This window comes from Streptomyces boluensis (assembly GCF_009908195.1).
GTDB lineage: Bacteria > Actinomycetota > Actinomycetes > Streptomycetales > Streptomycetaceae > Streptomyces > Streptomyces boluensis.
In genome coordinates, this window is sequence record NZ_JAAAHS010000020.1 from 1 (window position 1) to 41,576 (window position 41,576).

General features: G+C 69.6%; 39 protein-coding genes and 4 pseudogenes. 12 read left to right on the top strand and 31 right to left on the bottom strand.

Annotated elements, in window-relative coordinates; genetic code table 11:
* From GUY60_RS04865 to GUY60_RS04880, 4 genes and pseudogenes are all read right to left on the bottom strand, one after another.
* Positions 1-612: pseudogene (locus GUY60_RS04865) on the bottom strand (hypothetical protein); the annotation flags it as partial.
* 155 nt (positions 613-767) lie between these two features.
* On the bottom strand, positions 768-1,166 hold the full coding sequence (locus tag GUY60_RS04870; protein WP_161694129.1) for a PPOX class F420-dependent oxidoreductase: 399 nt from the start codon (positions 1,164-1,166) through the stop codon (positions 768-770).
* A 196-nt stretch (positions 1,167-1,362) separates the two neighbouring features.
* Positions 1,363-2,622 carry an alginate lyase family protein gene (locus GUY60_RS04875; protein ID WP_161694130.1) on the bottom strand — a complete coding sequence of 420 codons (1,260 nt, stop codon included), beginning with the start codon at positions 2,620-2,622 and terminating at the stop codon, positions 1,363-1,365.
* A 71-nt stretch (positions 2,623-2,693) separates the two neighbouring features.
* On the bottom strand, positions 2,694-2,960 hold the full coding sequence (locus tag GUY60_RS04880; protein ID WP_161694132.1) for a helix-turn-helix domain-containing protein: 267 nt from the start codon (positions 2,958-2,960) through the stop codon (positions 2,694-2,696).
* A gap of 49 nt (positions 2,961-3,009) precedes the next feature.
* Between GUY60_RS04880 and map the strand changes: the two genes are divergently transcribed.
* Positions 3,010-3,777 (top strand): type I methionyl aminopeptidase, encoded by a 768-nt coding sequence (gene map / locus GUY60_RS04885; RefSeq protein WP_161694134.1) that lies wholly within the window; start codon positions 3,010-3,012, stop codon positions 3,775-3,777.
* 6 nt (positions 3,778-3,783) lie between these two features.
* Here map and GUY60_RS04890 read toward each other — a convergent pair whose 3' ends face one another.
* The gene (locus GUY60_RS04890) at positions 3,784-4,443 is read right to left on the bottom strand and encodes a glycoside hydrolase family 75 protein (RefSeq protein WP_312866187.1); all 660 of its coding nucleotides are present in this window, start codon (positions 4,441-4,443) and stop codon (positions 3,784-3,786) included.
* 38 nt (positions 4,444-4,481) lie between these two features.
* Positions 4,482-6,293, bottom strand: a complete 1,812-nt coding sequence (ggt, locus tag GUY60_RS04895) for a gamma-glutamyltransferase (protein ID WP_161694138.1) — start codon at positions 6,291-6,293, stop codon at positions 4,482-4,484.
* A gap of 103 nt (positions 6,294-6,396) precedes the next feature.
* Between ggt and GUY60_RS04900 the strand changes: the two genes are divergently transcribed.
* Complete coding sequence (locus GUY60_RS04900) at positions 6,397-7,158, top strand: hypothetical protein (RefSeq protein ID WP_161694140.1); 762 nt, start codon at positions 6,397-6,399, stop codon at positions 7,156-7,158.
* Positions 7,159-7,170: 12 nt separating this feature from the next.
* Here the strand turns inward: GUY60_RS04900 and GUY60_RS04905 are convergent, their stop codons facing one another.
* Together GUY60_RS04905 and GUY60_RS04910 are read right to left on the bottom strand one after the other, a co-directional pair.
* Positions 7,171-8,466 (bottom strand): cytochrome P450, encoded by a 1,296-nt coding sequence (locus GUY60_RS04905; RefSeq protein ID WP_161694142.1) that lies wholly within the window; start codon positions 8,464-8,466, stop codon positions 7,171-7,173.
* Positions 8,463-9,236, bottom strand: coding sequence for an alpha/beta fold hydrolase (locus GUY60_RS04910; RefSeq protein WP_161694144.1), 774 nt, complete (start codon positions 9,234-9,236; stop codon positions 8,463-8,465). Before GUY60_RS04910 ends, GUY60_RS04905 begins: the two co-directional genes overlap by 4 nt.
* Positions 9,237-9,487: 251 nt before the next feature.
* On the opposite strand from GUY60_RS04910, the gene GUY60_RS04915 reads away from it, so the two are divergent.
* Positions 9,488-10,720 carry a L,D-transpeptidase gene (locus GUY60_RS04915; RefSeq protein ID WP_246234312.1) on the top strand — a complete coding sequence of 411 codons (1,233 nt, stop codon included), beginning with the start codon at positions 9,488-9,490 and terminating at the stop codon, positions 10,718-10,720.
* A gap of 104 nt (positions 10,721-10,824) precedes the next feature.
* Positions 10,825-12,417 (top strand): CocE/NonD family hydrolase, encoded by a 1,593-nt coding sequence (locus tag GUY60_RS04920; RefSeq protein ID WP_161694191.1) that lies wholly within the window; start codon positions 10,825-10,827, stop codon positions 12,415-12,417.
* Positions 12,418-12,453: 36 nt separating this feature from the next.
* Here the strand turns inward: GUY60_RS04920 and GUY60_RS04925 are convergent, their stop codons facing one another.
* The 5 genes from GUY60_RS04925 to GUY60_RS04945 form a co-directional block, all read right to left on the bottom strand.
* Positions 12,454-13,326: an amino acid ABC transporter permease gene (locus GUY60_RS04925; protein WP_161694148.1), complete on the bottom strand. Its 873-nt coding sequence runs from the start codon at positions 13,324-13,326 to the stop codon at positions 12,454-12,456.
* Positions 13,323-13,967, bottom strand: a complete 645-nt coding sequence (locus GUY60_RS04930) for an amino acid ABC transporter permease (RefSeq protein ID WP_161694150.1) — start codon at positions 13,965-13,967, stop codon at positions 13,323-13,325. The genes GUY60_RS04925 and GUY60_RS04930 overlap by 4 nt, the downstream gene beginning before the upstream one ends.
* 11 nt (positions 13,968-13,978) lie before the next feature.
* Complete coding sequence (locus GUY60_RS04935) at positions 13,979-14,911, bottom strand: glutamate ABC transporter substrate-binding protein (protein ID WP_161694152.1); 933 nt, start codon at positions 14,909-14,911, stop codon at positions 13,979-13,981.
* Positions 14,912-14,927: 16 nt separating this feature from the next.
* Entirely contained in the window at positions 14,928-15,671 is a 744-nt protein-coding gene (locus GUY60_RS04940) for an amino acid ABC transporter ATP-binding protein (RefSeq protein WP_161694154.1), read from the bottom strand.
* Positions 15,672-15,788: 117 nt separating this feature from the next.
* The gene (locus GUY60_RS04945; RefSeq protein WP_161694156.1) at positions 15,789-16,229 is read right to left on the bottom strand and encodes a DUF6278 family protein; all 441 of its coding nucleotides are present in this window, start codon (positions 16,227-16,229) and stop codon (positions 15,789-15,791) included.
* Between the two features lie 223 nt (positions 16,230-16,452).
* Between GUY60_RS04945 and GUY60_RS04950 the strand changes: the two genes are divergently transcribed.
* Positions 16,453-16,632 carry a hypothetical protein gene (locus tag GUY60_RS04950; RefSeq protein ID WP_161694158.1) on the top strand — a complete coding sequence of 60 codons (180 nt, stop codon included), beginning with the start codon at positions 16,453-16,455 and terminating at the stop codon, positions 16,630-16,632.
* Between the two features lie 175 nt (positions 16,633-16,807).
* Entirely contained in the window at positions 16,808-18,553 is a 1,746-nt protein-coding gene (locus GUY60_RS04955; protein ID WP_161694193.1) for an SGNH/GDSL hydrolase family protein, read from the top strand.
* 96 nt (positions 18,554-18,649) lie between these two features.
* On the opposite strand, the gene GUY60_RS04960 is transcribed toward GUY60_RS04955, so the two are convergent.
* The 3 genes from GUY60_RS04960 to pcaDC are packed head-to-tail and all read right to left on the bottom strand — an operon-like array spanning position 18,650 to position 21,427.
* Entirely contained in the window at positions 18,650-19,429 is a 780-nt protein-coding gene (locus GUY60_RS04960) for an exodeoxyribonuclease III (protein WP_161694160.1), read from the bottom strand.
* 35 nt (positions 19,430-19,464) lie between these two features.
* Positions 19,465-20,106, bottom strand: a complete 642-nt coding sequence (locus GUY60_RS04965) for an MBL fold metallo-hydrolase (RefSeq protein ID WP_161694195.1) — start codon at positions 20,104-20,106, stop codon at positions 19,465-19,467.
* Between the two features lie 40 nt (positions 20,107-20,146).
* A complete protein-coding gene (gene pcaDC / locus GUY60_RS04970) occupies positions 20,147-21,427 on the bottom strand; it encodes a bifunctional 3-oxoadipate enol-lactonase/4-carboxymuconolactone decarboxylase PcaDC (RefSeq protein WP_161694162.1) in 1,281 nt (426 codons plus the stop codon).
* Between the two features lie 833 nt (positions 21,428-22,260).
* Between pcaDC and GUY60_RS04975 the strand changes: the two are divergent.
* The 3 genes and pseudogenes from GUY60_RS04975 (at position 22,261) to GUY60_RS04985 (ending at position 23,816) form a co-directional block, all read left to right on the top strand.
* Positions 22,261-22,735, top strand: a pseudogene (locus GUY60_RS04975) (helix-turn-helix domain-containing protein).
* A gap of 133 nt (positions 22,736-22,868) precedes the next feature.
* Positions 22,869-23,270: a hypothetical protein gene (locus GUY60_RS04980; protein ID WP_161694164.1), complete on the top strand. Its 402-nt coding sequence runs from the start codon at positions 22,869-22,871 to the stop codon at positions 23,268-23,270.
* 45 nt (positions 23,271-23,315) lie between these two features.
* On the top strand, positions 23,316-23,816 hold the full coding sequence (locus GUY60_RS04985; RefSeq protein ID WP_312866188.1) for a transposase: 501 nt from the start codon (positions 23,316-23,318) through the stop codon (positions 23,814-23,816).
* A gap of 86 nt (positions 23,817-23,902) precedes the next feature.
* Here GUY60_RS04985 and GUY60_RS04990 read toward each other — a convergent pair.
* From GUY60_RS04990 to GUY60_RS05030, 9 genes and pseudogenes are all read right to left on the bottom strand, one after another.
* Positions 23,903-24,052: pseudogene (locus GUY60_RS04990) on the bottom strand (transposase); the annotation flags it as partial.
* 64 nt (positions 24,053-24,116) lie between these two features.
* Entirely contained in the window at positions 24,117-24,500 is a 384-nt protein-coding gene (locus GUY60_RS04995; protein WP_161694166.1) for a CBS domain-containing protein, read from the bottom strand.
* A 46-nt stretch (positions 24,501-24,546) separates the two neighbouring features.
* Positions 24,547-26,061, bottom strand: coding sequence for a DEAD/DEAH box helicase (locus GUY60_RS05000; RefSeq protein ID WP_161694168.1), 1,515 nt, complete (start codon positions 26,059-26,061; stop codon positions 24,547-24,549).
* A 324-nt stretch (positions 26,062-26,385) separates the two neighbouring features.
* Positions 26,386-26,589 carry a cold-shock protein gene (locus GUY60_RS05005; protein ID WP_161694170.1) on the bottom strand — a complete coding sequence of 68 codons (204 nt, stop codon included), beginning with the start codon at positions 26,587-26,589 and terminating at the stop codon, positions 26,386-26,388.
* 343 nt (positions 26,590-26,932) lie between these two features.
* Positions 26,933-27,271, bottom strand: coding sequence for a MerR family transcriptional regulator (locus tag GUY60_RS05010; RefSeq protein WP_161694172.1), 339 nt, complete (start codon positions 27,269-27,271; stop codon positions 26,933-26,935).
* 1,374 nt (positions 27,272-28,645) lie between these two features.
* Positions 28,646-30,682 (bottom strand): hypothetical protein, encoded by a 2,037-nt coding sequence (locus GUY60_RS05015; protein ID WP_161694174.1) that lies wholly within the window; start codon positions 30,680-30,682, stop codon positions 28,646-28,648.
* 40 nt (positions 30,683-30,722) lie between these two features.
* Positions 30,723-31,964: an ATP-grasp domain-containing protein gene (locus GUY60_RS05020; RefSeq protein ID WP_161694176.1), complete on the bottom strand. Its 1,242-nt coding sequence runs from the start codon at positions 31,962-31,964 to the stop codon at positions 30,723-30,725.
* A 692-nt stretch (positions 31,965-32,656) separates the two neighbouring features.
* Positions 32,657-33,049 (bottom strand): DUF2267 domain-containing protein, encoded by a 393-nt coding sequence (locus GUY60_RS05025; protein WP_161694178.1) that lies wholly within the window; start codon positions 33,047-33,049, stop codon positions 32,657-32,659.
* 121 nt (positions 33,050-33,170) lie between these two features.
* Positions 33,171-33,668, bottom strand: a complete 498-nt coding sequence (locus GUY60_RS05030; protein WP_161694180.1) for a hemerythrin domain-containing protein — start codon at positions 33,666-33,668, stop codon at positions 33,171-33,173.
* Positions 33,669-33,997: 329 nt separating this feature from the next.
* Between GUY60_RS05030 and GUY60_RS05035 the strand changes: the two genes are divergently transcribed.
* Positions 33,998-34,897, top strand: a complete 900-nt coding sequence (locus GUY60_RS05035; RefSeq protein ID WP_246234314.1) for a SigB/SigF/SigG family RNA polymerase sigma factor — start codon at positions 33,998-34,000, stop codon at positions 34,895-34,897.
* A gap of 116 nt (positions 34,898-35,013) precedes the next feature.
* Here the strand turns inward: GUY60_RS05035 and GUY60_RS05040 are convergent, their stop codons facing one another.
* The gene (locus GUY60_RS05040; RefSeq protein ID WP_161694182.1) at positions 35,014-35,487 is read right to left on the bottom strand and encodes an STAS domain-containing protein; all 474 of its coding nucleotides are present in this window, start codon (positions 35,485-35,487) and stop codon (positions 35,014-35,016) included.
* A 188-nt stretch (positions 35,488-35,675) separates the two neighbouring features.
* Here GUY60_RS05040 and GUY60_RS05045 point away from each other — a divergent pair, with 188 nt between their 5' ends.
* A complete protein-coding gene (locus tag GUY60_RS05045) occupies positions 35,676-36,068 on the top strand; it encodes a DUF3662 domain-containing protein (protein ID WP_161694184.1) in 393 nt (130 codons plus the stop codon).
* 190 nt (positions 36,069-36,258) lie between these two features.
* A pseudogene (locus tag GUY60_RS05050) lies at positions 36,259-36,639 on the top strand (hypothetical protein).
* 155 nt (positions 36,640-36,794) lie between these two features.
* On the opposite strand, the gene GUY60_RS38195 reads toward GUY60_RS05050, so the two are convergent.
* The 5 genes from GUY60_RS38195 to GUY60_RS05070 form a co-directional block, all read right to left on the bottom strand.
* Positions 36,795-36,968, bottom strand: a complete 174-nt coding sequence (locus GUY60_RS38195; protein ID WP_187369935.1) for a hypothetical protein — start codon at positions 36,966-36,968, stop codon at positions 36,795-36,797.
* Between the two features lie 26 nt (positions 36,969-36,994).
* Positions 36,995-37,351 (bottom strand): PRC-barrel domain-containing protein, encoded by a 357-nt coding sequence (locus tag GUY60_RS05055; RefSeq protein ID WP_161694186.1) that lies wholly within the window; start codon positions 37,349-37,351, stop codon positions 36,995-36,997.
* A gap of 333 nt (positions 37,352-37,684) precedes the next feature.
* Entirely contained in the window at positions 37,685-38,317 is a 633-nt protein-coding gene (locus GUY60_RS38795; protein WP_312866189.1) for a transposase, read from the bottom strand.
* Positions 38,318-38,478: 161 nt separating this feature from the next.
* On the bottom strand, positions 38,479-40,323 hold the full coding sequence (locus tag GUY60_RS05065; RefSeq protein ID WP_161694188.1) for a serine hydrolase domain-containing protein: 1,845 nt from the start codon (positions 40,321-40,323) through the stop codon (positions 38,479-38,481).
* A 121-nt stretch (positions 40,324-40,444) separates the two neighbouring features.
* Entirely contained in the window at positions 40,445-41,341 is an 897-nt protein-coding gene (locus tag GUY60_RS05070) for a LysR family transcriptional regulator (protein ID WP_161694189.1), read from the bottom strand.
* Positions 41,342-41,576: the final 235 nt, after the last annotated feature.

Here is a 41,576-nt window from a genome sequence, read left to right on the forward strand (position 1 = left end):
CTCCGCCTCGACCCCGGCGAACCGGGCACCCCTGGGCCTGCGCGACGCACGTGCCGGGCGATCGGGGGCACCCTCGGCACCCGCCGACACGGCGACGGAGGGCGCCGAGCGCTCCAACTCCTCGATCCGGAACCGGAGTTCAGCACTGCGGGCCGTGGCGCGTTCGTGGTCGTCGCGGGCCCAGGCAAGGTCGAGCCGGAGCCGTTCGACGTCCTCGGGTGCGGCGCCGGGCAGCCGCGCGGCGAGGTCGGCCTGGCGCTCGGCCGCGTACCGCCGCTCCACGAGCATCAGGTCGAGCCGCTCACCGAGGAGTTGCCGTACGCCGGGCCGGGCGTCGTGGGCCGTGCGTGCCGCCTCGTGCAGGGTGCGGGCCAGGGCGGTCTCGCGCTCGGCGGCGTGGGTGCCGTGGTCTGCGGCGAGGTCGTGGAGGAGGGCCTGCACCACGTCCCAGGGCGGCACCTCCGCGCCGTCGAGGCAGGCCGCCATGCCATCGGGGTCGCGCTGCCAGAACACTCCGCACCAGCCCGCCTCCTGGTCGAGGCGGGAGAGCAGATCCTCGAAGTACGACGCGAACTCGCCCCCGTCGTCGTGGAGTTGTCGCCCCAGTGCCATCCGCCCGCCCCTGTCCGCTCGGTCAGCGGGGACCGCTCGGCCGCTCCGGCACCGTTTGCCCGGCCCGCCCGTTCGGTCCCGTCATCCGGCAGGCATTCGACACCCACGGTGTTACGGGACGGCTACGGGGAGTTTTCGGCCGGGGCACCGCACCCTCACCCCTCGGCCGGGTCCGCGAGCACCACACCGACGCCCGTGTGCGGCCGCTTCCCCAGGCGGACGAGCGTCGCGGGGATGTCCAACAGCCAGTACTGCAACCGGTACTTGCGCCCCAGGAGCTTGCGCAGGCGCGGCATCTCCGTGGCCGTCAGGAAGCGTGCCGTGCCGTCCACGCCGACGGCGTCAGGCCCCACCCGGCCGCGCAGATCGCAGGCGGTGACGCGGACCCGCTGGTCGCGGTGGAGGCGCTTGACCTTCCACGAGTCGGTACGGGTCCACACCCACAGCTCGCCGTCCGCGCGCACGACCCACACCGGCGTCGCGACCCCGGTGCCGTCCTTGCGGTACGTGGTGAGGCTGATGTACCGGGCGCGGCCGAGCTCGTCGAGGTTCATGGGCGGGAGCCTAGGCCGTTTCCTTCGGATCAGGCCGGATCCGGTCGGCGGTGCGGGGCGGTCGAGTTGAGCGGGGTCTGGTGCGTGCAGCTGCAAGGCGGAGGAGGGCGCCACTGCGGAGCATTGGCAACCGACGACAACGCCGCAGATGTGCGTGCCAGACCCCGCGACCCCGGCAAGATCCGAAGGAGACGGCCTACGTGCCGGGTGCGGGCGGCGAACCGCCCGGACTCCCGGCGTGCGTGAGGGTCTCCCAGGCGACGAAGAGGTCGTCGGTCCCAGCCGGGCGCATCTTCGCCGCGAGCCGCTCGGTGTGCGGCACGGGCAGGTGCAGGCGGTTCTTGAGGTGGTTGAGGGCGACTTCGAGGTCCGGCCCGAGGGTCAGCTCCGGCTTGCCGCCGCACAGCCACTTGGGGACGGCACCGCCCGACTGGTACTCGGCGTGCAACTCCGTTGCGGCGAGCAGCCGTTGGCGTACGTCGCCGTAGAGGTCCACGCCCTGGTGGTGTGCGGTCTCGGCGCTGTGCGCGGTCGCGGCGACGGCGTACCCGACGTGCTCGAAGTTGCGGCAGGACTCCTGCCCGAGGCCGTCGACGTACCGCCGCTGCCCGAACCAGTACTCCCGGATCCGCTCCGGACTGTCGGCCTTGCCGCCGGGCGGCGGGACCGGCAGCGAACCGTCGGAGCGCAGATAGAAGTACGCGGGCACGCGCGCCCGGAACCGGCCGATGGCGCGGTCGAACACCTCGCGGTCGTCCAGGAAGACGCCGATGTTGAGGGCGGCGTCGGTCATGGTGAGGTCCCAGTTGCCGTTGTAGTCGGCGACCTCGACGTCGAACTCGCCCAGGTAGGCGTGGCGCAGCATGTCCGAGAAGCGCGCCACCCGCGCCTTCGGCCAGCCGTCGTAGGTGTGCCGCACGATCTCGGCGGCGCGCGCCCATGTCGAGCCCGCCCAGGCGGCCTGCAGCGCGGAGTTGTCCTCGGTGTGGTCGCGCAGCACCTTCGACCAGCCGTCCATGATCCGCACGGCCTTCTCGGCGTGCGCCCGCTTCCCGGTGACCGTCCAGAGCAGTGCCTGGGTGTACGCGGCGACGGCGTCCTCGCGCTCGGCGGTGCAGGCGGGCGGGTTCTGGTACGGCTTGCAGGCGACGACGGCGACGGGGCGCGGCCGGTAGCCGGGCTTCGCGTACCGGCTCCCGGTCATCGCGCGGTACGCGGAGGCCCAGGGTTCGGCGCCGGACGCCACATGGGCGCGGAGCGCGTCGAGCTGGCCACGGTCGAGGAGCACTCCGGGGTGCGCGAAGGCACGGGGAGCGGCGGACTCGGGCGCGACCCCGGCCTGCTCGGCGGCCCGCTCAGCGGTGGCCTGCGGGGCGGTGGCGCAGGCGGTCAGGAGCGCGACTGATGCGCCGAGGGCGAGGAACCCACGGCGGACGGCGCGCGGTCGGGTGGACATACGAGCAGCGTCACCCGGAGCGTCCCGGCCCGCAGGATCTGTTGCTCCGCCCGCGCCCGCTCCCGCGCCGCCTACGCGGCTGTCGGTGCCGCCGGCAGCGGCGCGCAGCTGCTGAGCAGTTCGTCGAGGGAGAGGCCGAGGGTCCCGGCGAGGGCCGCGACGGTGAAGAAGGCCGGGGTGGGCGCGCGGCCCGTCTCGATCTTGCGGAGGGTCTCGGCGGAGAGTCCGGCGCTGGCCGCGACCTCGACCATGCTCCGGCCGCCGCGCGCCACACGCAGCAACTGGCCGAGCCGCTCGCCGCGTTCGCGCTCTTCGGGGGTGAGGGGTGTGCGCACCATGCGCCCACTCTACTACGGGCCCCATTTTTATACCGGTATAGTAATTGGCATGGTGGAACTCAAGACAGACGCGTCCATGGACGCGATGCGCGAAGCGGGCCGCGTGGTGGCCCGCGCACTGACAGCGGTACGGGACGCGGCGGACGTCGGCGTCACCCTGCTCGACCTGGACGAGGTGGCGCACGGCGTGCTGCGCGAGGCGGGCGCCGACTCCCCCTTCCTCGGGTACCGGCCCGCCTTCGCGCCGACCCCGTTCCCCGCGGTCCTGTGCACCTCGGTGAACGACGCGATCGTGCACGGCGTCCCGACCGGCTACCGGCTGCGCGACGGCGACCTGGTCTCCGCGGACTTCGGCGCCCTGCTCGGCGGCTGGGCCGGCGACTCGGCGATCAGCTTCACCGTCGGCGGGGCGCGCGCCGCCGACACCCGGCTCGTGGAGACCGCGTTCGCGGCCCTGGACGCGGGCATCGCGGCGGCCGTCGTCGGCAACCGCATCGGCGACATCGCGCACGCCATCGGCACGGTCTGCCGTGGCGCCGGGTACGGAGTGCCGGACGGCTTCGGCGGACACGGCATCGGCCGCCAGATGCACGAGGACCCGGGGGTGCCGAACGAGGGCCGCCCCGGCCGCGGGATGAAGCTGCGGCACGGCATGGTCCTGGCCATCGAGCCGATGCTGATCGGCGGCGGCAAGGACGACTACTACGCGGACCGGGACGGCTGGACCCTGCGCACCACCGACGGCAGCCGCGCGGCGCACGCCGAGCACACCGTGGCGATCACCGACTCGGGGCCGCGGATCCTGACGGCGCTCTGAGCCGCGTCAGCTCCCCGCGAGGAACTTCCGCGCCAGCGCCGAGCCGACCTTCGCGGCCTGCGCCCGGCTCTGGATCGGCTCGACCTGCGATCCCTGGAAGAAGATGTACGTCACCTCGCCGCCCGCCCCGCCCCGTACCGGATGCGGGTTGATGCCGAGGGCGCGGGCCGTGGCGTACGACGCCTCGCCGATCAGGTCCGTGGGGCCGGTGTCGCCGACGACCGCGTACTGCACCTTGCCCCGGTAGATGACGGCCGCCAGGCCACCGCCCCACACCTTGGCGTCGCGGTGGTTCCACATCTTGCTGGCGCCCGGCACCACCACGTACGGCAGCGCGGCCGAGTCGAGTTGGCCGCCGCGAGAGTCCTGGAAGGCCGTCTCGGGCTGGAAGTAGGGGTCAGTGCGCTTGTTGCAGACCTGGCTGGGGCGGCCGTCGCAATCGATGTCCAGGTCGGCCTTCCAGTGCACGACGCCCTTGCCGCCGCAGACCGGGATGTTGGCCGGGGCCCCGTCGTCGGCACGGTACTTGCCGTGCGAGATCTGCTTGCAACCCTGGACCTTGGCGAGCAGGGCGGCGGCCGCCCCGCCCCCGCCCTCCTGCGCCACCGCGGGCGGAGCCAGCGTGGCGAGGAGGACGGGAGCGAGAACGGCCGGAACCAGTCGCACGGAATTCAGCGCACGCAAGGGGCACCTCTACAGCTCGGTCAGGGGCTCGGGTGCACCACCCTTGCCGAGCCCCCGCCCCGCCGCACCTTTTCCGCCGCCGCCAGCCACCGTCCGTCGGGCAGCCGCTGCACACCGGTGGCCGCGCCGATCTCCGGGTTGGCCTTGAACGCGTGCCCGAGCGCCTCGAGCCGCTGCCTCAACTCACTGTCGTACAGGCCGGGTTCGAGTTCGGTCGCGGCCGCGTTGCGCTGGCTGGCGCGGGGCGCGGCGATCGCGTCGACCAGCGGCAGGCCGCGGTCGACCACTCCGGTGAGGGTCTGAAGGACCGTGGTGATGATGGTGGCGCCGCCCGGCGAGCCGAGCGCGAGCACCGCACGGCCGTCGTCGAGGACGATCGTCGGCGACATCGACGAACGCGGCCGCTTGCCGGGACCCGGCAGGTTCGGGTCGTGCACGTCCGGGTTCGCCGGGGCGAAGGAGAAGTCGGTCAGCTCGTTGTTGAGCAGGAACCCGCGCCCCGGCACCGTGATGCCGCTGCCGCCGGTGGTCTCGATGGTGAGGGTGTACGCGACCACGTTGCCCCACTTGTCGGAGGCCGTCAGATGCGTGGTGTTCTCGCCCTCGTACGGGGTCGGCGCGGCCTTGTCGCCGGTGCTGCACGGCTTCGGGTCACGCGGGTCGCCGGGGGCGAGCGGGCTGGTGAGCGCCTTGTCGTCGCGGATCAGGCACGCGCGCGAGTCGGCGAACTCCTGGCTAAGGAGTTCCTTGGTCGGTACGTCCTCGAAGGCCGGGTCGCCCACCCAGCGGCCCCGGTCGGCGAACGCGATCCGGCTGGCCTCGATATAGCGGTGCAGGTACTCGGCCTCGGTGGCCTTCGACAGGTCGGTGCGCTCCAGGATGTTCAGCGCCTCGCCGACGGTGGTGCCGCCGGAGGACGAGGGCGCCATGGAGTACAGGTCGAGCCCCCGGTACTCGGACCGGCTCGGCGCCTGCCGCTTCACTCCGTACCCGGCGAGGTCCGCGGTGGTGAGGTCGCCGGGGCGGGCCTCGCGCCCGGAGGCGGGGTCGACGGGCGGCTCGTTGACCGTGTTCACGATCTCGCGGGCGAGCTTGCCCCGGTAGAGGGCGCCGCTGCCCTTGCTGCCCAACTCCGCGTACGTACGCGCCAGATCGGGGTTCTTGAACACCGAGCCGACCTTCGGCAGCTCACCGCCGGGCAGGAACAGCTCCGCCGAGGCCGGGAAGTCGGCGAACCGCTCCTGGTTGCCCTCGGTCTGCGCGCGGAACGTGTCGTCCACGACGAAGCCCTTCGCCGCGAGCCGCTCGGCGGGCTTCAGCAACTGGCCGAGCGAGCGGCTGCCCCAGGAGTCGAGCGCCGCGTCCCAGGTGGCGGGCGTACCCGGGGTGCCCACGCTGAGCCCGCTGGTGACGGCGGCGTCGAACGGGATCGGCTTGCCGTCCTCCAGGAACAGCCCCGCGTCCGCGCTGCCGGGCGCCGTCTCACGCCCGTCGACGGTGTGCACCTTGCCGGACTTCGCGTCGTAGTACACGAAGTAGCCGCCACCGCCGATGCCCGCCGAGTACGGCTCGGTGACGCCGAGCGCGGCGGCCGTGGCGACGGCCGCGTCCACCGCGTTACCGCCCTCGCGGAGCACCTCGATGCCCGCGGCGGAGGCGTCCGGGTCGACGCTGGACACCGCCCCGCCGTGCCCCACCGCCACCGGCGACTTCGGCGGGGCCGAGGCACCGCCGGACCCGGCGGGCGACGAAGGGGGCGCTGCCGCACCCACCGCCACCAAAGCGCCCGAAACGGCGAGCAGCGACAGATTCCGCGCAACTGGACGACGCATCCGTACCTCCGGTCAACGACTGTCAGCGCAGCGTAACTTCAGCGCACGGCCGCGTCAGGCCCCTCTCGAACATGGGTACGCGGTCGGGCTAGAGTGCCCGCCCATGAGTGAAGACCTTGTGAACGCCGTCCTGGGTGTGCTCGCCGCGGGGGTCGTCGCCTCCCTCGGCTGGTTCGCCCGTACGTATCTGTGGAAGCGCAAGCTGCGCCGGAAGCAGGCCTTCCTCGGACTGCCCGCCAACGCGGAGTCGCTGCTCGTCGTGCACCGCGAGGGCGGCGGCCCGGAGCTCTCGGTGTCGCGTACCGACATGTTCTCGCTGCTCGAACTCTCCGCGCTGATCAAGGACTGCGGGGCGCACGCCCAGGTGATCGCGCACGACACGGCGCAGCAGGGCTTCGGTGAGCGCACCGAGTTCTGTGTCGGCGGGCCGTCCTCCAACCGCCGGATGGCGGCGCACATGCACTCGCTGCTGCCCGGCATACGCGTCAACTCGGACCCGGAGCCGGGGCCTGACCGGGGCGCGTTCCAGATCGGCAGCGAGCGCTACCGGATGGAGCCGGGCCGCGCCGAGTACGTCGTCCTCGCCCGGCTCACCGCGGGCCAGGGGCAGGCCGCGAGACCGGTGTTCCTCTTCTGCGGCCAGCGGGCCGTCACCAACCAGGCGGCGACCCGCTATCTGGCCCGCAACCACGAGCGCCTGTCCCGCAAGCACGGCGCCAACTCCTTCGTCCTGCTCCTGAAGGTCGTCAACTCGCAGGCGTACGGCCCGGACGTCGTCGAGCTGGTCTCCGACGTGACGCGCGCCGCGCAGGCCCCCGCACCGGCTCCGACGGCGCGCACCTCGCACCGCGCGACCAAGGACTGACCGAGCACACCGCTACGCGATCCGCAGCGGCAGCTCCTTGATGCCGTTGATGAAGTTGGACACAAGGCGGCGCGGTGGCCCGGCGGGCGCGAGCACCGGGAACTCCCGCAGCGCCTCCTCGTAAAGCACCCGTAGTTGCAGCCGGGCGAAGTGCGCGCCCAGGCAGACGTGCGGCCCGTCCCCGAACGACACGTGCGGGTTGGCCGTACGCCCCAGGTCGAGGCGGTGCGGCTCGGTGAACACCCGCTCGTCGTGGTTGGCCGACGCGTGCAGCACGACGACCTTGTCGCCCGCCTCGATCCGCTGCCCGGCGAGTTCGGTGGCGCGGGCGGCGGTGCGGCGGAAGGTGAGCACCGGCGGGTGGTGGCGCAGCAGTTCCTCGACGGCCGACGCCATGGAGACCTCGCCCGCGCGCAGGCGGCGCTGCTCGCCCCGGTGTCCGGCGAGCGCGAGCAGCCCGCCGGGGGCGGCGGAGCGCACGGTGTCGTTGCCCGCGACGGTGAGCAGGAAGAAGAACATCTCCAGCTCGGGCGCGGTGAGCCGGGTGTCGCCGTCGGTGGCGTGCGCGAGCGCGGTCATCACGTCGTCGCTGGGGTGGCGCCGCTTGAACGCCGCGAGCCGCTGCGCGTAGTCGAACATCTCCCCCAGCATCGCGGGCGAGCGCGGGTTGGCCGGCCGCCCCTCGGGCCCGTCGGCGGCGGCGCCCGACTCGTCCGGGTCCTGGTAGCCGATGACCCGCTGGGTCCAGGTGAGCAGCAGCCCGCGGTCGCCCTTCGGTACGCCGAGCAGATCCGCGAGGTTGAGCAGCGCGTAGTCGTCGGTGACGGTGCCGACCAGGTCGACGACCTCGCCCGACTCCCGTGCCGCGCCCAGGAGTTGACGGGCCCGCGCGCGGACGACCGTCTCGAAGCGCTCGATCCGCCCCCGCGTGAACGCCCGGCTGACGAGCCGCCGCAGCCGCAGGTGGTCGTCGGCGCCGCCGCTGCCGGACGACGGGTCCTGGTTGAGCATCATGCGGCGGATGAACGGCAGGTCGGCGGGGTCGGGGTCGCGGATCTGGGTGGCGCCCAGGTGCGAGGAGAACAGCCGCGGTTCCTTGAGTACGCGGACGACGTCGGCGTGCCGGGAAACCGCCCAGAAACCGGGCCCGGCGGGCCAGCCGAGCACCTCATACTCCTCCTGCCAGGCCACCGGGTGGTGCTCGCGCAGCGTGCGGTAGGCCTGGTGCGGGATGCCGGAGCGGTAGATCCGCGGATCGAAGACATCGGGCACCGACGGCGGGGCCGCGGGCCGCGCGCTGGCCGTCACAGGTGCTCCGCGCGCAGGAAGTCCTCGACGGTACGGACGAGTTCGAGCGGCGTCTCGTCCATGGCGTAGTGCCCGGCCCGGTCGAGCACGGCCAGTTCGGAGCGTACGTAGTGGCGGGACCAGGTCTGCCGCATCAGGTCCGCGCCGAGCGCCGGGTCGAGCGCGCCGACGACGGCGAGCGCGGGCACGGTGCTGCCCGCCACCTCCGTGTGGAAGTCCTCGCGGGCCCAGGAGTCGAGCCAGGCGCGGAACGCCTTCGCGTCGCTGGTGTCGAAGGACTGCCGCACCATCCGCTCCAGCCAGGCGCCCGGCCGGTCGCCGCCGGTCGTGGAGTCGAGGATGACCCGCCGGCTCTCCGCCCGCTCGGCCGCGGACGCGAACAGCTCCCACTGCTCCGGCGGCAGCGCGAGCCCCGAGGCGGGCACCGGCGACACCCCGACGAGCCGCCGCACCCGGTCCGGCACCTGGGCGAGCACCCGCTGCGCCACCGAGCCGCCCATGGAGTGCCCGATCAGCGAGAACCGGTCCCAGCCGAGGTGGTCGGCGAGCGCCACCAGGTCGGCGGCGCCCTCCCCGGTGGTGTACGCGCCGGACTCGCTCCGCGCCTCCCCGTAGCCGCGCAGGTCCACGAGGGCGTATGTGAACGACTCCTGGTCCAGGTCGGCGCGCACCCCCGCGTAGGCGCTCCGGTCGGCGAGCCAGCCGTGCACCGCGAAGACCTTGTGGGGTCCGGTTCCGATGAGGGCGTGGGGCAACAGGAAGGAGGCCACGGTGACTCCGTTCACGAGAGAGAAGGCGGCGCCGGTCGGCCGCGCGCCCCCCAACCTGGCCCCAACTCCCCTTTCCGGCAAGGGCGCAGAGTGGTCATGGGGCCGCATGGCGGATGCGGCCCGCGCCCGCCCTGCGCCCCGGTGCAATCCATGTCACATCGGTCCGAGGGGATTTTTCCGCCGTACGCGGCAACCCCGGCCCCGCTGCGCGACTCCTCCCCGGTGGAACTGAGAGCACTGGAGGTCTCCCGTTGAGCCGCACACGCCCGAGCCGCATACGCCGCCACACCCCGCTCGGCCGCCGGGCCCGAGCCGCCGCGTATCTGGGCACGGCCACCCTCACCCTGACCCTGACCGCCTGCGGAAGCGCCGCCGGTGACGCGGGCGCCGACCTGGGCGGCGCCGAGAACGCCACGATCTCGGTGAATCTGAAGGGCGAGCGGGCGAAGCCGGGCGAGCGGGTCGAGGTGAAGCTGGCCGCGGGCCGCCTCGCGGACGTACGGGTCGGGGACGACAAGGACGGCGAACTCACCGGCCGGATCGCGAAGAGCGGCCGCACCTGGACCTCGGACCGCGTGGCCTCGCCCGGCACCGCGTACACGGTGACGGCGAAGGACGACCGCGGCCGTACGGCGAAGCGGACGTTCGCGACGGAGGCGGCGGGTCGGGTCAACAAGCTCACCCTCGCCCCCGGGAACAGGACCACGGTGGGCGTCGCCCAGCCCCTGTCGATCGTCTTCGACAACCCGGTGAAGAACAAGAAGGACGTGGAGCGGCACCTCAAGGTCACCACGTCCAACGGCACAGAGGGTACGGAGGGCTCATGGGGGTGGATCACCGACTACTCCGGCAAGGACCGCGTCGACTGGCGCCCGAAGGAGTACTGGAAGCCCGGCACCGAGGTGAAGCTCGCCGCCGACCTCGACGGCGTGAACTCCGGTACGGGCGGCGGCTGGTTCGTACGCGACTACGACACGTCGTTCACGATCGGCCGGAGCCAGCAGGTCACCGTCGACCTGGACAGCAAGCGCCTGACCCTCGCCCAGGACGGCAAGGCGGTCCGCTCCGTCCCGATGTCGGCCGGCACCCCCGGCGGCGACAAGGCCTCGTGGGGCGGGGTGAACGTGCTGATGGCGAAGGAGGGCACGATCAGGATGAACTCCGAGACGGTCGGCCTCGGCGACGCCTACGACAAGATGGTCGACCACTCGATGCGGCTGACCTGGTCGGGCATGTACGCACACGCGGCGCCGTGGAACGCCTCGTACTTCGGCAACACCAACCACAGTTCGGGCTGTGTCGGCATGAGCGACGGCGACGCCGGGTGGCTCTACGCGGCGGCGCAGGTCGGCGACCCGTTCGTCACGAAGGGCTCGGGCCACAAGGGCACCGCGGACGTGGGCAACGGCTACGGGCTCTGGAACCTGAGCTGGGACGAGTGGCAGGCCAAGAGCGCGCTGCACGGCGGTGGCGAGTCCCAGTGATCGTTACTTTGGCGTAACTTACCGACGGGTTACCTTGGGTAAACGCCAGAGGTTACCGTCGGGTCACTTTCACATCGGACCGTGAGGAGTGACCCGTGGGACCCGTGGGAGAACCGCGTCGCAAGGCCCTGCGCAGCACCGCCGCAGGCACACTCTCGGCGGCCCTGGTCGCGGGCGCCGCCTTCGGCCTGGCCCCCGCCGCCCAGGCCGCACCCGCCACACAGACCACCACCACCGCGGACGTGTGCTTCGTCGACATCGCGGGCGACGGCGGCACCGTACTGAAGGCCAATGTCTTCACCCCCGGCGACGCCAAGCCGGGCGCGCACTACCCGACGATCGTGCTGCCCACCAGCTGGGCCATGCCGCAGATCGAGTACGTCGCGCAGGCCAAGAAGCTCGCCGACTCCGGCTATGTGGTGGTCAGTTACAACTCGCGCGGCTTCTGGCAGTCCGGCGGCGAGATCGAGACCGCGGGCCCCGAGGACATCGCCGACGCCCGCAAGGTGATCGACTGGACCCTCGCCCACACCCCGGCCGACCCCGACCGGATCGGCATGGCGGGTGTCTCGTACGGCGCGGGCATCAGCCTGCTCGCCGCCGCCCACGACAAGCGGATCAAGGCGGTCGCGGCACTCAGCGGCTGGGCCGACCTGATCGGCTCGATCTACTCGGGCCGCACCCAGCACCTCCAGGCGGCGGGGCTGCTCGGCGGCGCGGGCGTGCTCACCGGCCGCCCGAGCGCCGAACTCACGCAGACGCTCAAGGACTTCACCAGCTCCAACCTGGACAAGGAGGAGGAGATGATCGCGTGGGGCAAGAAGCGCTCCCCCGCGACCTACCTCGACGCCCTCAACAAGAACGGCACCGCCGTCATGCTCGGCAACGCCTGGGGCGACTCCCTCTTCCCGCCCAACCAGTACGCCGACTTCTACGAGAAGCTCACCGGCCCCAAGCGCCTGGAGTTCCGCCCCGGCGACCACGCCACCGCCGAGGCCACCGGCCTGCTCGGCCTGCCCAACGACGTATGGACCAACTCGCAGCGCTGGTTCGACCGTTACCTCAAGGACGAGCACAACGGCATCGACCAGGAGCAGCCGGTCCAGCTCAAGCCCCGCACGGACGGCGCGTACGAAGGCTATGCGGACTGGAAGTCGGTCGGCGCGGACCGCCGCAAGATCGACCTCGGCGGCACCCACACCCTGCGTACCAATGTCGACTCGGGCGCCAACGGCGGCACCGTGATGCTGACCGGTCTCCTCGACCAGTTCACGAAGCTCCCGCCGCTGGCGTCGATCCCGCTGCTGCCGCGCTCGTACGCGGCGGTCTGGCAGTCGGAGAAGTACGCGAGCCCTGGGCGGGTGCGCGGCACCGCGAAGGTGCACACCACGGTCACGAGCACCGAGTCGAGCGGCACCCTCGTCGCGTATCTCTACGACGTGGGCCCGCTCGGCGTCGGCAAGCTGGTCAGCCACGCGCCGTACACCTTCCACGACAAGGCGCCCGGCCGGGCGTTCGGCGTGGACCTGGAGTTGTTCTCCACGGCCTACGACGTCCCGGCCGGGCATCGCCTCGCCGTGGTGGTCGACACGGCCGACCCGCTCTACATCGAGCACAACCCGACCGGCGCGCAGCTGACCTTCTCCTCCCCCGCGGCCGACCCGAGTTACGTGTCGGTCCCGCTGCGCGAGCAGTGATCTCCGGCTGCTGCCGGGTCGGCTTGGCTCTACGAGCTACTGCGCACCCGGCAGCAGCGTCCCTGGTTCGGCCGGGGCTACGTGCACGGCCTCCGTCTTGGGACTGCGCCTCTGCCGCTTGGACACCCAGGTGGCGAACCACGACAGAAGCATGCACATCCCGATGTAGATCGGTGAGATCACCATCACCACGGGGATGAACGGCAAATCGTAGTCGAGATTCGAGGCGATGAGTTTGCCCGCGTGCAGGAACTCCTCGTAGGTGATGAGGTACCCGAGCGAGGTGTCCTTCAGGGCGACCACCAGCTGGCTGATGATGGCGGGCAGCATGGCCCGTACCCCCTGCGGGGCCAGGACGTAGTTCATGACCTGCGTCTTGCGCATGCCGAGCGAGTACGCGGCCTCCCGCTGGCCGCGCTCGACGGAGTTGATGCCGGAGCGGAACACCTCGGCGAGCACCGAGCCGTTGTAGAGCGTCAGTCCGGCGACGAGCGCGGGCAGCGGCTGCACCTTCAGGGCCACGAAGATGAAGAAGATCATCACGAGGACCGGCATCGCGCGGAAGAACTCGACGATCAGGGTGGCCAGCCAGCGCACCGGCTTGTGGTCGGATAGCCGCCCCACCGCGAGCACCGTGCCGAGCGCGAGCGAGAGCACCGCGGCGATGGCGAAGGCCTTGAGCGTGTTGCCGAGGCCCCGCAGCAGCAGCTCCTGGATGCCCTTGTACTCGAAGGGTGTCCACTTGGTGGCGGTGAACTGCTCGGTGTCGAAGAGCAGATACAGGACCCAGGCCACGAGCCCCACGATGAGCAGGGTCGAGAGCACGCCGTACGCGAAGTGCCGCTTACGGGTGTTCGGCCCGGGGATGTCGTACAGGGCGGACGAGTCGTGCTGTGCGGTCGCGGTCATCGGGCGACTCCCCAGCGCTTCTCCATGTAGTTGAAGATCGCGCTGATGGTGAGGGTGATGATGAGGTAGCCGAGCGCGATCCAGACGAAGGTCCAGATGATGCTGTAGCCCAGCTCGTTGAGGGTCTTGTAGGTGCCGAGGAGCTCGGTGACGCTGAACGCGCCCGCGATGGCCGAGTTCTTGGCGAGCGCGATGAGGGTGGACCCGACCGGCGGGATCACGGAGCGGAAGGCCTGCGGCAGCACGACGCTGTTGAGGGTCTGCCCGAAGCTCATCCCGAGACTGCGCGCCGCCTCGCCCTGCCCCTTGGGCACGGTGTTGATGCCGGAGCGCAGCGCCTCGCAGATGAACGCGGAGGTGTAGCAGCCGAGCGCGAGGATCGCGAACACCTTGAAGGGCAGCACGAGTCCGAAGCGCGGCAGCCCGAGCAGCACCGCGAAGAACAGCAGCGTCAGCGGGGTGTTGCGCAGCACCGCCACCCAGACGGCGCCGAACACCCGGAACGAGCCGACGGGCGCGACCCGGAACGACGCCATCAGGAAGCCGAGCACGAGCGCCAACAGCGAGGCGTACACGGTGAGTTCGACGGTGCCGACGAAGCCCTCCACATAGGTGGAGAAGTTGTCTGTCAGTACGTACATGACGGCCCCCTTCAGCTCGCCGGATAGCGGTCGATGGCGGGCGGCGTCGGCGCCGGCACGCCGGACAGGCCGAGGGTGGCTTCGTACGCCTTCTTCCAGTCGCCGTTCTTCTCGTGCTGCTCGAGGGCGTCGTCGATGGCGAAGCGCAGCGCGTTGTCGCTCCGCGGCACACCGATGCCGTACGGCTCCTCGGAGAAGGGCTTGCCGACCAGCTTGAGCTCCTCGGGCACCTTGGCCGCGTACCCCTGGAGGATCGCGTCGTCGGTGGTGACCGCGTCGACCTGGTAGGTCAGCAGGTTGTCGACGCAGATCGAGTACGTGTCGTACGCGACGAGTTCAGCCTTCGGGTAGTCGGACTGGATGCGCTGGTACGGGGTGGAGCCCGCGGCCGAGCAGACCTTCTTGCCGGCCAGGTCCTGCGGGCCCTTGATGTCGTCCTCGTCCTTGCGCACCAACAGGCCCTGGCCCGCCATGAAGTACGGGCCGGCGAAGCCGACGAGCTTCTTGCGGTTGTCGTTGATGGTGTAGGTGCCGACGTAGTAGTCGATCTGGCCGTTCTGCAGGGCGGTCTCGCGGTTGGCCGAGGCGATCGTCTTGAACTGGATCGTCTTCGGGTCGAAGCCCAGGGACGCCGAGACCATCTTGGCGATCTCGATGTCGAAGCCGGTGTAGCCGCCGCCCGCCGGGTCCTTCTCGCCGAGGTAGGGCTGGTCCTCCTTGGCGCCCACCACGAGCCGGCCGCGCTTCTTGGCCTTCTTCCAGGTCGACGAGTCGGGCAGCTGGAACCCTTGCGCCACTTGGTACTTGGGCAGGTCCTCGGGTTTGGGACCCTTGACCGGCGGGCTGCCCTCCTTGCCGCAGGCGGTGGCGGCGAGTGCGGTGAGCGCGAGCACGGCGAGCGCCTTGGCGACCCGGCCCGCGGACATACGTGTCGTACGGATCATCGGTGCGCGGCCCCCGTCAGTGCTTGAGGATCTTGGAGAGGAAGTCCTTGGCGCGGTCGCTCTCCGGGTTCGTGAAGAAGTCCTCGGGGGTGCGGTCCTCGACGATCCGGCCGTCGGCCATGAACACCACGCGGTTGGCGGCGGAGCGGGCGAAGCCCATCTCGTGCGTGACCACGACCATCGTCATGCCGTCACGCGCCAACTGCTGCATGACTTCGAGGACTTCGTTGATCATCTCGGGGTCGAGCGCGGAGGTCGGCTCGTCGAAGAGCATGACCTTCGGGTCCATCGCCAGGGCACGGGCGATGGCCACGCGCTGCTGCTGGCCGCCGGAGAGCTGCGCCGGGAACTTCTCGGCGTGCGCGGCGAGACCGACCCGTTCCAGGAGTTCGCCGGAGCGCTTGTCGGACTCGTCCTTCTTGCGGCCGCGCACCTTGATCTGCGCGAGCGAGACGTTCTGCCGGACGGTCTTGTGCGCGAAGAGGTTGAAGGACTGGAAGACCATCCCCACCTCGGCGCGGAGCTTCGCGAGCGCCTTGCCCTCCGCGGGCAGCGCCTGTCCGTCCAGTGTGATGTGTCCCGACTCGATGGTCTCCAGGCGGTTGATCGTCCGGCACAGGGTCGACTTGCCCGATCCGGACGGGCCGATGACCACCACCACCTCCCCCCGTCCGACAGTGAGGTTGATGTCCTGCAGGACATGCAACTCCCCGTAGTACTTGTTGACGTCCCGCAGTTCGATCAACGGATCGACGGCCATGCCCAGCCCTACCCACTCTTCGCTGTATCGCAGTCCGCGCAAACTATCCGTAGTAATACGGGACTTAAGAGACGACACGCACCTGCCGGGCATTAACCGTATTTCCGGCGGCGAGGGTCAGGCCTCGGCCGCTTCCGCGTACACCTGGGACAGTTCGGGGGCGCCGCCGACCGCCCAGTCGAGGCCCGCCTCGACCACGTGGATCTCCCGCCCCGAGGCGAGCCGCACCACCGGATGACCGCCGGGCCACACGTGCCAGACGGCGCCGGGGACAGTGCGGACGATCACGGTGCCGAGGTAGAGCCCCGCGTCGTTGCCGAGCCACGGCAGCAGCTCCGGGTCGTCGCGCCAGCGCGGCGTCAACTGGTCCAGAGCCTCCAACGAGGCGGCACTGTCGTCGAGTTCGAGGCCCGACTCGCCGACCTGCGCGCGCAGCAGCTCGCACTCCGAGAGCAACTCGGCCACGCCGTCCGGGTTCTCCTCGAAGGCGACGGCGAGGCCGGTGCCCGGCTCATCGGCCCGCCGCCCGAGCCACTTGTCCAGGAAAGGCATCTTCATGATCCACGCTCCGCCGATTCGGCCCCAATAGCCCTAAATGGCTGTCACTTAGTCGTAGTTGCACTAGATCACCTTCGGGTCGCCGCCCCGGAACCCGACACGTCGGCCGCCTTACCCCAATTGTGCGGGCACCTTCCGTTTGCGGGGACCCGTCCCCCTCGAAAAAAGCCTTCTGTGATCGTGCGGTAGCGGATTGTCAGACCGTGCCCCTAGGCTTCACTCCATGTCCCCCAACTACGAGCCCCGCGGTGGCACACCCTCGGCCGCGGAGATCAACGCACAGATACGCGAGCTCTGGTCCCGTACGGACGGCCGGCTCTCCGAGGACCAGCGCAGGGAGTACGCACGGCTGGTCACTCTCTGGGCCGCGGCGGTGCGCGACGGGGTCGTCGAGGCGGCCTGACCCGGCGGGGGGTTTACGGCAACTTTCCCAACTTCCTTGAATTCAGAGCGAGTTCAGACGCCGGACATTGACGGGTTCCCCACCTCTCCTTAGCTTCTTGGCGCATCTGTCGTCATAAGGCCTCACCTCGGTGAGTGGGAGGAGATCGTCCGTGCGTCGACGCCTGTGGGGAACCATGCTCGCTCTCGGGCTCCTGGCCGGAGTCGCACCAATAGCCGACGCCGCAGCCGCGGAACCAAGACACGGGCCGCTCCCGCTGGAGCGGCTTTTCGACAATCGGGCGGTCAGCAGCGACGACCGCCCCGCCGCGGCCGACTTCGACGGCTCCGGCGCCTCGCTCTCCGCGCAGGACCTGGCCGCCGCCGGCTGGTCCCCCGGCCGCACCATCGGCGTCGACTCGGCCGGCCTGCGCCTGCCCCGTACGACACCGGGCGAGCCCGACAACGTACGCGCGGACGGGCAGTCCGTGGCGGTGCAGGGGCGGGGGGACGCGCTCGCGTTCCTGGTCGCGGGGACCGGCGGCGATGCCTCCGGCACCGGCACCGTGCGGTACCGCGACGGCTCCCGCGGCGACTTCCGGCTGACCGCCCCCGACTGGCGCTCCGGCCCGCTGGCCACCAAGTCGGTGGCGCTGCCGCACATCAACACCCCGCTCGGCCAGCTCGCCGAACCGGCCCGGCTCTACGTGGTCACCGTGCCGATCGCCCGCGGCCGCGACGTCGCCGAGGTGCGGCTGCCCGAGCGGCAGGGCCCCGACCTGCATGTCTTCGCCGTCTCCGTGCGGCCCGCGACGACCGGATGGACCGGCACCTGGTCGGCGTCGACCGCCGGGTACACCGCCGTGGGCCCCTGGGTCGACCGCACGCTGCGGCTCGTGGTGCACAGCTCGGTCGGCGGATCGCGGGTACGCGTCCGGCTCGACAACACGTTCGCCCGCACGCCCGTACGCATCGGCGGCGCGAGTGTCGCCGTGCAGCGGGCGGGCGCCGAGCCCCGTGAGGCTCCGGTGCCGCTGTCGTTCCGTGGCGCCACGGGCACCGAGATACCCGCGGGGGCACAGGCGTTCAGCGACCCGGTCGGCTTCGATGTGCCCCCTGACAGCAATCTGCTAGTGAGCTTCCACCTGCCGGGCACGGTGGCGGCGGCCCCGGTGCACAGCCAGGCGATCCAGAAGTCGTACCTGAGCGAGCCGGGCGACCACAGCGCCGACGGCGCCCCCGGCGCGTACACCTCGACGCTCTCGACCTGGCCGTTCCTCACCGGTGTCGATGTGAGCGGCGGGCCCGGTTCGGTGGTGATGCTCGGCGACTCCATCACCGACGGCGTGAAGTCCACCCAGAACGCCAATCTGCGCTGGCCCGACGTGCTTTCGCGGCGGCTGCTCGCCCAGGACGAGATCCCGCACTATGGCGTGATCAACCACGGGATCTCCGCGAACCGTGTGGTCACGGACCGCTATCCGGGAGACGGGATCTCCACCGACACCGGCGGGGTCAGCGCCCTGCACCGGCTCGACCGGGATGTCTTCGCACAGACCTCGGCCCGCACGATGGTGGTCTTCGAGGGTGTCAACGATGTGCGCTGGGGCGCCGGGGCCGGGGATGTCATCGCCGGTCTGCAGGAGATCGCCGACCGGGCGCGGGCCCGCGGTCTGCGCGTGGTGGCCGCGACGATCGCGCCCTGCGAGGGCGAGACGCTCTGCACAGCCGCCGCCGACGCCGAGCGGGTCGCGGTGAACACCTGGATCCGGTCGAGCGGCAGCTATGACGCGGTACTCGACTTCGACGCCGTCCTGCGCGACCCGGCACACCCGGCGCGGATCCTTCCCGCGTACGACAGCGGGGACCATCTGCACCCCGGCGACGCGGGGCTCACGGCGCTCGCGGAGTCGGTGGACCTGAAGGCGCTCACGGGCGGCTGATCCAGGTCCGTAAGAACGCGGGGCCGACGGGAACGCGTCCCGTCGGCCCCGCGCGTCGCTACTCGGCCGTGGCCGACCACGACTGGCCGACTACGACTACACGTCCAGGTCCACCACGACCGGCGCGTGGTCCGAGGCGCCCTTGCCCTTGCGCTCCTCACGGTCGACGTACGCATCGGTGACGGCCTTGGCGAAGGGGGCGTTCCCATACACCAGGTCGATGCGCATGCCGCGGTTCTTCGGGAAGCCGAGCTGGCGGTAGTCCCAGTACGTGAACGGCACGTCGTACTTCAGCGGGCGGGGCACCACGTCGTTGAGCCCCGCCTCGCGCAGCGCGGTCAGGGCGGCGCGCTCGGCCGGGGTGACGTGGGTGGCACCGTCGAAGAGGCTGATGTCCCAGACGTCGTCGTCGGTCGGCGCGACGTTGTAGTCGCCCATCACCGCGAAGGGGCGGGAACCCGCCGCGTCCCCGGCCACGGCCGCCTTCAGGGCCTCGAACCACTGGAGCTTGTAGGCGTAGTGCGGGTGCTCGGGCTCGCGGCCGTTCGGCACGTACACCGACCAGACGCGGACGCCGCCGCAGGTCGCGGAGACGGCGCGGGGCTCCTCCACGCCTTCGTACCCCGGGTCTCCCGGCAGGCCCTTGACCACGTCGTCGAGGCCCACGCGGGAGACGACCGCCACGCCGTTCCACCTGCCGGTGGCGTTCACCGCCGATTCGTATCCCAGCTCCCGCAGCTCGTCCGCCGGGAACTGCTCGGCGGCGCACTTGGTCTCCTGGATGCACAGCACGTCCGTGCCGCTGTTCTCCAGCCAGGCCAGGAGGCGGGGCAGGCGGGCGGTGATCGAGTTCACGTTCCAAGTCGCGATGCGCATGGCTCACAACCTACCGGGCGGGTACGACAACGGGCTCAGAGCGTCGTTCCGTCACCGGACGCGAAGCGGGCGTGCTCGGCGCCGCCCAGATTCGAGATGTGCAGGTCGTAGATCGGCCGGGCCACATCCGTGAGCAGCGCGTCGTGGATGTCGATGGCCCGCTGCGGCTTGATCTCACGGACGTACTCGATCACCTCGGAGACCTTGCTCCAGGGCGCCATCACCGGCAGCAGCAGCGTCTCGACCGGCTGGTCGGGCACGGTCAGCGCGTCGCCCGGGTGGAACAGCGAGGTGGCGTCCGGGTCGACGAGGAACCCCACGTTCGTGACCCTCGGCAGGTCCGGGTGGATCACCGCGTGCAGCTCGCCGTGCACCTGGACGTCGAACCCGGCGGCCGTGAACGTGTCGCCGTGCCCGACGGTGTGCACCCGGCCGGGGAACGCGGCCGCGAGCTGGTCGGCGACGGAGCGCAGGGTCCAGATCTCGGCGCCCGGGTTCGCCTCCATGGCGGCCCGGAGCCGGTCCTCACTGAAGTGGTCCGGGTGTTCGTGCGTGATGAGGACGGCGTCGGCGCCGAGCGCCGCGTCCTCCTCGCTGAACGCGCCGGGGTCGATGACCAGCGTGCGGCCGTCCCGCTCCAGGCGGACGCAGGCGTGCGACTTCTTGGTGAGCTTCATGTGTGCCATGACACCATCCTGCGCCGCCCGGCCGCCTCGCTCACTCCTGCGGCGTGGTCTCCTCGCGGATCACGGACTGCGCGACCCGGAACGCCGTGTTCGCCGCGGGAACCCCGCAGTACACAGCGGCCTGCAGGAAGATCTCCTTGATCTCGCCCGGCGTCAGACCGTTGCGCAGCGCGGCTCGTACGTGGAAGACCAGCTCCTCCTGGTGTCCGCCCGCGATCAGCGCGGAGAGCGTGACGCAGCTGCGCATCCGGCGGTCGAGTCCTGGCCGGGCCCAGACCTCACCCCACGCGTACCGGGTGACCAGGTCCTGGAAGTCGCCGGAGAACTCGTCGGCCGCGGCGAGCGCACTGTCGACATGGGCGTCGCCGAGCACCTCACGCCGCACCTTGAGACCGCTGTCGTACGGGTCGGGTCGGCCCGACGGAGTCAACTCGTCCGGTACGACGGGGGCGATCTCGGCGACCGGAGAGGCCGGGACCGAGGGCGCGAGGACCGGCTTGACCGGGGGCGCGGAGATCGCCGAGTGCTGCTCGGTCCAGGCGGTGGAGAAGTGCCGTACGAGCAGGTCGGTGACCGCGGCGGGCTGCTCGACCGGGGCCAGGTGGGAGGCGCCGGGGACCACCGCGAGCCGGGCGTCCGGTATGCCGGCGACCAGCGTGCGCGCCTCGGCGGGGCCGGTGACCTGGTCCTCGGAGCCGACCAGGACGAGCGTGGGCACCCCGATCCGGCCGAGCTCGCCGCGGATGTCGAACGCGGCGAGGGCCTCGCAGGCCGAGATGTAGCAGCCGGGGTCGGTGGTGCGGACCATCTGCACGGCCCACTCGGTGATCGCGGGCTGGTTGGCGGCGAAGCCGGGCGTGAACCAGCGCTCGGGGGAGGTACGGGCCACCGGGTCGAGGCCGTTCGTCCGGACGATCACGCCGCGCTGGCGGAACTCGTCGGCCGTGCCGAACCGGGGCGACGCCGCGATCAGCGCGAGCGAGGCGACCCGCTGCGGGTGCCGAAGCGCCAGGTCGGCACCGATGGCACCGCCGAGCGCGCAGCCCGCGTACCCGAAGCGCTGCACACCGAGTTCGTCGAGCGTGCCGAGCACCCGGTCGGCGAGCGCGCTCACACTGTCGGCCCCGTGCGCCGGGGCGCCGCCGTGGCCGGGCAGGTCGAAGCGGAACACACGCCAGGTCTTCGCCAGCTCGGGGATCTGCCGGTCCCACATGTGCCATGTGGTACCCAGTGAGGGACCCAGGATCAGGACTGGGGCGTCTTCTGGCCCGTCAAAGCGGTATTGCAGGCTGTTCTTCGGCGTCTCGCTCACCCGTCCGACCCTCTCATCTGTCACGACAGCCCCTATGAGCGGGGTCCTGGCTGTAGCTGTCCGACCAGGTGGAAGACCTTGCGGGCCGCATAGCTTTTTACTGCAACGGACGATTTCGCGCCGGGTCTTGCCCCCCTTGGTTCGGCGCTCATAGTAGTCGGGGGTGCGGGGGTCAACCGGCGTGCGGGGGAAAGACGACGCCGTGCAGCACGGCATCGGCCTGCCGACCGCCGTCGCGGTTGAGGCGACGGAACTGCCGGCGGCTCGAGGAAGGCGCTACGGGGGCGGCTCGTATGAAGCGGCGAACGACGCCTCAGCGCCGAGCCGTTCTGAACTTGGTCAAACTGGCTGAGCGCGTCCCCTCCCGGTCCGATGACGTGTCGCTTGGCTGCCGGTACCGGGCCGCGTCAGGCGGTCAGGTACGTGAGTAAGCCGCAGTGCTCAACAGGCCCCTATCGGGACACACCCCGCCGGCCCGGCACCGACAACGCACCATCCCCGGCCAGCAGTCGACGCTGTGACACTCGGACACTTTTCGGTCAGGAACACGATGGGTCAGACCCCGGACCCGGGACAGCACCCACCCATCCTCCCTCCCGGCACCTCACCTCTACTCAGGACTGCAGAGCACTGCTCAACCCCCCTCACACAACAGCCCGCACCGATCCCGGCCGGCCACAACAGGGCACGAAATCGCGGCGTCACGTTCAGAGGACGCCAGACAGTCGTTCGGGCTGAGCGGGGTTTCCGGGATAGGAGGCAGGGGCCCGCCTCCCGGTGGTCGTCCTAATGCGTGTTGCAGAAGGCTTCGGGCCGCCGGGCATCTTCTCTGTATGGGTGGGGTGTTGAGGGCTGAGTCGTTGTGGTGGAGACGTTCACGGGTCTGCGGATGCGGCAGTTCGAGCGGCTGCTGAAGGCGGTCCGGGAACGGGGCGGGAACGTTCCTGGTGGTGGTCGGCCTTGGTCCCTGCCGCTGGCCGACCGGGTGCTGCTGGTGGCTGTGTACTACCGCACGAACCTCACCATGAGGCAGCTCGCGCCGCTGTTCGGCTGCTCGCCGTGCTGGCCGACGGCGCGTACATCAACACCGGGCTCGTCGTCCCGCATCGCAAACGCCCCGGCAGAGCCCTGCTGCCCGGCGAGGAGGAAGACAACGCCGAACACCGCAGAGTCCGGGCCCGCGTCGAGCACGCCTTCGCCCGCATGAAGCACTACAAGATCCTCCGCGACTGCCGACAGCGCGGCAGCGGCCTCCACCATGCGGTCCAGGCAATCGCCCACATGCACAACCTCACCCTCGCTGTATGAGCAGAGCAGCCGAGAACCCAGCACTGACATGCCCGAACGCGACCTTCTGCAACACGCTTTAGCGCCTGTTGCGAAAGTGGGAACCGCGCGCCGAGCGGACCGGACGTGGCGTCCGGCGATAGGTTCAGGTGCCATGGCGGAACCCATTTACTACGTTGACCGCTCGGACATCCGCGAGGGCAAAATCGCCGAGGTCAAGAACGGGATGCGCGACCTGACCACGTTCGTCGAGGCGCGCGAGCCGCAGCTGATCGCCTACCACTTCTACATCGATGAGTTCGAGTCCACGATGACCGTGGTGGCGGTCCACCCTGATTCGGCGTCGATGGAGTTCCACATGGAGCTCGGCGGACCGAAGTTCCGCGAATTCAGTGCGCTCATCCGCATGAGATCCATCGACGTGTACGGCCAGCCGAACTCGGTGGTCGTGGACCAGCTCCGCCAGAAGGCCGCGATGCTCGGCGGCGGCACCGTCGCCCTTCACACCCTGCAGGCGGGCTTCAGTCGACTGCATCCGCCCCGGAACACCGTCTGAGGGTGTATTGCGAAAGCGGATCTTGGTCGTAAATGATCACGTTCTGTGGGGCGTGGAGATCTGACGAACGGCCAGTGGGCCCGGCTTGAGCCGTTGCTGCCGCAGGGCATCAAGCGGGGCCGTCCGCTGGTGTGGATGCGGCGGCAATTGATAGACGGCATACGGCGGCGGACCCGGACCGGTGCCCCATGGCGCGACGTGCCGGAACGTTACGGGCCGTGGGACCGGGTCTACGACCTGTTCCGGCGCTGGCAACGGAACAGGATCTGGGCCCGGATCGTCACTCAACTCCAGGCTGAAGCGGATGCGAAGGGCCTGATCACCTGGGACGTGAACGTTGACTCCACCGTCTGTCGCACCCACCAGCACGCCGCCGGGGCGGCAAAAGGGGGGATCTCCAAAGGAACCGCCCGGCGGGACCGGTGTCGAGCCGGCCGATCACGGGCTTGGACGCTCGCGAGGCGGGCTGACCAGCACGATTCACCTTGCTGTCGAGCAGGGCCAGAAGCCCATGTCCGTCGTGATTACGGCCGGCCAGCGAGGTGACTCACCGCAGTTCGAGCGGGTCCTGGAAGCGATTCGGGCGCCCCGGTTCGGACTGGGGCGGCCGCGCAAGCGTCAGAACAGAGTCCGGCCAGCAGCTGGTCGAAGGTGCCGTCGGCGGACCAGCGGGCGAAGCGTCCGTGCACGGTCTGCCACGGGCCGAACCGCTCGGGCAGATCCCTCCAGGGCACCCCGGTCCGGAACTTGAACACGATGCCCTCCAGCACCTGGCGGTGATCACGCCACCCGCCCGCGCCACCCACCTGTTTCGCGCGCTGCTCGTCCTGACGAACATCGAGGCCACTACCGACAATTGCCCTGCTCGTCGACGACAGGCAGGGCACCGAGCCGGCGGCCGCGCATTGCGTGCTGGGCCTCGACGATCGGGGTCACGGGTGAGGTGAACGCCCCGCGGTTGTCGAGAATGTCGCGCAGCTGGACCCGGTCCGTGTACGCGGAGTCGTCATGGACGGCGATGAGCTGGGCATGGGTGACCAGTCCGGTGCACAGGCCGTCGTTGTCGCAGATGAGCAGATGCTCGGTGCGGGCACTGGCCATGACGGCCAGGGCCACCTCGACGGTCATGTCGTCACAGACCTGCGGTCCGGCCGGATCCATGGTGTCGGCCACCGTCCTGTATACGGGGGTGGCTCCCGCCGGGCGGGGTTGCATCTGAGCCAGCGTCAAAAGGTGCCTCCTGCAGAGATGGGTCAGCTTCCAGATCACGCGGTGCTCAGGCCGCCGCGTCGAAGGCGGATCGCCGCGCGCTCGTGCGCCGGGCCGCCGAAGCGGGGCTGCGTCGGCCGCGGGGGGCCGCGCTGCGCTGGCGCCGCTCGGCCACCGGCGCGGTGATCGTCACGGGGATGCCGGAAGGGGCCTGGGCACCGGTGATCTGGCTGAGCGCTTCTTCGCCGGAGCGGACCTGGGTGGTCTGGGGGACGATGCCGGCGGTGGCCATGAGGCGGATCATATTGCGGCGCTGGTTGGGAGTGACCAGGGTGACGACACGGCCGGACTCGCCGGCCCGCGCGGTACGGCCGCCGCGGTGGAGGTAGTCCTTGTGGTCGGTCGGCGGGTCGACGTTGACGACGAGGTCGAGGTTGTCGATGTGGATGCCGCGCGCCGCGACGTTCGTCGCGACGAGCACGGTGACGTGCCCGGTTTTGAACTGGGCCAGGGTGCGGGTGCGCTGCGGCTGCGACTTCCCGCCGTGCAGCGCGGCGGCCCGCACTCCGCTGTTCAGCAGGTCCTGGGTCAGCTGGTCCACGGCGTGCTTGGTGTCCAGGAACATGATTACCCGGCCCTCGCGGGCCGCGATCTCCGTCGTCGTGCGGTGCTTGTCGGCGCCGTGGACGTGCAGGACGTGGTGTTCCATCGTGGTGACCGCGCCTGCGGACGGGTCGACGGAGTGCACGACGGGGTCGGTGAGGTAGCGGCGGACCAGGAGGTCGACGTTGCGGTCGAGGGTGGCGGAGAACAACATCCGCTGGCCCTCGGGACGGACCTGGTTCAGGAGCGCGGTGACCTGGGGCATGAAGCCCATGTCGGCCATCTGGTCGGCCTCGTCGAGGACGGTGATCGCGACTTGGTTCAGCCGGCAGTCACCCCGGTCGATGAGGTCCTTGAGGCGGCCCGGCGTCGCGACGACGACTTCGGCACCACCGCGCAGTGCACTGACCTGCCTGCGGATCGGCATTCCGCCGACAACTGTGGCAAGGCGCAGCCTCACCGAGCGGGCGTAGGGGGTAAGAGCGTCGGTCACCTGCTGTGCCAGCTCACGCGTCGGCACAAGGATCAGGGCGAGCGGCCGGCCGGGCTCGGCACGCTGGTGGGCGGTGCGGGCCAGCAGGGCCAGGCCGAAGGCGAGGGTCTTGCCGGAGCCGGTGCGCCCGCGACCGAGGACGTCGCGGCCCGCGAGGGTGTTGGGCAGGGTCGCGCCCTGGATCGGAAACGGGGTCTTCATGCCTTGCGCGGTAAGCGAGGCCAGCATCGGCTCGGGCATGTCGAGGTCGGCGAACGCCTCGACGGCGGGCAGCGCCGGAGTGATCGTCTTCGGCAGGGCGAACTCACCCGACGCCGCCGCGGGCCGTCGGCCCTGGCCACCAGGGCGGCCCTGCCCTGCGGAACGCCTCGGGGCGGGCGAGCCGGAACGGCTGCTCCGGCGAGAATCGGCAACGGAGCCGAAAGCGGGACTTCCGGTACGGCCGCGGGTGCGGGAAGAGCGGTTGTTCGTACGTGAGGGGTTCATTCAGAACCTTCCTTGATACGGCACGCATCAAAGAATTCTCGCAGCGGAAGAACAGCGCGGGGAACCCAAGAACGGACCGAATGGAATGGGAAAGCAGACCTGGCTTGCAGTGAATTCGATGCGTGTGCACAGGCGATGGAACGAGTGACGTCGCGCAGAGTGAAATCCAGGACAGGCGTCAACGGATGACGATTCAGAAGGCCCGCATTCCCGGAAAGGGGTCCCGGGCGGTGGTTCTGCAGGTGAAACCACAGGAAATGTCCGTAACTGGGGCCCGCACCCCAAAAATGGATACGGGCCCCAGCTACGAAGTATGCGTCGGCGTCAGACCGGAACGATGTTCTCGGCCGTCGGGCCCTTCTGGCCCTGCACGATGTCGAAGGTGACCTTCTGGCCTTCCAGTAGCTCACGGAAGCCCTGGGTGGCGATGTTCGAGAAGTGGGCGAACACGTCGGCGCCGCCACCGTCCTGCTCGATGAAACCGAAACCCTTGGCCGCGTTGAACCACTTCACAGTGCCAGACGCCATGTCATATCTCCTTTGGGGCAGTACGCCGGGGCCCGCAATCCACGGATACCGGGTCGCCGAGATGATGCCCGCCCGGAGAATGACCGGAAATGCAAAACGCTTCCTGCGGCAGGGGATGCCGACGTTGGCGTTGAAGTTTTTGGGAACCATGACTGCAACTGAGGTCGACAGTAGCATGCGGTAGCGGCCTGCGTACGGCCAATAATTCCACTCTGTTCGTCGCGGTAAACACACTGCTCGCGCGGCACATTAAACTCTCGTCTCGCGGTAACAGATATTTATCCACCCGGAACGCGGCGTTCGAGGAGCGCGGTCGCTGCCCGTGGCTGGACGGCGAGACGCCTCAGTCCGTGGTCGTCGGCTTCTCCGATTCGGCGGCGCGGCGGTATTCGGCGTTGATGCGCTGCGCTTCTTCGAGCTGATCCTCGAGGATGATGATGCGGCAGGCAGCCTCGATGGGGGTGCCCTGGTCGACGAGTTCCCGGGCGCGGGCGGCGATGCGCAGCTGGTAGCGGGAGTAGCGCCGGTGTCCGCCCTCGGAACGCAGCGGGGTGATCAGGCGGGCTTCGCCGATGGCGCGGAGGAAACCCTGGGTGGTGCCGAGCATGTCGGCGGCCCGGCCCATCGTGTAGGCGGGGTAGTCGTCGTCATCGAGACGCCCGAACGAATCGTCTGCTGTCATTTGCACCTCTCTGTGGAACGCGTCGAGGGGCCCGGGTGCCGTACGGCACCCGGGCCCCGAAGGAACTGCTACACCATCTGCCGGCCCTGATACGGCGCCGGCGCTCCGTTTCCGCTGGCCCGAACTGGAAGCTGTCGGGACTGCGGGGATCGCGGTTGCTTGACCGGAGACCACCTCACTATCGATGTCCTGCGGTACCCGGGCTCAAGACCTCTACCCGGGCGATCCTGATGGCGACTGGTTCCTCCGTTTCTTTCCTCTGGGGTCCATCACTTACCTACTGCTGGTACTGCTGGTGATGCGAACCGCTCAGTGACCTGCGGTAGCGCCACTCTCCGACAGCCAGCCCCGTCGCCCATCCTGCGTCTGCTCCGGCTTAGAACCCCACTGTCGAACTTCCCGGTGCGCGCGTCCGCAGCCGACGCCTTCACCGAGGTGCTGCTCACTTACTTCACTGCTGGATCCCGCGAACTGCACTTGCGGGTACTGCCACTGCGGTACTACTCACGGCGCCCCTGATCACTGCGGGCCACCCGGTCCGGTCGCCAGTCCCGTCGCCGTCCTGCAACAACCCTGGCTTCGAAACTCCACCACCGCACCGTCCTGCGAACTGCGTACTGCTGCCCGGCAGTTCATCCCTGCCGGGCTTACTTGATCTCGGCTACGAGAGAAACCATAACCACACCACCACCCAATGTCTACTCCGGCCGCCATAGATTTTCGTGAGTCAGACTGAGAGATAGTCGACCTCGACCACTGAACAGATGCGCCGTGGTCCCTCTCCAGCCAGCTCGCCATCTCTGACCAGCGCCGCTATGCAGCCTCGACGCCGCGAACACCATGGCGGCAGCACCTGCAGCCTGGATGACTCGTACTGCCGCAGTGGGTGGAACAACGCGGGCAATGTCGCGAGCCGGTCATCAGCCGAATCGGCCCCGGACAAGAGCGGTCCCAGTTGCGACGCGACCTCCATCAACCGATCCCGCTTCTCGACGGCGGTGGCGATGCGGGCCAGGCACCTGTGCACCGGCCTGGGTGATAAAGCCGAGACCCGCAGCGGCGACGGCAGGTGTACTCAGGTGGGCGGCTGCCTGATGCGGCGCGGTAGTAGCGACCGGTTTGCTGGATGGCCGCGTTCACACAGTGCGGGTGACCGTGACGAGGACGGTGACCGGTGTCGTTGTTCCGTCCTGGGCCAGGTAGGCGCTGATGGCGGTGCGGACGCGTTAGCGGACCTGCTGGGCAACATCCAGGACGCGGCGGTCCTCATGCACGACGCAGCGTGCTTCTACGTGCCAGCCGCCTTCGGGCGTGGGTTCGGCCCGGATGCCGCCCTCGCGGGGAAGATGAAGAAGCACAACTGGAGTACTGAGCTCACAGGCTCGTGGGCCTTTCGAGGGCTTGCAGCGTCCCCCCGGGTAGCCGGTCGTTGCCCCAGCTGCGCTCGATGTAGCCGGTGATCCGCGCGACGTCTTCGGCGGGCACCCGCTCCGGTTCGCCGTGCTCGAGCGGGTCGGAGTGGAAGATGTAGAGCCGCGAGGCGAACTGGTCGAAAGGCAGTGAGGCCTCTCCGAACCGCTCGCCGTTGCCCGCGGTGGAGACGACGACGCCGTCGCCCCAGTCCTGGCCGCTGTCGTTGTTCGGGTTGAAGAAGTACACCCGCATGACGTCCTGCGGATCCGGCGCGACCCGCAGAATCGTGATCGCGTGCCAGCCGACATAGCGTGCCGCGCTGTCGGTCACGGCGACGCCGGCCGGCTGCGGATGGATCAGCGGCTGCTCGCCGTTGTACGACGGGTGGTAGCTGGCGTGGAACTGCCGCAGGAACTCGTCGAGGTCGACCAGGTTCCCGGTCGCGACGTCCACGTTGATGTGGAACCCACGGCCCGTCCACCAGCCGTGGAACTCGGGGTTGACCCACCGGTGCGGGTCCCCCGGCCGCTCGGCGCAGCGCCGTCCCATCTCGGCGTAGATCCGGTCCAGGTGGGGCACCACGAGCAGCGAGACGGGGTCCAGGTCCAGCGGCAGCGTGCTCGCGACTCCGCTCACGCTGTCCTTCGACGAGATCGGCCGGCCCTCGAAGTGCATGAGGATCTCGTCGTCGCGGGCGGCCCAGACCACGACTTGCAGCAGGTAGTCCGGGTCGTTGTAGGCCCACATCGACAGCGCGCGGGCCGACTGGCAGGTGGGGTTGTCGCCCTGACCGACGCCGAGCGGCAGGCCCAGCATCGAGAGCACCCCCGCAACAAGGCGTGCCCGCGGCCCCGGCGTCTCGCCGAAGACCGTGGTCAGCCGCTCGTGCGCCACCGGGGAGAGTTCGAGCGCCAGTTGGCGCCAGAGCGCGGGCACCACCGGCGGCTCGTAGAGGATGCCGCGGTCGAGCAGCAGCGCGAGACCGTAGATGCACTGCGCGGTCTGCGGGTGCACGGCCACCTCGATCAGCCGGTGCACCAACTGGCTGTAGCGCAGCAGGCAGTTGCGGCCGGTGTCGGAGAGACCGAGCGCCTCACCGACGAGGTAGAGGTGCTCGCTCTCGCTGAGCAGGAACCGGAGCAGTTCCGCGTGGTACGGCGACACCAGGCCGGTGTCGTGCATCGCCCGCGCGAACCCCGTCGCCTCGTACTGCAGGCCGCCGGCGTCCATCGCCTCGAGCCGGGAGCGGAAGACGTCGATGCCCGGGTCCTCCCGGCACGCCTCGGTGGTCCCGTACAGGCTCGAGATGAGCCGGTCGATGCCCTGCCCCGACGACACTCCGAGAGCGACGTCCGGGCTGTTGCGGTAGATCGCGATCCGGGTGATCAGGGACTGCGCCGCCTCGACCTGGATCGGACGCTGGCGCAGGATCCGCCAGATCTCGTCGACCAGGTCGTCCAGGACGCTGTCGTAACCGATCTCCTCGGCGAGGTGGCGGAACAGGGCGCGGACGAGCTGTGCGGTACGGCCCTGCTGGACTCGCTCTGCCTCGCTGGGCGCGCTGAACAGCAGCTCCAGGTTCTTCGCCAGTACCTGGGACAGGAACTGGCGGGCGTCCTCGGCGGGGAACGTCGGGTGCGCGAAGTCGCCGCGGGCGACCGCGAGCATCCGCAGCTCGCTGGTCGCCTCCATGACGACGGTGTCCGCGTCTCCGCTGTGCAGGCTCCCGCTGACCAGCGCCGGTACGAGGATCTCCGGTGACGCCCAGTCCGTCCCCTGGAAGAGGCCGGCTTCCTCGAGGGCCTGCGCCCTGGCCTGCACCGCCGCGGCACCGCCCGGCTGTATGAGTACCCGGCGCAGTGCTTCCAGGACCCGCCGCAGCTTCGTGTGCTTGCCGAAGTCGCGGGTTTCGGCCATGGCCTGGATGGCGTCGTCGAGTGAGGTCACGCGCTTGTCCAGCGTCGCGGCCTCACCGCTGACGTCGACGGTCGGTTTCAAAGGTTTTCCCTCGGGTTGGCCTCCCGCGTCCACGAGTTCGTCAGACGTAGAAGTCGAGCTCTTCCTGCTTCTTCAACAGGTCGCGCATGCGGTAGGGGTCTTCACCGAAGAAGTACACCAGGCCCCAATGGGTGCCGAACGCGGTCCTCTTGGTGACGGTCTCCTCGAGCGGTGTCGAGAGGTCGTGCGACTCGTAGTAGTCGTCGTCCTCGGTCTCCTCCGGGATCTCCAGTTCGCTGACGACGCGGCGGCGCGGGTAGACACCGAAGCAGCCGGCGATCCCGGACGCGTCGACGACCTCGCGCGGGAAGAAGGCGTCGATCTCCTCCTCGGTCGTCTTCGGGTCGAAGGCCAGCACCAGCGCCTGGTACGCGTTGAAGCCGTATGCCCGCTCAAGCAGCTCGAACACCTTGAACCCCGGGGGCCGGTACGCGACTTCGCCGAAGTACATCTCGCCGTCACTCGTGACGAAATACTCGGGGTGCACGAAGCCGAACTCGATGTCGAACGTCTTGATGAGTTTCTCGATCTGCGCCGTGATCTGCGGGCGGTAGCGCTCCAGTTCCGGGGTCGCCGGCACGAACACCGAGTATCCCAGCGTGACGTATTCGGAGATGTTGAGGAACTTGATCTTCCCGTTGTGCACCCACGCCTCGACCGCGAACTCCCAGCCGTCGAGGTGGGATTCCATGAGAACGGGGAACTCCTCCTCCGGAATCATGTCGATCTCGTCCGGGGTACGGATGACGCGGTGCCCGAGGCATCCCGCCTTGTCGAACGCCTTGAGGTGGATCGGGTCGTTCGGGTCACCGTCCAGCTTGAGCAGTGTCTGATTGACACGCTTGAGGAAGCGGATCACGTCGTCCCGGTCGTGGGCCTCCTCGAAGATTCCGACCCGGATACCACCGAGTTGAGCGCGGCGCTTCATCAGCGCCTTGTCCCGCAGCAGCATGGCCTGACCGTACAAGCGCGGGTTGTCAAGGAGAACGGAGTTGATCGCCCCTGCCCATTCAACCGTCTCCTCGTACAGCGGGATCGCGACGTCGACACCCGCGTCCTTGAGAGTCTCGGCGATCTCCATGGAGCGGTCGTTGAGCCGTTCGAAATTCCATGGCACGTAGGGGATTTCGTGATCGACGCAGTACTTCTCGGCCCACTCCGGGGCCACGACGACGTATCGCCGGTCGAACCGGTCTAGGGCTTCCACCGCATTGAGACTCCAGCCAAGAAGCGCTACATAGCCCTTGTCGGGGTTCTTGGTGGCCGGTTCGCCTTGTGTCATAGGCCGTTCTCCTTCGCGTGTGCGCTCATCGACGGCGTGGCTGGCACGCCAGTGCCCGGCGGCTGCCGCGCAAGCACCTCCTGCCCGCCCGCAAGCACCTCATTCCCGCGCGCTGGGACGGAGACGGCACGGCAACCTTCGACCGCCTGCGCAGCATGGCCGTGTAAGGGGCCGACGCCCGCGCCCTCATCACACGCGCCATCGAAGCCCTCACCCAACCGGTTCCCGAAGCCTGAGCCAGGAAGCTCTTGCACTCCAATTCCATTAGCTGAGCGGCCACTTCACCCGCTCACCGGCCGATGCCCGACCACCGGAGAGTGGGGGCAGGCATTGGCCCCGCAGTCGAGAGCACGGGTATCGCGGCCCTGCGGCCGGGCGGTTTTGAAGGTGCGCGCCCCGGTGTACTGGAGGCCGAGGCCAAGCGGCGCACCTGGTGCTGCGAGTGCACCTGCCACTGCGTGACGAAACCGGCCTGGCCCCCGAGGTGGCCGCCGCCCTCGACGCGAGCGAGGGCCGGGCCCTGCGCAGCGCCACTTCGGTGGCCACCGTGTCCCAGTCGATGGCGCACCGGCTCGTGGCCGAGCACGGGCTACGGCTCGACGCCGTGCACGTCGCCGTCCCCGGCGTACGGATCGCGGACACTGCGACAGGATCGGCCCCCGCCCTCCCCCGACATCAGGTACGGCCTCCACTCACATCGGGTCGGTGCATCCGAACAACCCGGCATGTCCCGGGGGGAGTTGGGTGAGGATGCGACGCAGGAGGGCGTCGTCGGTGATCGCGGCGAGGGCGGCGAGGACGGCGTCGACCGCTCGCCTGGCCTCGTCGAGTTCAGCACGGCTCAGTTGGGCCACCGCTTCGATGAATCCTGTGGGGGTGAGGGGTTCGCCGGCCGGTTCGGTCACGGTCAGCAAGGGGCCGCATTGCGCGGGGAGCAGGCGGGCGAGGTCGGTGCGGTCGTCGCCGACCAGGTGGGCGCCGAGGACCTCGAGAACGTTCTGCACGGCTCGGGCCGCCTCCTGAGAGACCTGGTAGCCCGCGCGTTCTGAGACCTGGGCGAGGAAGGCGTCCAAGGTCAGATCCATGGCGACTCCTTGTGGATGCGATGGGTACGCCGGGGCAGTACGGGCCACTCCCCGCCAGGTGGCGGTACGACGACGGAGCGTCCGGGCGTGCGCGCAGGTGCGTGCGGGGTGTGGCGTGCGGTCATGCCGGCACTCCGGCCTGGAGCAGACGTCGTACGGCATCGACGCTGCCGCACCCCGCACGCAGCATGCGGCAGCGCGCCTTCGCGAAATCCTCGGCGAGTTCCGCTCGCCGGGCGCAACTGAACCGCGTACAGGCCAGGTTGAGAAGGTTTCGCTCGGTTTCGTCGCAATGGCGATGGGTGGCCGTGGCCATGTGCTGAAGTCGCCACTCCCATTCGGCCGAGCCGATCTCCCGCACTTCGATGAGGGCGAGCAACACCTTGACGGCTTCCGCGTGTTCGGCCTCGATGCGCACGAAGGCGCCGGTGTCCGCGTGGGGGCTGAGCGCGGACAGCAGGACGCTGTGCTCAGCCTCTCCGTGCGCGATCAGCAGGTCCGTGAAGTCGTGGAGAGCCTTCTTCCGGTCGGCTTCCACACTGCGCATCAGGCGCAGCAGGTCCTCCATCGTGCGGTGGTCGTCGAGGACCAGCTCGACGACGTCCTCTGGCGGCATCATGTCGGTGCGCCTCCTGCCTGAAGTGAGTTCGCACCCCGCTACCCGATCCGCCCAAGAATCACGCCCCGGGTGACCCGAATGCCGATCTCCCCAGTTCAGACCGCCGCCAGGAGCAACATCGCACCTCCCGGCATCGTCCAGCAGGCCGACGGCCACGTCGGCGATCGGCCGCACCGGTGTCGAGCCCCGCCAGTAACACAGTGTTGGCAGGCCAGCGAGGTTCTTATACGGACAGTCAAGTCACGGGAATGTCACGAGCGTTCGTGGGTAGCAGCCTGCCCACGACGCGCTCCCAGCCAGGGGGCGCACTTCTCGTTTCGGGAGTGACGATGGCGACCGCAATCTCCAGCAATCCCGGCTCCATGAGCTCGTACGCGGAGCGACATACCACCGGTCCGGACGCCGCTCGGGCGGACGTGCCGGGCCTGGAGGGCCTTGCGCCCCTTCCCGACTCCCAGAGCATCAACGGGCCCGATGCCCGCGCTCTGTCCAAGACGCTCTTCGCCCGCCTCGACGAGCTCGAAGAGGGCACTCCGGAGCACTCCTACGTACGCAACTGCCTGGTCGAGTACAACCTCGCGCTCGTCCACTACGCCGTTGGGCGCATGAACGTGCGCAACGAGTCCTACGAGGACGTGCTGCAGGTCGGCACCATCGGGCTGATCAAAGCCATCGACCGCTTCCAGGTGCAGCGCGGGACCGAGTTCCCCACCTTCGCCATGCCGACCATCTTCGGCGAGATCAAGCGGTTCTACCGCGACACCACCTGGTCCGTGCACGTCCCGCGCCGCCTGCAGGAACTGCGCATCGACCTGTCCAGGGCCACCGCCCAACTCGAGCAGACCCACGGCCGGACGCCGACCGTGCGCGAACTCGCCGAGCGCCTGCACCTGGACGAGGACGACGTCGTCGAAGGGCTGATCGCCGCCAACGGCTACACCGCCGTCTCCCTGGACTATCCGAACGACGCCGCGTCCCCGGAAGACACCCTGGCTGAACACTTCGGCTACCTGGACGACGGCCTGGAAAAGGTCGAGGACCTGCACTCCCTCAAACCCCTCATCGCCGCCCTCCCCGAGCGCGACCGCAAGATCCTCGCGCTGCGCTACGCCGAGGACAAGACGCAGAGCGCGATCGGCCGCGAGCTCGGCATCTCCCAGATGCACGTCTCCCGCATCCTCAAGCGCCTCCTGAACCGGCTCGGCGCCCAACTCACCGCGCAGCACTGACCGTTACAACGAACCTCCTCAGCGGCGGACAAGTGGCCCTGGCACGGACGCCCCGCGCCGTGCCAGGGCCGGCGCGCGGCCGGTTCGGTGGCGGGGGCCTCGCCGTCGTGACCGCGCTATGGGCCTTCTTCAGCTTCGTACGCTCGCTCATCAGGCAGGTATGTCCTGGGCTGTACACGGGAGTTGGTGTGTTCTGAGTGCGGGGCGGGGGGCCATGTCGGGCGGCTGGCCTCGGGCAGCTGCGCCAGCGCCTGAGAGACGCTCGGGTAGGCGGGCAGCAGGGCACTGCTGCCGGTCTGCGCGAGCAGTTCGGCAAGGCGCTGGCCTGCCCCGGCCAACAGGAGCTTGCCGTCGCGGCGTTGGAGTAACCAGCGTGTGGCGAGCAAGCAGTTCAGCCCCCGAGAGTCGCAGAAGGTCAAAGGGGTCACGTCGAGGACCAGGTGCTGGTGACCGGTGTTGATACTGGTCCCGACGGCTGCCAGGAAGTAGCTCTCGCAGCTCTGGTCCAGCTCTCCTTTGGCGCGCAGAACCGAAGTGTCGTCGCAGCTGGCGATCGTGCTGATGGTCAGTCGAGGGTTCTGCCGGGACATCACACCTCACCTTCCTGGGGCCATTCGCACGCCGCGTCGCAGCGGCTCGTGGTCAGGGATCGGGCAGCCGGAAGTTGACGGGGCCCCGCCGCGGACTTCAAGGCCAGTCGATCGCTTCTTGCACAGCCGTGCGCGGTGACACCCTTATGGATGAGCCTGCCCAGGATGCGCCCGGGCAGCGGATAGGGATGAGATTCCTCGTCGAGTTCGAACGCTCCGTGGAGCGGTGGGGCAATGCCCTGTGGGAGACGCTGATCCCGCCCTCACGCAAACAAGCGGAGGTCGTCGCGAAGCTGCGCAATGAATGTGACGACCGGGCCTTGATCCTCGACCGGCAGCGCACCCTGGTGCCCAACGCCTTCGTCGTCCAGCTGCCACCCGACGCGCACCGCCAACTCATTGCCTGCAGCGGCCAGTTGGGGAGGCAACTGGCCACCCAGATCCGAAGACACGCCGCGGAACAGGGATACACCTTCGCCGGCCCCGTGGTCGTCCACCTGACCGGAACGCCTGGCGCGGGCGTAGGCCGATTTCGCATCCACAGCCGCATCGCTCCCCTCCAGCGGCGCACCGGTTCCTGAAGTTCCTGTCGAGCAGGGGCGCGGGGCAGTGAAGAAGTAGCGGCCGCGCGGGCCGGCCCACCAGCATCGCCCGCCACAACTGACGGCGGGAGCAGCGGCGGTGCCCGCCCTGCGAACGGAGGGCGTGATCAGGCAGTGTGCTCGGTTCGCCGGGGAGCGCCACGGGTGCACGCTGCTTGGAATCCTTGGCATGTCGAAGCGTGACGGACTGCTCGTCGATCTCGCCTCCAGGGTCGAGTCCGCGCAGAGCACGCAGATGTCCCTGACCGTGGCCACCGGGGCGCGGTCATCACCGGCCGGCAGGCGCCCCAGGCGGTCTGGCGGCAGCGGCCCCGGAGGTCCTGATGGACTCGGAGCGGCTCCGGCCGTTCGCGACCGCCTTCGCCTCGCGAGAAGCGCGGGAAGTGGCGGCCGCAGGCGTTCCGGCACGGTGCCCACACACCTGCATTTCCACGTCGCGCGGATCCTGCAGGGCGGCATGGGCATCCCCGGGACGGGTGGGATGTACCGGGTCGACATCGCGGAAGTCAACGCGTGGACCGTCGGCGACTTCAGCTACTCCGACCGCTGACCGGCTGCTCAAGCAGCGCCGTCCGTCAGGCCCACTGGCCGCAGCGCCTCTGCGCGGTCGTGCGGGCTGAGTACGACGAGCATCTGAAGCAGCTGCGCGGCTTCCTGCACGGTTTCGGCACCGCTGGAGGGCCGGCGTATTCCGCTCCCCGCGTCTCACCGAATCGGGCGGTGGCGCCTGCCGGAACTCCGCAGGTGCAGAGCGAGGTGAACCAGGGCTGCGACGAACACCACGATGCCGATGAGCAGCACGTAGAACAGTCCTTCGGCGACGGCGCCTATGAGGCCCAGCACGATCGCGGCGATGACGAGGATCAGGAAGAGCATCATGGCTCGGGCACCTCCTGGGGTCGGGCTCAGCGACGGGCGAGCTGCCGCTCGCCATTGGCCCCGGGCTGGTAGGGCATGCCGTAGTGCGCGAAGACCGCGGCCTCGTCCTCGGCGGGCAGAACATCGTCCGTACCGATCGGCGGGCACTTCTTCACCAGCGACTTTTCGTAATCGACCCTGACGTACCCAGGCCCCGCTATTGCGTCGTTCAGCGGGACGAAGACCAGGTGGCGGCGGGTGGGCAGTCCGACCTCGACGGTGGCCATGGCCGGGTCGTCGGTGCTGGTGTCCACGTAGATCGCCTCGAGCACGCCGATCTTGTGACCCCTCGAATCGACGACGTCATGGTTGCGCCACTCCCGGATGTCCGCCATCTCGATCATCCTGGGCCTCCTTCGCGCGGCAGTACGGACCGGTGTCATTCCAGGATGCTCTTGGAGCCACCCCGAGGCCACCGTGATCAGCAGCGATGACGGATCGAGCGTGAACCAGCACGGAACCTGGAAATGCGGAACGACCTCCGTGACGAGCCCGGACACCTCCCGCCAGAGCGTGGCCAACTCGCACTGCCGGTCCACCAGCGCGCCGATCCGCTCCTGTACGCGGAGCGTCCGTCCGGCTACACGGTGCGCTTCCCGGATCGCCCCAGAAATCTGGTGTTCCCGGCCCGGTCGAGCAGTCGTAGCGTCAATGGCATGGACAACGCACGCGCACCCTCACCCCCCGCCCGCCTGCTCCACCCGGCCGACGGGCTCGTCGAGCCCGGTCCCGGCCAGGTCACCGACCGCTTCATGATCGACGGCGTCGACACCGACCAGCGAGATCTTCAAGCCCCGCGGGCAGTGGCACACGTTCTGGAACCACGGCGACGAGCCGGCCACGGCACTCGAGCTGATCTCACCCGCCGGGCTCGAGCAGTTCTTCCGCTGGCTGGGCGAACTCGACGAGTTTCCCGACCCCGAGGTCCTCGCCGAGAAAGCAGCGCCGTACCACTGCGACGTGGACGAGGCAGCGACCAAGGCCCTGACCAGCCGGTTGGGCCTGACCCCCTGACCGCTCAAGCGCCCGCCCGCGCGGCGGAACTGCCGGTGCCCCGAGGAACGCTCGACGGGACTGCCCCCGCACAGCCCGGCGAACGACGCCTCACTGCCGAGACGTTCCGGGTTGACCCCCACCGCGATCAGCAAAGCGTCAGCCGTGTCCGGACCGATCCCCACCACCTCCAGCAGCTGCGGGGCATGGCATTCCACGAGCCGGGCGAGACGAGCGTCCACGTCCCGGATCTGCTCGGAGAGCTGGGCGATCCGGCCGGCCAGCAGACCCAGGGCGATCCGCGTGGCCTGCAGCACCGACTCCTCGCCGGCCTCCTCGCGGCCTGGCCGTCGACATGACTGGTGTGGCCGGGCGGGTCCAGCGCGATCACCTCGACTCGCGGCGCTCGAGAAGGCGTTGAGCCCGACTACCGGTGCGGCACGGAACGCGGGGATGCAGACGGCCCCGTGCGTGCTGCTCAGGATGTCGGCGGGGTCCCTGCTCCTCCGGCGCCGGTCATGGGCGCCAGCTTGTCGGCTTCGGCCACGGCGGCGTTCCAGCTGAACTCGTTGTTGTCGCTGAAGTAGTAGTAGGTGGCGCCGTTCGGCATCATCGCGACGGTGATGCCGCCGTATCCCGACATGAAGGGTACGTAGAAGGGGTTGGTGTAAGCGGGGTTGTCGGCGGAGGTGAACTCTTTGCCCCAGAAGCCGTTCTGGTACTTCATGGGCTTGGTGCCGGTGGTGGTCATGCCCCGGTCCTGCGGTGTGCGTTGCATGGTGGCCGCGAGCAGTGCCGGGTCGAGTATCTGCGTGCCGTTGACGGCGCCGTGGTCGTTGTTGAGGAATTTCGCGAACCGGGCGACGGAGTCCTGCGTCCAGAACATGCCGTACCCGCCGAAGGGTGCCCCGCCGGGGCTGTTGTCGGTGCGGGAGGAGACGAGGGAGTCGGGCCCGACGCCGATGGGTTCGAGCACGTCGTCGCGGAGCATGTCGAAGATGTCGGCGTCCGAACCGGCCTTGTCCTGCAGGTAGTTGTTCATCGCGCGGGCGGCGAGGAAGGTGTCCGAGGTGTGGTAGACCCACTTGCTGCCGGGGCTGGTCTTACGCGGGAAGGACAGGGCGAGACGCATCTTGTCGGCGTAGGGCTCGGCCGCGAAGAAGTCCGCCATGGTGCGGCCCGCCTCGTCGGTCTCGTAGCCGGGCGAGGTGTAGTTCCCGGTGGCCATGTCGAGGGTGTGGTCGAGGGTGACGCCGCTCCAGGCAGTGTTGCCGGCGGTCTCGGGGATTCGGTCGGAGAGCTTCTCCTGGGCCACGGCCGGGCCGTAGCGCTGCGCCAGACGCAGCATGGCGGTTCCCGCGAACGCCGACTTCGCCGTCGAGTACGAGGGCAGCAGCATCTGGCCGCAGAACGGGTAATTCCCTTGTCGGGTACGACAGTTGCCCACGTAGTGGACTCCGCCGAAGTAGAAGCCGAAGGTGCTCAGCGCGGACGGCGTGATGCCGGAGCCGAACTTCGCCACGTCCACCCCACTGTCCGGGTGGTCGGTGGCCAGCGCCGAGAGGGGCTTGGTCGGGAGCCGGTCCCCGACCTCGGAGGCGTACGCGTCGCGCAGGTTCTCGGCGCCGTCGACGGGGCCGGGCCGGTAGTCGGCCGGTACCTGGCCCCACATGTCGAACTGGAAGTACTCGCAGGTCTCCGTGGTGATCTGGTAGCGGACTTCGGAGATCGATGTGTCGTCGAAGAGGAACGTCAGGGCGCCGTTGTGCACGCAGTTGGCGTTGCGCTCGACGAGCGCGAACGGCAGGGAGGCGCGGGTGCGTTGGCCGTCGCCGTCCTCGTTCCACGCGCGGCCGGGTCCCACCGCCAGGTTCCACGCCTGGTTCCCCGTGTACTGCAGCCCGCGCTTCGCCGGGACGAGGTGGCTGCCGTTCTGCACGAGCGCGATGTCGACCGGCGGTAGGTGCCGGGTGGCCGCAGCGTCTCCGTATCCGTTCGGGTCCTTCAGTGCGCGGAAACCGCCGGCGGTGGAGAGGCCGTCGAGGGTGAGGGTGCCTTCGAAGCTGTGGGTGGGTGGCGCTGCTTGCGCCGGCAGGGCGAAGGCGCTGTCGGGCACGGTGTCTTCGGCGCTGCCCCCGGCCAGTTGGCCGGCGGTGAGTTCGGTCCGGTTCACCGCACCGCTTCCGGTGAGTGGATCACCCGGTACGGGTGCGGTTGCGGCGGGCGCCGCCATCGTCTGTGGCGGGACGGCGAACAGCGCCGCGAGCACGGCGGCAGTGGCGGCGGCACGGCGTAGCCGTCGGGCATGGAACGGTCTCGGCATGGTCCGAGGTCCTCTCGGGCTGGCAGCTGATGCGGGATATCGCCGCATGGTGGGGCGCGCCGGCGCCGCCGTCCAATGCCTGCCCGGTCTGATCAGGCTGCCCGCCAGGTATACGTCCAGCTCATCCGCGGGCGGTGACCTGAGGCCCGTACTGCTCGACGCAGAAGCGCGCCAGCCCCGTGGCGAACGCCTCGATGCTGCGCAGCGCATAGTGTCCGGCGTCCCACGCGGCGTGCAGATGGATCTGCAGCGGCTCGCCCGCACCGTCGAGGATCAGCAGCGGGTGCAGGTCGAAACGAGGATCGTCGGAGACCACCGCAATTCCGTGGCCCGACGCCGCCATGGCCTGTGCGACGTGCGGAGTGTCGCATTCCAGCACGATGTCGTACGAGGCGTCCGCGTCCTGCACGGCATGGTCCAGGATGCGCCGCGTGCCGTGCGCCGGGGTGAGGACGATGAGGGGCTCCGCAGCGAGCTCCTCAATGGTGACCCGGTCCCGGTCCGCCCAGGCATGGTCGGCCCGCACATAGGCCCACAGCGGCAGGCGGGCCACCGGGAGCCCGGCGAAACGGCGCCTCGGGGGTGCCGAGGAGACGGCTACATCGGCGCCCCTCGCAAGGGCCTGGTACGCATGCGCCGGACTCTCCGCCTGCACGGTGACGAGCGGATCCTCCGGTCCCCAGGTGGCCAGGAACGGCGCGATCACGTCGGTGATGGTGGTGGGCGGCGCCGCCACGGTGATCCGCATGGCACGACCGGCAGCCAGCGCACCGACTGCGGCCTCGGCGGCGTCCGCGCGGGCGACCAGGTCTCGGGCCAGCGGAAGGAAGCGCCGGCCGGCGGCGGTCAGGACCAGCTGTTTGCCGCCGCGGTCGAAAAGCGTCATGCCCAACGACGTCTCCAGGCCGCGCAGTTGACGCGAAAGCGAGGGCTGGGCAACGCGGACCTCCTCGGCGGCCTTGGTGACCGAACCGGTCTCCACGATGGTCAGGAAATAGCGCAGCACTCGAAGTTCCACGGCAGTGGCCTCTCGGAAGACGGAGGAGGCATGGCCATTGCATGCCTCAAAGGCATGCAAGTCAGCCCTCGGAAGTATTTGAGGTTATAGCTGACGAGCCCCACGCTTGTCTCACCGTCGACCTCGCCGCCCGGAGCCCACACCCCCGGCGCCTGAACCACCGTCGACTGCTCCCGCCAGAGCCCTTTTTTCGATTGGCTGGTGTTCCCCGCATGGCCCGCCCCCTGCCCCTTAT

What these genes read in the sequence shown, in the direction of transcription:
- GUY60_RS04870 (WP_161694129.1), bottom strand. Translation starts at nt 1,166, where the DNA reads ATGAACCTCGACGAGCTCGGCCGCGCCCGGTACATCAGCCTCACCACG.
- GUY60_RS04875 (WP_161694130.1), bottom strand. Translation starts at nt 2,622, where the DNA reads ATGTCCACCCGACCGCGCGCCGTCCGCCGTGGGTTCCTCGCCCTCGGC.
- GUY60_RS04880 (WP_161694132.1), bottom strand. Translation starts at nt 2,960, where the DNA reads ATGGTGCGCACACCCCTCACCCCCGAAGAGCGCGAACGCGGCGAGCGG.
- map (WP_161694134.1), top strand. Translation starts at nt 3,010, where the DNA reads ATGGTGGAACTCAAGACAGACGCGTCCATGGACGCGATGCGCGAAGCG.
- ggt (WP_161694138.1), bottom strand. Translation starts at nt 6,293, where the DNA reads ATGCGTCGTCCAGTTGCGCGGAATCTGTCGCTGCTCGCCGTTTCGGGC.
- GUY60_RS04900 (WP_161694140.1), top strand. Translation starts at nt 6,397, where the DNA reads ATGAGTGAAGACCTTGTGAACGCCGTCCTGGGTGTGCTCGCCGCGGGG.
- GUY60_RS04925 (WP_161694148.1), bottom strand. Translation starts at nt 13,326, where the DNA reads ATGACCGCGACCGCACAGCACGACTCGTCCGCCCTGTACGACATCCCC.
- GUY60_RS04930 (WP_161694150.1), bottom strand. Translation starts at nt 13,967, where the DNA reads ATGTACGTACTGACAGACAACTTCTCCACCTATGTGGAGGGCTTCGTC.
- GUY60_RS04935 (WP_161694152.1), bottom strand. Translation starts at nt 14,911, where the DNA reads ATGATCCGTACGACACGTATGTCCGCGGGCCGGGTCGCCAAGGCGCTC.
- GUY60_RS04940 (WP_161694154.1), bottom strand. Translation starts at nt 15,671, where the DNA reads ATGGCCGTCGATCCGTTGATCGAACTGCGGGACGTCAACAAGTACTAC.
- GUY60_RS04945 (WP_161694156.1), bottom strand. Translation starts at nt 16,229, where the DNA reads ATGAAGATGCCTTTCCTGGACAAGTGGCTCGGGCGGCGGGCCGATGAG.
- GUY60_RS04950 (WP_161694158.1), top strand. Translation starts at nt 16,453, where the DNA reads ATGTCCCCCAACTACGAGCCCCGCGGTGGCACACCCTCGGCCGCGGAG.
- GUY60_RS04955 (WP_161694193.1), top strand. Translation starts at nt 16,808, where the DNA reads ATGCTCGCTCTCGGGCTCCTGGCCGGAGTCGCACCAATAGCCGACGCC.
- GUY60_RS04960 (WP_161694160.1), bottom strand. Translation starts at nt 19,429, where the DNA reads ATGCGCATCGCGACTTGGAACGTGAACTCGATCACCGCCCGCCTGCCC.
- GUY60_RS04965 (WP_161694195.1), bottom strand. Translation starts at nt 20,106, where the DNA reads ATGAAGCTCACCAAGAAGTCGCACGCCTGCGTCCGCCTGGAGCGGGAC.
- GUY60_RS04980 (WP_161694164.1), top strand. Translation starts at nt 22,869, where the DNA reads ATGGCGGAACCCATTTACTACGTTGACCGCTCGGACATCCGCGAGGGC.
- GUY60_RS05000 (WP_161694168.1), bottom strand. Translation starts at nt 26,061, where the DNA reads ATGAACCCCTCACGTACGAACAACCGCTCTTCCCGCACCCGCGGCCGT.
- GUY60_RS05005 (WP_161694170.1), bottom strand. Translation starts at nt 26,589, where the DNA reads ATGGCGTCTGGCACTGTGAAGTGGTTCAACGCGGCCAAGGGTTTCGGT.
- GUY60_RS05010 (WP_161694172.1), bottom strand. Translation starts at nt 27,271, where the DNA reads ATGACAGCAGACGATTCGTTCGGGCGTCTCGATGACGACGACTACCCC.
- GUY60_RS05020 (WP_161694176.1), bottom strand. Translation starts at nt 31,964, where the DNA reads ATGACACAAGGCGAACCGGCCACCAAGAACCCCGACAAGGGCTATGTA.
- GUY60_RS05025 (WP_161694178.1), bottom strand. Translation starts at nt 33,049, where the DNA reads ATGGATCTGACCTTGGACGCCTTCCTCGCCCAGGTCTCAGAACGCGCG.
- GUY60_RS05030 (WP_161694180.1), bottom strand. Translation starts at nt 33,668, where the DNA reads ATGATGCCGCCAGAGGACGTCGTCGAGCTGGTCCTCGACGACCACCGC.
- GUY60_RS05035 (WP_246234314.1), top strand. Translation starts at nt 33,998, where the DNA reads ATGGCGACCGCAATCTCCAGCAATCCCGGCTCCATGAGCTCGTACGCG.
- GUY60_RS05040 (WP_161694182.1), bottom strand. Translation starts at nt 35,487, where the DNA reads ATGTCCCGGCAGAACCCTCGACTGACCATCAGCACGATCGCCAGCTGC.
- GUY60_RS05045 (WP_161694184.1), top strand. Translation starts at nt 35,676, where the DNA reads ATGAGATTCCTCGTCGAGTTCGAACGCTCCGTGGAGCGGTGGGGCAAT.
- GUY60_RS38195 (WP_187369935.1), bottom strand. Translation starts at nt 36,968, where the DNA reads ATGATGCTCTTCCTGATCCTCGTCATCGCCGCGATCGTGCTGGGCCTC.
- GUY60_RS05055 (WP_161694186.1), bottom strand. Translation starts at nt 37,351, where the DNA reads ATGATCGAGATGGCGGACATCCGGGAGTGGCGCAACCATGACGTCGTC.
- GUY60_RS05065 (WP_161694188.1), bottom strand. Translation starts at nt 40,323, where the DNA reads ATGCCGAGACCGTTCCATGCCCGACGGCTACGCCGTGCCGCCGCCACT.